Source organism: Vibrio jasicida CAIM 1864 = LMG 25398 (genome assembly GCF_000400365.1).
GTDB lineage: Bacteria > Pseudomonadota > Gammaproteobacteria > Enterobacterales > Vibrionaceae > Vibrio > Vibrio jasicida.
Map to the genome: position 1 here is coordinate 1 of NZ_BAOG01000018.1, position 54,502 is coordinate 54,502.

General features: G+C 39.2%; 51 protein-coding genes, 1 tRNA gene and 8 pseudogenes. 36 read left to right on the top strand and 24 right to left on the bottom strand.

Going from position 1 to position 54,502, the window contains the following annotated elements; all coding sequences use genetic code 11:
- Positions 1-35 precede the first annotated feature (35 nt).
- On the bottom strand, positions 36-209 hold the full coding sequence (locus VJL_RS29475) for a hypothetical protein (RefSeq protein WP_160167705.1): 174 nt from the start codon (positions 207-209) through the stop codon (positions 36-38).
- A gap of 573 nt (positions 210-782) precedes the next feature.
- Between VJL_RS29475 and VJL_RS04875 the strand changes: the two genes are divergently transcribed.
- Together VJL_RS04875 and VJL_RS29480 are read left to right on the top strand one after the other, a co-directional pair.
- A tRNA-Gly gene (locus VJL_RS04875) sits at positions 783-857 on the top strand.
- Between the two features lie 130 nt (positions 858-987).
- Positions 988-1,116 (top strand): helix-turn-helix domain-containing protein, encoded by a 129-nt coding sequence (locus VJL_RS29480; protein WP_160167706.1) that lies wholly within the window; start codon positions 988-990, stop codon positions 1,114-1,116.
- A 197-nt stretch (positions 1,117-1,313) separates the two neighbouring features.
- Here VJL_RS29480 and VJL_RS04885 read toward each other — a convergent pair whose 3' ends face one another.
- Complete coding sequence (locus VJL_RS04885; RefSeq protein WP_038876192.1) at positions 1,314-1,787, bottom strand: hypothetical protein; 474 nt, start codon at positions 1,785-1,787, stop codon at positions 1,314-1,316.
- A gap of 200 nt (positions 1,788-1,987) precedes the next feature.
- Between VJL_RS04885 and VJL_RS30455 the strand changes: the two genes are divergently transcribed.
- On the top strand, positions 1,988-2,182 hold the full coding sequence (locus VJL_RS30455) for a helix-turn-helix domain-containing protein (protein WP_160167707.1): 195 nt from the start codon (positions 1,988-1,990) through the stop codon (positions 2,180-2,182).
- Positions 2,183-3,211: 1,029 nt separating this feature from the next.
- Here the strand turns inward: VJL_RS30455 and VJL_RS04895 are convergent.
- From VJL_RS04895 to VJL_RS04905, 3 genes are all read right to left on the bottom strand, one after another.
- Positions 3,212-4,186 carry a ParB N-terminal domain-containing protein gene (locus tag VJL_RS04895; protein ID WP_038876127.1) on the bottom strand — a complete coding sequence of 325 codons (975 nt, stop codon included), beginning with the start codon at positions 4,184-4,186 and terminating at the stop codon, positions 3,212-3,214.
- Between the two features lie 11 nt (positions 4,187-4,197).
- Positions 4,198-5,409, bottom strand: a complete 1,212-nt coding sequence (locus VJL_RS04900; RefSeq protein WP_038876129.1) for a ParA family protein — start codon at positions 5,407-5,409, stop codon at positions 4,198-4,200.
- 288 nt (positions 5,410-5,697) lie between these two features.
- Positions 5,698-6,747 (bottom strand): replication initiation protein, encoded by a 1,050-nt coding sequence (locus tag VJL_RS04905; RefSeq protein WP_038876131.1) that lies wholly within the window; start codon positions 6,745-6,747, stop codon positions 5,698-5,700.
- A gap of 483 nt (positions 6,748-7,230) precedes the next feature.
- Between VJL_RS04905 and VJL_RS04910 the strand changes: the two are divergent.
- Both VJL_RS04910 and VJL_RS27730 read left to right on the top strand, forming a co-directional pair.
- Positions 7,231-7,536, top strand: a pseudogene (locus VJL_RS04910) (transposase); the annotation flags it as partial.
- Between the two features lie 138 nt (positions 7,537-7,674).
- Positions 7,675-7,806: pseudogene (locus VJL_RS27730) on the top strand (transposase); the annotation flags it as partial.
- A gap of 1,225 nt (positions 7,807-9,031) precedes the next feature.
- Here VJL_RS27730 and VJL_RS04920 read toward each other — a convergent pair.
- Positions 9,032-9,796: pseudogene (locus tag VJL_RS04920) on the bottom strand (IS5 family transposase).
- 133 nt (positions 9,797-9,929) lie between these two features.
- Between VJL_RS04920 and VJL_RS29490 the strand changes: the two are divergent.
- The 12 genes from VJL_RS29490 to VJL_RS04975 all read left to right on the top strand — a co-directional run bounded on the left by VJL_RS29490 (position 9,930) and on the right by VJL_RS04975 (position 22,519).
- Positions 9,930-10,097: a hypothetical protein gene (locus VJL_RS29490; protein WP_155398625.1), complete on the top strand. Its 168-nt coding sequence runs from the start codon at positions 9,930-9,932 to the stop codon at positions 10,095-10,097.
- 303 nt (positions 10,098-10,400) lie between these two features.
- Positions 10,401-10,955, top strand: a complete 555-nt coding sequence (locus tag VJL_RS04925; protein WP_038876133.1) for a hypothetical protein — start codon at positions 10,401-10,403, stop codon at positions 10,953-10,955.
- A gap of 94 nt (positions 10,956-11,049) precedes the next feature.
- Positions 11,050-11,553: a hypothetical protein gene (locus VJL_RS04930; RefSeq protein WP_152436616.1), complete on the top strand. Its 504-nt coding sequence runs from the start codon at positions 11,050-11,052 to the stop codon at positions 11,551-11,553.
- Positions 11,550-14,306, top strand: coding sequence for a CS1-pili formation C-terminal domain-containing protein (locus VJL_RS04935; RefSeq protein ID WP_081634917.1), 2,757 nt, complete (start codon positions 11,550-11,552; stop codon positions 14,304-14,306). Before VJL_RS04930 ends, VJL_RS04935 begins: the two co-directional genes overlap by 4 nt.
- Before the next feature lie 13 nt (positions 14,307-14,319).
- Positions 14,320-15,030: a hypothetical protein gene (locus VJL_RS04940; RefSeq protein ID WP_152436617.1), complete on the top strand. Its 711-nt coding sequence runs from the start codon at positions 14,320-14,322 to the stop codon at positions 15,028-15,030.
- Complete coding sequence (locus VJL_RS04945; RefSeq protein ID WP_038876142.1) at positions 15,014-16,108, top strand: hypothetical protein; 1,095 nt, start codon at positions 15,014-15,016, stop codon at positions 16,106-16,108. The genes VJL_RS04940 and VJL_RS04945 overlap by 17 nt, the downstream gene beginning before the upstream one ends.
- Positions 16,105-16,764: a LysM peptidoglycan-binding domain-containing protein gene (locus tag VJL_RS04950; RefSeq protein ID WP_038876143.1), complete on the top strand. Its 660-nt coding sequence runs from the start codon at positions 16,105-16,107 to the stop codon at positions 16,762-16,764. Before VJL_RS04945 ends, VJL_RS04950 begins: the two co-directional genes overlap by 4 nt.
- Positions 16,765-16,775: 11 nt before the next feature.
- Complete coding sequence (locus VJL_RS27515) at positions 16,776-18,980, top strand: adhesion domain-containing protein (RefSeq protein WP_050568813.1); 2,205 nt, start codon at positions 16,776-16,778, stop codon at positions 18,978-18,980.
- A 46-nt stretch (positions 18,981-19,026) separates the two neighbouring features.
- Entirely contained in the window at positions 19,027-19,902 is an 876-nt protein-coding gene (locus VJL_RS04960; RefSeq protein WP_038876145.1) for a hypothetical protein, read from the top strand.
- A gap of 4 nt (positions 19,903-19,906) precedes the next feature.
- Positions 19,907-21,355 carry an EAL domain-containing protein gene (locus VJL_RS04965; protein ID WP_152436618.1) on the top strand — a complete coding sequence of 483 codons (1,449 nt, stop codon included), beginning with the start codon at positions 19,907-19,909 and terminating at the stop codon, positions 21,353-21,355.
- Between the two features lie 73 nt (positions 21,356-21,428).
- Positions 21,429-21,839, top strand: coding sequence for a hypothetical protein (locus VJL_RS04970; RefSeq protein ID WP_038876148.1), 411 nt, complete (start codon positions 21,429-21,431; stop codon positions 21,837-21,839).
- A gap of 137 nt (positions 21,840-21,976) precedes the next feature.
- Positions 21,977-22,519: a transglutaminase-like cysteine peptidase gene (locus tag VJL_RS04975; RefSeq protein WP_050568814.1), complete on the top strand. Its 543-nt coding sequence runs from the start codon at positions 21,977-21,979 to the stop codon at positions 22,517-22,519.
- A 342-nt stretch (positions 22,520-22,861) separates the two neighbouring features.
- On the opposite strand, the gene VJL_RS04980 is transcribed toward VJL_RS04975, so the two are convergent.
- The 3 genes from VJL_RS04980 to VJL_RS04990 all read right to left on the bottom strand — a co-directional run bounded on the left by VJL_RS04980 (position 22,862) and on the right by VJL_RS04990 (position 28,712).
- Complete coding sequence (locus VJL_RS04980) at positions 22,862-23,992, bottom strand: RHS repeat-associated core domain-containing protein (protein ID WP_038876150.1); 1,131 nt, start codon at positions 23,990-23,992, stop codon at positions 22,862-22,864.
- Positions 23,982-27,674, bottom strand: coding sequence for an RHS repeat domain-containing protein (locus tag VJL_RS04985; RefSeq protein WP_038876152.1), 3,693 nt, complete (start codon positions 27,672-27,674; stop codon positions 23,982-23,984). Before VJL_RS04985 ends, VJL_RS04980 begins: the two co-directional genes overlap by 11 nt.
- A gap of 63 nt (positions 27,675-27,737) precedes the next feature.
- A complete protein-coding gene (locus tag VJL_RS04990) occupies positions 27,738-28,712 on the bottom strand; it encodes an SNG1 family protein (protein ID WP_227741118.1) in 975 nt (324 codons plus the stop codon).
- Between the two features lie 452 nt (positions 28,713-29,164).
- Here VJL_RS04990 and VJL_RS27520 point away from each other — a divergent pair, with 452 nt between their 5' ends.
- On the top strand, positions 29,165-29,827 hold the full coding sequence (locus VJL_RS27520) for a winged helix-turn-helix domain-containing protein (protein WP_050568815.1): 663 nt from the start codon (positions 29,165-29,167) through the stop codon (positions 29,825-29,827).
- Between the two features lie 675 nt (positions 29,828-30,502).
- Here the strand turns inward: VJL_RS27520 and VJL_RS05000 are convergent.
- The 6 genes from VJL_RS05000 to VJL_RS05025 form a co-directional block, all read right to left on the bottom strand.
- Positions 30,503-30,868 carry a hypothetical protein gene (locus VJL_RS05000; protein ID WP_038876156.1) on the bottom strand — a complete coding sequence of 122 codons (366 nt, stop codon included), beginning with the start codon at positions 30,866-30,868 and terminating at the stop codon, positions 30,503-30,505.
- A 306-nt stretch (positions 30,869-31,174) separates the two neighbouring features.
- Positions 31,175-31,669, bottom strand: coding sequence for a hypothetical protein (locus VJL_RS27735; RefSeq protein ID WP_081634919.1), 495 nt, complete (start codon positions 31,667-31,669; stop codon positions 31,175-31,177).
- Positions 31,670-31,879: 210 nt separating this feature from the next.
- A complete protein-coding gene (locus tag VJL_RS30460) occupies positions 31,880-32,002 on the bottom strand; it encodes a transposase (RefSeq protein WP_369385746.1) in 123 nt (40 codons plus the stop codon).
- A gap of 319 nt (positions 32,003-32,321) precedes the next feature.
- Positions 32,322-32,561, bottom strand: a complete 240-nt coding sequence (locus VJL_RS29945; protein WP_227741119.1) for a hypothetical protein — start codon at positions 32,559-32,561, stop codon at positions 32,322-32,324.
- 502 nt (positions 32,562-33,063) lie between these two features.
- Entirely contained in the window at positions 33,064-33,405 is a 342-nt protein-coding gene (locus tag VJL_RS05020) for a DUF723 domain-containing protein (RefSeq protein ID WP_038876157.1), read from the bottom strand.
- Positions 33,399-34,037, bottom strand: coding sequence for a recombinase family protein (locus VJL_RS05025; protein ID WP_152436619.1), 639 nt, complete (start codon positions 34,035-34,037; stop codon positions 33,399-33,401). Before VJL_RS05025 ends, VJL_RS05020 begins: the two co-directional genes overlap by 7 nt.
- 350 nt (positions 34,038-34,387) lie before the next feature.
- On the opposite strand from VJL_RS05025, the gene VJL_RS30465 reads away from it, so the two are divergent.
- The 3 genes from VJL_RS30465 to VJL_RS05040 all read left to right on the top strand — a co-directional run bounded on the left by VJL_RS30465 (position 34,388) and on the right by VJL_RS05040 (position 35,726).
- A complete protein-coding gene (locus VJL_RS30465) occupies positions 34,388-34,624 on the top strand; it encodes an ANR family transcriptional regulator (protein WP_038876159.1) in 237 nt (78 codons plus the stop codon).
- 68 nt (positions 34,625-34,692) lie between these two features.
- Positions 34,693-34,935 carry a hypothetical protein gene (locus VJL_RS05035; RefSeq protein ID WP_038876162.1) on the top strand — a complete coding sequence of 81 codons (243 nt, stop codon included), beginning with the start codon at positions 34,693-34,695 and terminating at the stop codon, positions 34,933-34,935.
- Between the two features lie 122 nt (positions 34,936-35,057).
- Entirely contained in the window at positions 35,058-35,726 is a 669-nt protein-coding gene (locus tag VJL_RS05040; protein ID WP_050568816.1) for a ParA family protein, read from the top strand.
- A 422-nt stretch (positions 35,727-36,148) separates the two neighbouring features.
- Here VJL_RS05040 and VJL_RS05045 read toward each other — a convergent pair.
- Positions 36,149-36,718, bottom strand: a pseudogene (locus tag VJL_RS05045) (IS110 family transposase); the annotation flags it as partial.
- A gap of 307 nt (positions 36,719-37,025) precedes the next feature.
- On the opposite strand from VJL_RS05045, the gene VJL_RS05050 reads away from it, so the two are divergent.
- Genes VJL_RS05050 through VJL_RS05070 form a run of 5 tightly spaced genes read left to right on the top strand, consistent with a single transcriptional unit; the run spans position 37,026 to position 41,180 of the window.
- Positions 37,026-37,790 carry a 1-(5-phosphoribosyl)-5-[(5-phosphoribosylamino)methylideneamino] imidazole-4-carboxamide isomerase gene (locus VJL_RS05050; protein WP_038876164.1) on the top strand — a complete coding sequence of 255 codons (765 nt, stop codon included), beginning with the start codon at positions 37,026-37,028 and terminating at the stop codon, positions 37,788-37,790.
- Positions 37,783-38,790, top strand: a complete 1,008-nt coding sequence (locus VJL_RS05055; RefSeq protein WP_038876166.1) for a phosphoribosyltransferase — start codon at positions 37,783-37,785, stop codon at positions 38,788-38,790. The genes VJL_RS05050 and VJL_RS05055 overlap by 8 nt, the downstream gene beginning before the upstream one ends.
- Positions 38,787-39,455 carry an HAD family hydrolase gene (locus tag VJL_RS05060; protein WP_038876168.1) on the top strand — a complete coding sequence of 223 codons (669 nt, stop codon included), beginning with the start codon at positions 38,787-38,789 and terminating at the stop codon, positions 39,453-39,455. The genes VJL_RS05055 and VJL_RS05060 overlap by 4 nt, the downstream gene beginning before the upstream one ends.
- Positions 39,448-40,761: an adenylosuccinate synthetase gene (locus tag VJL_RS05065; protein ID WP_050568817.1), complete on the top strand. Its 1,314-nt coding sequence runs from the start codon at positions 39,448-39,450 to the stop codon at positions 40,759-40,761. Before VJL_RS05060 ends, VJL_RS05065 begins: the two co-directional genes overlap by 8 nt.
- Entirely contained in the window at positions 40,761-41,180 is a 420-nt protein-coding gene (locus VJL_RS05070) for an NUDIX hydrolase (protein WP_038876170.1), read from the top strand. Before VJL_RS05065 ends, VJL_RS05070 begins: the two co-directional genes overlap by 1 nt.
- A gap of 103 nt (positions 41,181-41,283) precedes the next feature.
- On the opposite strand, the gene VJL_RS05075 is transcribed toward VJL_RS05070, so the two are convergent.
- Complete coding sequence (locus tag VJL_RS05075; protein ID WP_038876171.1) at positions 41,284-41,922, bottom strand: recombinase family protein; 639 nt, start codon at positions 41,920-41,922, stop codon at positions 41,284-41,286.
- A 331-nt stretch (positions 41,923-42,253) separates the two neighbouring features.
- Here VJL_RS05075 and VJL_RS05080 point away from each other — a divergent pair, with 331 nt between their 5' ends.
- The 3 genes from VJL_RS05080 (at position 42,254) to VJL_RS05090 (ending at position 44,020) form a co-directional block, all read left to right on the top strand.
- Positions 42,254-43,201 (top strand): hypothetical protein, encoded by a 948-nt coding sequence (locus tag VJL_RS05080; RefSeq protein ID WP_038876172.1) that lies wholly within the window; start codon positions 42,254-42,256, stop codon positions 43,199-43,201.
- A complete protein-coding gene (locus VJL_RS05085; RefSeq protein ID WP_152436620.1) occupies positions 43,182-43,487 on the top strand; it encodes a hypothetical protein in 306 nt (101 codons plus the stop codon). Before VJL_RS05080 ends, VJL_RS05085 begins: the two co-directional genes overlap by 20 nt.
- A gap of 284 nt (positions 43,488-43,771) precedes the next feature.
- The gene (locus VJL_RS05090; RefSeq protein WP_038876174.1) at positions 43,772-44,020 is read left to right on the top strand and encodes a hypothetical protein; all 249 of its coding nucleotides are present in this window, start codon (positions 43,772-43,774) and stop codon (positions 44,018-44,020) included.
- A gap of 210 nt (positions 44,021-44,230) precedes the next feature.
- On the opposite strand, the pseudogene VJL_RS29950 reads toward VJL_RS05090, so the two are convergent.
- The 3 genes and pseudogenes from VJL_RS29950 to VJL_RS29495 form a co-directional block, all read right to left on the bottom strand.
- Positions 44,231-44,461, bottom strand: a pseudogene (locus VJL_RS29950) (GlsB/YeaQ/YmgE family stress response membrane protein).
- Positions 44,462-45,252: 791 nt separating this feature from the next.
- Positions 45,253-46,221, bottom strand: a pseudogene (locus tag VJL_RS05095) (TAXI family TRAP transporter solute-binding subunit).
- A gap of 69 nt (positions 46,222-46,290) precedes the next feature.
- Positions 46,291-46,446 carry a hypothetical protein gene (locus VJL_RS29495; protein ID WP_155398587.1) on the bottom strand — a complete coding sequence of 52 codons (156 nt, stop codon included), beginning with the start codon at positions 46,444-46,446 and terminating at the stop codon, positions 46,291-46,293.
- Positions 46,447-46,670: 224 nt separating this feature from the next.
- Between VJL_RS29495 and VJL_RS28860 the strand changes: the two genes are divergently transcribed.
- Positions 46,671-46,865 carry a hypothetical protein gene (locus VJL_RS28860; RefSeq protein ID WP_138058905.1) on the top strand — a complete coding sequence of 65 codons (195 nt, stop codon included), beginning with the start codon at positions 46,671-46,673 and terminating at the stop codon, positions 46,863-46,865.
- On the opposite strand, the gene VJL_RS05105 is transcribed toward VJL_RS28860, so the two are convergent.
- On the bottom strand, positions 46,832-47,104 hold the full coding sequence (locus VJL_RS05105; RefSeq protein WP_050568819.1) for a hypothetical protein: 273 nt from the start codon (positions 47,102-47,104) through the stop codon (positions 46,832-46,834). The genes VJL_RS28860 and VJL_RS05105 overlap by 34 nt on opposite strands.
- A gap of 1,154 nt (positions 47,105-48,258) precedes the next feature.
- Here VJL_RS05105 and VJL_RS05115 point away from each other — a divergent pair.
- The gene (locus VJL_RS05115) at positions 48,259-48,753 is read left to right on the top strand and encodes a copper resistance protein NlpE (protein ID WP_038876180.1); all 495 of its coding nucleotides are present in this window, start codon (positions 48,259-48,261) and stop codon (positions 48,751-48,753) included.
- Between the two features lie 48 nt (positions 48,754-48,801).
- Here VJL_RS05115 and VJL_RS28865 read toward each other — a convergent pair.
- Positions 48,802-48,942, bottom strand: a pseudogene (locus VJL_RS28865) (IS30 family transposase); the annotation flags it as partial.
- A gap of 366 nt (positions 48,943-49,308) precedes the next feature.
- Here VJL_RS28865 and VJL_RS05120 point away from each other — a divergent pair.
- A complete protein-coding gene (locus VJL_RS05120) occupies positions 49,309-50,025 on the top strand; it encodes a beta/gamma crystallin domain-containing protein (RefSeq protein WP_050568820.1) in 717 nt (238 codons plus the stop codon).
- Positions 50,026-50,334: 309 nt separating this feature from the next.
- Here VJL_RS05120 and VJL_RS05125 read toward each other — a convergent pair.
- Both VJL_RS05125 and VJL_RS05130 read right to left on the bottom strand, forming a co-directional pair.
- Positions 50,335-51,366 (bottom strand): annotated as a pseudogene (locus VJL_RS05125) (IS481 family transposase).
- A 131-nt stretch (positions 51,367-51,497) separates the two neighbouring features.
- Positions 51,498-52,085: a DUF2913 family protein gene (locus VJL_RS05130; protein WP_038876182.1), complete on the bottom strand. Its 588-nt coding sequence runs from the start codon at positions 52,083-52,085 to the stop codon at positions 51,498-51,500.
- Positions 52,086-52,209: 124 nt separating this feature from the next.
- Between VJL_RS05130 and VJL_RS30305 the strand changes: the two genes are divergently transcribed.
- The 4 genes from VJL_RS30305 to VJL_RS05150 are packed head-to-tail and all read left to right on the top strand — an operon-like array spanning position 52,210 to position 53,906.
- A complete protein-coding gene (locus tag VJL_RS30305; RefSeq protein ID WP_038876184.1) occupies positions 52,210-52,623 on the top strand; it encodes a hypothetical protein in 414 nt (137 codons plus the stop codon).
- On the top strand, positions 52,616-53,149 hold the full coding sequence (locus tag VJL_RS05140) for a hypothetical protein (protein ID WP_038876186.1): 534 nt from the start codon (positions 52,616-52,618) through the stop codon (positions 53,147-53,149). Before VJL_RS30305 ends, VJL_RS05140 begins: the two co-directional genes overlap by 8 nt.
- The gene (locus VJL_RS05145) at positions 53,127-53,624 is read left to right on the top strand and encodes a hypothetical protein (RefSeq protein ID WP_038876188.1); all 498 of its coding nucleotides are present in this window, start codon (positions 53,127-53,129) and stop codon (positions 53,622-53,624) included. The genes VJL_RS05140 and VJL_RS05145 overlap by 23 nt, the downstream gene beginning before the upstream one ends.
- A gap of 27 nt (positions 53,625-53,651) precedes the next feature.
- Entirely contained in the window at positions 53,652-53,906 is a 255-nt protein-coding gene (locus VJL_RS05150) for a hypothetical protein (protein ID WP_038876190.1), read from the top strand.
- Positions 53,907-54,502: the final 596 nt, after the last annotated feature.

A 54,502-nucleotide genomic window follows, 5' to 3' on the forward strand; every position in this document is an offset into this window, starting at 1 on the left:
CTGTTAATCGTTCTGGGGAGAACTGCATCAACAGATTACACCGCAACTTCCTTTCTCTTCCATACACCAGAAATCAGCATAGCTCTAAACTCACCAACAGATGGGATATCTTTACTTTCTGCTTTCTCTATTACTAGCAAAGGTTCGTTTAAGGTAATGTCCCATTCATTCTGTAAATCCTCGTCTAAATTGTAAAAGTTTATGTTCACACTACACCTTTAGTTTCATGTTAAGCCAAAGAAATTATAGACAATTAATCCATCTTTAAAAACCTAATATCATGAGTTTAGGTAGAATTTACCCCGTAATACAACATGGGGATCGTGTCCAAGCCTTATCAGAAAAACAAATGAAACGGTGTCAAAAGTTAGTGCAAAAAACCAACCAAGACGGTGTCTTTATTCACGACACACCAAGCACTCCATACCCATAATAGACCAGACAACGTCACTTTTCGATGTTATCAACCCAACCGTCATCCAGCGTCAATCGACTCAATACTTTGTCTATCAAATCTTTGATTTCGATTTTTTTGGGTCCCATCTGGCGCATGGTGCTCCGCTGAACGTTTCGCGTTCGTCAGGCTTTTCATAAAGATGGCTTCGCTGTCCATCACTGTGTGTTTTGCGTTAAAATAGGTGACCTGATAGGTCGGCATGATGTATCCCTTATGTCACAAAGTGCAGATGTCAATATAGCACCGTTTCGTGCTCAAGTGGATTGAGGCTCTGACAAAAAACTAACTCGACAAGCGACTGATTATCAACGACTATAAAGATAAAGCGTACATCGTATAATGGCTATTACCTCAGCCTTCCAAGCTGATGATGCGGGTTCGATTCCCGCTGTACGCTCCAATCCCATCAAACTACGTACACTATGACTGAACTTTTTCATCGCCGAACACTCATTAAACAGCTGAACAGCCTACTCGACCCCACTCGCCATGACATGAAATCAACACCCGATATGTCGTGGGTGTTGCCGATGCTCAGAGACACGTTGTTTGAAGAGACGCTGCGCCTAGCAAACGGCAATCAACGCAAAGCCGCGCAAATGCTCGGCGTGAGTCGTGGCACCTACACTAAACATATCAAGCGCATCACCACGCTGTAAAAGAAGCAGTAGGCGGCTTTCCACATCCTTGTACTTCCCTATGGCTGTACTCAATGCGTTCACTTTAACCCACAGCCTGAAAAGCCGCATCTTGAGTGTAAAAAAGCGCCACACGCTCAGCAAGCCCCTCTCTCACCGGCATCATCAGCTTATTACCTCACTCGCAAAAACCATGACAGGGAGTGATAACCTTCCCATTAACGTGATGTACATTGCGCATCTTGTCGCAGTACTTGCCAAATGTCGGGTAACCGATGACCTTGTTTTTGCAAGTGCATGACCATCTGTGATTGGTGGTTTGCATCCTTCGGAGGTTCCACGCCAAACGCCGCCTCTTTACATCGACGCGCTTGTTCGAGGTGGTCGAAGTTCGCCGTGAGCTCAAGCAATGCGGCTTCCACTTGGCGGTGGTTGTAACATCGCGAGGTCAACGTTCGCGCGATGACGCTGAGCCCAAGGTGCATGGCCATCATTCGCGCCAACGCCTTCGTGATGTCGGCATTGTCATCGATGCGCTGCTGCTCATAAAAAGGAATAAGGTGAACATAAAACTGCGCCGGTTTGACGCTCATCATTAAACGCTGGCGAACCATTTGCGATGAAGCATTGGGAATACGCTCAAGAATACGGGCAATACGGCGGCGCAATAAAGCATCGTTACGTGAACTCATGATAATGAAAATAATCGAGACCAGAGGTTTATCTTGCCACATCCTTTCTCACGCTTGCGCCTGCATTTTTTGATGTGCGTCGTATAATGTTTCTATTCACCATCAACACGATACTGTCATGCCTTATAAACCCATTGATAATACTTATTTGCTGGCCAGCTTGGACTCACACTCGTGACAGCCACACCGCCAGACCAGATATGTCTGCGTTGGTGCCGTTTGTACGCGATGTCGTCTTAGAGGAGGTGGTCATTCATTGTAGAGGCAATCAAGCCAAAGCCGCACGCATGCTCGGTATCCACCGCAGCACGCTGCGCACCCATCTGCGTCGTATCCAGCGACAAAAAAGCCCGCAACGAAAGTTACGGGCGAATATTGAACGATTGAGACGCTAGGCAACGCCTCAACAAAACAGCCGTAGACTGAACTTCGTCGGTAGTCCCTTATGTAAGGGAGAGGAAAGTATACCAAGCCGCCAAGAAAAAACGCGGGTTCTCGCTCTCACCATAGCGTTAAGTGATTGATAAAGCGCGCAATAGTGAAGGCCGGCAAAAAGAATAAGCTAGAGCCGAGGGGTAATGGGGCTCTGGCGGTCACTATGGGGAGTTGTGGAAGCCCGAGTGTCAAAGTAACAACGTAAGTGCTAGGTTCGCTCTGGGATGACGAGCGAATGCGCACCATACCGCATCATTACTGATGATTCCGTTAGTCTCATTCACAAAACCGCATATTGATAATACGGTTTCTCATGAGCTTGACAATGACTTGGCCCTCTTTTACCCTAAATTGGTCAAACGTTGAGCACTGACGCACAGTGTTAAGCACACGGGGTTTATCCCCCTTAAATGGCGTTCTGAAACGTGTCGCTGCTTCTTACTCGATAAGAAGTTGGAATGCATCACTGATAGTGCCAGCCTCGGCTGACATTCACCCTCTCCCCCCATAGGAAACCTTTCCTGTGGGCAAGTGTTTCCTGATGTTTTGGGGCATTTTTTTCCGGTCTTTTGGCTGGTTTGGAAAAGTCACGCACCTCACCTATGGTTTGGTGCGTATTGGACGCTGTTTCGACGTAACCTTATGCCGATATTGCGCATGAAACTGTCGCGCTAGCGACCATAACTACGGCCATCGAGTCGAATCACTCACCCACAGGGAGCTCACTCCCTGCTGGATGGCTCCTTTTTTATTTGGAGCTCCCAATGTCTTATTCGATTTGTTACACCATGCAAACATGGCATTACCCTTACCAAGATTTGCTTCGTGACGCGCCCAGGCAGCAAAGAAACGCTGGCTTCTCCAGTTACACGGGGATAGGGAAAGGGATATCAATTTATCCCTTCGGCATTCACTCGCGTGAAATTAATCAGAAAAAGGAATAAAAATATTTAAAAACAAGAGCTTAAACACACTCTGCCATTTCGGCATTAGAGCATTAATTCACGAATAAACTCTTTGATTTTATTTCTCTTTTCCTCGGAAACTTTACGCAGATTAATGACAGCAGAGTCCTTACTTTTAACCGAGAACGTAATACCACCACCCAAGTTCTCAGGCTTAACTTTCTTACTTTTTTCACTGTTCTTACGCTTTAACTTACCTTTAGTTGCAGCAAGAATACTGAGAACTAGCTCCGTATGTTCCTCTGGAGTACAAGCCCTTTCTAATGCCAAAATTAGCTCATCTTCAATATTATCTATGAAGTCTTTTAGTTCAATATCTTGGGAATCTAGTGCTTTAGAAACATCTATAAGTAGCTTGGTATTTTTCTGAGAAGCAACCAAGCTACTATCAACAAACAGATTTAGTAATCCGCTCGGTACTTTTGCAGCATTAATACATAGAGAAAGAAAGCCTGTAGAAACCCCTTCAGATTCCGCCATTGTTTTTGCATCAGGATAAATACCATTATCTAACTTCGCTTGGTAAAAGCGCCCCCATTCAGCATAAGAGAGCTTTCGTTTTTGCTCAGAAATGCGAACGATTTCTTCCGCGTCTTTTTGAGATAGTTTACAATTTGCGACTTCAACAGAGTATTGGCAGTCTCTAATAATAGCGGCTTTTCGCCTTCTCGAACCGTCAACTATTTTCACCATCTTATTGTCGATATATCCAATCGCAGGATAAAGCTGTACATTTTCAATACTAGCTAAAATGTCTTGTAAGCTTTCAGCTGTCAGTTGATCTTGGTTTCGGATGTTGGAACTATCAACAGCAGTGTCAGACTCAATATGAGCTTGTCCGTTAAATGTATAAAGTTCGAGCTCAACGACTTTCCCAGAAGATAACTTGAAGCTTCGAGTTTTCGGTTGCGTGACTTCATCGGAAACAGATTCCGGACTGGTTGTATTTATTGCTTTTTTTCTCTGTTCTAAACGCTGAGCCAATGCACTTTTCGCCATATGTATGCCTCCTAAATCTGTTTATGGTAATGCATGATCATTTCTACTAACTCTTGAGCCCAGCACGTAGCCTTTGTTAGAGCACGGTTATACGCATCTTTACTTCCGGTATAATCTTTTTTGGCTATAGAAAAGATAGTTGCAGAACTATCAGTACATCGTTCATATGCTTCTTCAGCAGGTAACGAGTGTTTTAATACGTATTGATGCCCAAATATCTCATACATTTCTGTAACAGCACCTTCATAGATATCAATGTCATGCTGCTGTTTTTTACTGATATCTTTTGATGTATAAGCACCAATAAAATGCAGCTCATCTAATAAAAATCCATCATTGACCATATCTTCAATAACAACAGGCAATCGCTCAACAAAGCGGACGGTCGAGTCCCAGTTATAGAACGTAGGTGGAATTGGAATCATGATGCCACTCGATGCTGCTAAGCAGTTCTTCATAACTTTATCCATATGCGGCCCCGCATCTAGTAGAATAAAGTCATAATCGTTTCTTAGTGGTTCAATAATTCGCTTTCTCAGTAAGTTAAAGTATTTTTCGTTGCCACAAATATCTTCAGAATCTAGGTCATCAGCTAAAAAGCCATCAGCAGTGCCACAAGGTAAAATATCAATGCCATTCATGGATGTGCTTTTGATCCCGTGCGTCAACAGCTCTTCTTTCGATAACCCAGCGCTCGCCATTGCAAGAATTGAAGTTAAATCTGAATCAGATATTTCATAACCTGGTAATAGTTGCTGTGTACTGGTGCCTTGTGGGTCAAGGTCAATTATCAACACTCTATTTTGAAGCAAAACATATCTTTCAAGAGAGATGAGAGCATCGGCAAGCATATTCGTTCCGAGAGATTTACCTACACCACCTTTCAAGTTTTGCAGAATACAAACAAAAGCAGGCAGTTCCTTATCTCGATATTTTTCAACTCCTAGGTAGTCAGCTACCAGATAACAATCATTCATACTCAATCTATATTGATTAGTCGATGTTTTTGGAAAAACAACACCTAGTTCAGACATGCTAACCATCACATCTTTTAATGTATTCATAGCAATAGGCCTGTTTGTAAACTTCAGCAAACGGTGCAACTCTCTCTGGGAGTATACTTTTTGCGTAACTTCTTGCTTTACCTCTTGCTGTATCTCTGATCGGGCAATACGAGATCGCTGTGCTCTTTCACCTAGATCTTGAATATTTCTCAGTAACATAACACCTCCAAAATTATACCAAATGAATAATAGCTCATTTTTTCGCACCTGCAATAACAAATTGAGTTAAACTGGTAATGTGATCTCATTATGAACTCTAACGTTTCATAGCAAGCAATGGCGCAAGATGTGCATCTATATAAGAAAAATGGTCACATAAATTTATGTTTTGAACTAATTTTATGTGGCCATTGGAAGAAATGTGAAGGGAAAACTCAAGCGGAGGGGAATATGGTAACAAAAAATTAGTCTAACCCTGAAATAGACTAAAAAAGTGTAACCGAATAGCTACGATTTAACCCCCATAAGATCTAAACGAACCATAAAACCGGAGTCGATAGACATATCATCAGGTAGTAAAACAATTCCCTCTAGAACCGTTTTTAGTGCGAGTTCTTGGTGAGACGTTAATTCCCCCTTAACAGGGTAAGACATCACAACACGATAAGCTTCTTTTGCTAAGAGAAGCATAGGGTTATCCGGTACTGTTTCACTTTCAAGGCGTTTACGGTAGGCAGCTTCGCCTTTGTTGTCGCTGGAGTTCCATTTAAACAAGAACTCAAGCTGTATGATCTTTTTACCGCGTAGTATAGGTCTATAGCCGTAACAACCTGACTTCTCGTCTATAAGGAACTCTAATTCAGCCGAAATTTCAGGGCACAGCATCATTTCACTTATAGGTTTTCTTATACAACGTTCAATAAATACTTTGTTATTGGCGTAACTTTTTTTAGATAAGTTCCCTCTTTCATCTAGCAGACCAAAAAGGCCGTGAAGTTGGCTAATTGTTTGAGGGTGTAGTTTAGTATTATCAGACTTAAAGCGAGAGAGAATCGCATATAAACGCTTTGAGTGCTCAGACTTTAGTGCTCTAAACGACTTATGGTTTACTTGAGCATGACCAGCTGATTGCGCTAAATACGCAGCCATCAGCTCAGCATTTGGAACGATGGATAATGATCCTGATTTATAAGTAACACGGCCAAACAGAGGTAAAAAGTCAAACATCTCAGCCTCATCATTAACAAGGCCTATCTTACGACCAGAAAGCCTTTCTGCTACCGGCTTAAGTGTAGGGTAAAGTTGCTTTGAAGATAGACCGAACCAATCTTTCAACACATCAGAATGGAAAGTATATTGAGGAGCTAGGACATCTTTTCCGGCTTGATAATCGCTCCAATGATCTTTGTGAAGCCGAGAAAGGAACAACGCTAACATATCATGTTCACGAGCGGTTAGATCAAGCCGACTAAAGATCAACTCATGACTTTTCTTGAAAAAGTTTTGAGGAAGTTCTTTGTAGAACTCGGTAGTAATGTTTTGACGAGAGGAATTCATTAAAGTGACTAAAAATAAGTGACCATAAAAAGAATGTACACTAAAAATGAGTAACCATCTAAAAAAGCATAGTAAAAAGACTAAAAAAACGTGACCACTAAACTAAAAATAAGATCTTAAAAACTAAGAATAAGATCATTCAGACTAAAAAGATGTGCCGTTTGACTAAAAACAAGATCATTTAGACTAAAATACAATGACCATTTCTGATTTAACTAGCTGAAAGTAAAGAATATTATCGGCATTATATAGATTAGATAGTTAATATAGATAAATATAAAAAATATATTGTTATAGAAGATGTGGATAAGTGGAAAATCAAAGATTTACACACTTACCCACATCGGAGTTTCACCATTACATTTTTCTTTTTTCTAAAATTTTTTCAATTTAATCCAAAACCATAACCTCACCAATTTCTAAAAGAAGGACTTCTTGAATAAGAGAGAGCTTCCGATGAGGTAAATTGGATGTAAGAGAGTTAGAAAAAACTCTTGTTCGCTTATCCATCACTCTGATCGAGGTATTCAATACTGCTCTGAGGAATATCAATCATTACACAGAAAATATCATGTGACATGCTCTATGACTGATGGATACGACAGTTATCAAAACGCTCTAGCGGAAAGAGTAAATGGTATCTTAAAGATGGAGTACTTGCTGACTAAGCCGAATGACTTGAATAAAGCTAAGAAAATGGTTGCTGAGTCGGTGAAACTCTATAATGAACAGAAACCACATACAGCTCTAAAATACAAAACGCCCGATGAAGTTCATCGAGCGTTTTAACTAAAAGTGTCAATCCATAACAGGACGGGTCAGAACGTTATTTGTGGATTAAGCAGTAATCGACCAACATAGATTGTAGGTCTTGCTTATCTCGTACCAACGCGAGAGCTGCGGCGGTATCAATACCATATAGTGTGGATGCCAAAGTATCGAATTAGGATCTTGAAGAACAATATAGGTAAAGAAGTTTATCGATGTATTTATGTTTACTGTAATCAACTTGGATGTGAAGTAGTGGAGTTAAACGTACAAGTTGAGCACGTACACTTAACATGTCCAACCGGAGAGTTATCACCAAGTGGAGACTCAATCATCTACGATTACGAGATCAAAGTTACCAATACTGGTTTTGGGACACTTTACGACCTCGATATTGAAGATATTACGGCTGGCGAATCATTCACTGCTGATGTTCTTATTGCAGGAGAGACTGCAACATTTACCGGCTCCTTTGTTTCGGTTATCAACGGCGTAGAAAATGAGGCAAGTGTGAGCGCTACCATTAAAGATGGTGGAGAGCCTGTACTGACTAAGTCTGACACAGATAGCTGCCCACCAATTAACTCGGTTGGTGCATTGAGTATCACTAAAGAATGCACAGCCTATGTTGAAGAGAACGCATCTGGCGAATACGGGTTGAGAGTGAATTACGAAGGCAAAGTATGTAATGACAGCAAAGTGAAACTGAACGAAGTGAACATTACTGAAATGCATGACGGTATTACGGCTATTAAAAATGTTGGTACTTTAGCTCCCGAAAGTTGTATGAACTACGATGGTACTTACATTCCAAGTCTAGGTAGTGACGTTCTGGTGGTCCAGTGGTTGCGCACGATGTGAGAACGTTTAAAGACACCGTTAAGGCGGAAGGTGTCAACGTCATTACGGGGGACACTGTTGACACCGGCGTACCTGTAGAAGCAAGTTGTCCACTATGTCCTGCCCCTTAAACACGACAAACTGATGGTCAAAAAAGTTGCGCGAAGCAAATAACGAAAAGCCACCTTAAGCATAAGATGGCTTTATTTGTAAGGGACATCTTAGAAGTTGATATGGGCGCCGCTTGCTCCCTGTGAGGAGCAATCGCTAATCGCTTGAGCTATCATGATGAGCTCGAAGAGGGAGATGCGTGCGGTATTTATACGTAAGTGCTCCATTAAAGCCCGAATGTTCAAACTCTTTAGCCCCAATTATGCTCGCTGCTCACATCCATTACCAATGAGTAATCATGAGAAAAAAGCGAACGGAACAAGAATGGCGCACATTGCTAAAGCAATACTAAACGAGCGGCCTTACTCAGCGGGCTTTCTGCGAACAACAAAGTATCAGTCTCCACCTTCCTTGCCAAAAGGCAGAGATACTCCCAAGTTTGCGCTGATGACCTCCATGGTTTTGTCCTAACTTGAAGTGATGGCTAAAACCCCGACAGAAATGACGCTGCTGGTTAATGGAGTACCATAAGGAATATCCACTGCCTATCTATAGTGCTTAATTCTCAAACGATATACTGAGTTTCTGGCATACCTAACCCTGTAAGCTTATTCAGCGCTTTGTTCATTGCATAAGTCTCGCCAATTTGAGCCTTGTAGTTTCTCAGGCTTAATTTTCCGTCTAATAACTGTTTCAATCGATACATTGCTGTCTCTGATAGCGAGTGCTTGTGATAGCCAAACTGTTTTTCCCACTTTTTGTTGGAACCGTAGAGCTTCTGACTGCCTACTGCCAAACTGCGAGGATGTCCTTGTTCCCAGAAGGCTGCCCTTCTCGTGGCGGGACTAAGCGGAACTGTTCGCTTGATCCGTATAGTATCATTGCAATTTTTTGTGTCATAAGCGCCATAACCTGATATCTCGATGATTTTACGACGTGTCTGCTTGAGTAAGTTGGGGAGCACATCGGCATCGGTTACGTTACATAAGCTCAGCTCTGCTGCGACTATTTAGTGGGTGTTTGTATCTACTGCGATATGCAGCTTACGCCATACTCTGTGCTTCACATCAGTACCATGCTTCTTGACCTCCATTCTCTCTCGTCATAAATCTTGCAGCGCTCTCAATGGCATAGAGAAAATGCGTTTCACCATGAGTGCTGTTGTGATGGCTAAGTCGCTGAATCGGCGAGGTCTGCTAGGTTTGCTTTATTTGTTTTGTTTCCACTCGGCTATCGTTTCCTCATTAATCCAAGAGGTAAGAGAACTGCGGTTGATTAAGGTTTTATTGTACCGCTTCCAGTTAGTTGTTTTGTAACGAGATTTAGGCATGAGGCTACGATCTGATGGGGGTAGTCGATTTACGCAACAAAGATGCTATGACCTTCAAGCAATCGAGCATCATATAGAAGTCGCACCTAAAGAGCAGGTCTTTATTCTCGCTGAGAAGGCCTAGTTTATAGCTATGATTGAGTGGGCGAAAATGGTCGCTCACTTCTTGATTTTACAAGATGTGAAAGCAGAGAACATTCGTCTTTATAAGCTTGTCGTCGAACAAGAGTGCATTGAGCAAGATGCGTGGAAAGTTGAAGCGATGGTAAACGGAACCGAATTGATAGCACCACAACGATGACAGCAAGAGCACTCTAACCACAAATAACAATCCTTCGTAAATCTTTAGTAATAGATAAGAAATGGAACTAGTCTTTATTTTTTTAGAGTTGAGTTTTAGACCAACTTGGATGTCAATGAAAAAAAACACAGTTTTAGTGATTTATATCAAATCGTAGTCTATAACATAAGTGTCAGTTGGTTTGCATTAGCATCTCCTAAATTCGAGTTGCCTGAATGCTATGGTGAATTTTGGATCAATGTAACAGAATTAAATGGAACTTATACATTTTTGCAAAGTTTATAAATCAACTTGGAGATTATTATGAAAAAGACAGCTTTAACATTACTACTTTCGATCGTGGGCGCATCTAGTGCATTTGCTGCAACAGGTGATACATCCGATGGTCGAGTTACATTTTCTGGGTTTGTTCCTGGATTTGTATCAAATGGAGGCTTCATTGTCACTGGTTCTGGCGGCAGTATTAATGCAACTGATTTTAAAGGTTCATTGCAAGTCGAGCAAAGTGGTAAATTTACTACCCTTTCACCAGTAAGACTAGAAGGTCACTTATGGACAGATGAAGATACTGATGGAACAAATGAAACGGTAGGCGCTTTACAAGCAGCGGATTGGGTTGTTACTGGTGTCCAAGTCCTTAACGTTGGCTTTGAAGGTATCGCTGACACAATTTATGTTAAAGATGATATCGGTGGTACTGAGATTCAGGCGTCATCTATTGGAGCGGGCTCAGCTTTAGCAAGTGGCGTTGATACCCTAGACATTTCGGTTAGAAATGAAACTGAAGTTGCTGACCTCGCCACTATTGCTGGTCAAGACCTTCAAGTTGCTGTTGATATTCTAGCTACATCAAACTAAAACTATAAGCATCTAGATTAATTGGAATGTATGGGCATGGATGCCTACTTACTTCAATATGAATAGAAGGTATTATATGGCGAAGGGGATACTAATGGTGATATTAAGTATAATTAGCCTTCCTGTGCTTTCAAATTCGAAAACTTTGATATTCCCTGTTTTTACAGAGATCAATAAAGCATTACTCTCTGATTACTCTATTTTTACAAGCATATCAAGAGATAATATTCTTTTATCTTACTCAGAAAAAGAAGAAAAATTTATAGACGAGAAAGTAATAATATTTAACCGTTCAACAATTCCTACAGAAGAAGTCTTAAATTATACATATCGCTATTTGTTTAGTGATGTGCACTCATCATGCCAAAAGAAAAATGATACAAATGTAATTAATGAGTCATTTATGAGTGTTTATGTTAACGGTACAAAATATGTGACTGGTGATAAAAGTGAGCCTATAAATTTTGATAGCTCTGATGGTAGTGGATTTGAGTCGAGAAATGATATATTAGAATTAAAGAATGAAGAGAGAATATCCAGTGAGTCCCCTTTGACTTGTGAAGGGGAAGTTAACTTCTTAGTAGAGTTATACTTATGATAAATATTTGTTCTAGAAAAATAAGAATTTTTTATTCTGTCTTAACTATATTCTCTTCATTATCTAATGCTTCTGTCCCGAAAGGGTTTGAAGAATTAGTAATGGCTCGAAAAGAAAAACTAGAATTAAATGTCTATTCAGATGAACATCATAGTGTTTTTGGCGAGTTCATCGTTGAAGGAGATACTTTTAAATTAGCTAATAGTTCTAGTATCGACCCTAGTTTACTTATTAACTTGGGGTTAAATAAAGAAGGGGCTTTATTAGCCTATAAAAAATTATTAAAAGGCTCTAGTACCAGCAAGCAATGTAAAGGTTTCAGAGAAGAGTGTATAATTACACCACAAGACATAGATTTTGTTTATATTGACGATAAGAAAAAACTAACTTTGTTTGTATCTCCTGAGTTTATGTCTCCTCTTCTCAATAGCGAAAAAAAATTTATTACACCAGAAATCGATGAGAAAGCTTTAATTATAAACAATTCTATTAGTTATTCTGGTGTATCAAATGAAGATAATGCCTATCAAGACAATTATTCATACTACAATGAAAGCTATTTCGGCCTAGGAAACGATAGTTACTTGAGATCTGACTTTAATTTGGGTACTTCAAATGGTTTGAGCTTTGATGACCTTTCCTATAATCATATATCCGGTCAAAATAAGTACAAGATTGGTTACCAAAGTAGCAATCAATATTGGAATGCTACAGATACATTAGAATCATTTAATAACTTTTCGTCCTATATATTTTCTACGGGTAGTACTAATGACTTAAGGGTTTTAAAGGAAGAAGACTACGAGAGGTTTTATTTTTCTTCGCCACGATCAGGAAGATTGGAGGTCAAAAATGATCAAGGAAGAATATTGATAAGTAAAAATATAAATAATGGACCTCAATATATATCTTACTATGATCTACCAAAAGGAACTTATAATGTCACTATTAAAGTGTTTGATGGTGAAAATGTTATTTTTGAAGAAAACAAACTGATTATAAACAAAAATAACTTTTCGACTAAAATTGGTGAGTTAGATTATAAGATCAGTTTAGGGTATCTTTCTGATGAATTTGTAAATACTTCTCTCGATAACAATAATGAATATGAAGATTATCAAGCTCCTTTTTTTTCTGATGGAAGATTAATGACAAGAGTTTTTGATACGTTATCGATTGGTGGGGGAGTTTTAGCTACATCAATTGATTATTATGCATATGTTGGAATGGATTATCAAATAACTGATCAAGCTTCATTATTATTCAATGGTGGAATATTTAACGATAAAGATACATTTTTATTAACTCAACTTCGATGGCATGGTTTTAGTTTGTCGTGGAGGAAATTCACTGAGAGTGATGATAATTCAGACGTCAACTTATCAGACTTGCTTTTTTATAATGATGACTATGAAAACATTAATATAAATTATAGCTATAATATTAACAATGATAACTCTTTCTATTTGTCTGCTGTTTATAGTGATTTTTCAACTGAAGATAGTGCATTTATCACATCGACAACCACTACTACAAGTTTTAAGCTTGGTTATACACGTTATAATTTGCCGTTGAACGCGCAACTCAACGTAGATTTAGGTATGTCTGAAAGTGATGATTCAGATCCACAATATGATGTTGGACTAACAATTAACATACCATTCGGAGCTAGTCATACATATAGCCATAACTCTTATTATAATATGTCAAGTAAAGAAGCAAGTCATCGTGATAACATTAATAGTTACTGGCTAAATGATGCGGATAATACATTGTCAACGAATGCTGGTTTATATTATTCTTCTGACAAATCTTCTCCTACTTCAGTTGATATTTCTGCCTCTTATGCAACTAATGGAGACGAGATAAAGAGTAGTTCATATCTATATGCTAATAGTGATGGCACTATATCTGGAAATGTTTTTCTTGAATCTAATGCGATTATTACAAAGAATGATGGCTTTTTAACTACTAAGAAATCTGACAGTTACTTTGTCGCAAAGAATAGGACAGGTAGAATAAATGCTGATGGGAAGTTTTCTTCAGTAATCCAAGAGTATGTAAACGATGAAGCAGGAAGAACAATATTGTTGGACAATGAGTTAGAAGTTCATGCATTGAAGAGCTATAAAAAGTATTCTTTTAATGTAGATCAGTATTCATCAGACTTTTTTAATGATGGTGAGAGCAATGTTGAGGCAACATCATTTCCTGGAACGTTAATTCGACTTGACACTTCGGTTGGAGAGCTTAAGAGCTTCATTAGTACTTTTGTCGATATAAAAGGTGAGTTAATTGACTCTGTTGAGTGTGTTGGTCGTGGCTGTGTTCAAACTGAAAGATTGGTAGAAGGTGTATATCAGTTTAAGGTGAAAAAATCACTACCATATAAAATAATATCCAGAAAAGAACAATGTGTTATACCGTCACTTGATAACTCTGATAGCAGAAACTTAGGTGAAAATTTCTGTATGCCTTCATTTGAGGATAGTTATTCTGATTATCAGTTGGCAAAGTTTTCTGATAATGACTACTATTATTTCATTGGTAAGTTTACTGATGATTCTATTGTTGAAACATACAAGAAAAAGTTTATGAAATCTGGAGTTGTGTTCGTCGAAAGAAAAGTAGATGGTTTTTCTTATATTTTTATCAACTCGGAAAGGCTTCTTGTTAAAAATGAGTTGAACGATGTCAATGAAATGATGTCATTTGCTCTAGAAAATAATTTGGAACCTTATGTTTCTAACTAATAAAAGGGGTCATATGAATATTAAAAACATAGCACTAACATTGCCTTTTCTCTTTGCTACTACGACTGGATATGCTTTTTCTGTAGATAGTATGGTTAAAGTTTCGGACAAAAACGGGAATGGCGTTTTTACGTTAACAAGTACAAAAGGAGAGCCTGAGTACATCAGCGGAGAAATTGAGCAAGTGAGTGTAGAAGATGGAGCTATAAAAAAAATAAAACTAACAAAAGATAACCTACCTATATGGGATCTAGCGCTGCTTCCGACAAAAGTAATTCTTTATCCTGGTGAGATGAGAAGAGTAGCTGTTAAAAACTTATGCCAAAAAAATTGTACCAACTTGGAAAAAGATAAAGTTTATCAAATATCATTCAAACCGAGCTCTTCAGAAGATGGGCTAGAAAAAAGTAATGTGGGGATTAATTTCGGCTATGCTCCATACTTTATTGTGCCGGCAGAAAAAATAGATATTAAATACAACTATTCGTATGATTCTAATGGCTTGAATTTTAAAAATGACAGCAATACTTTTCTTTACGTACAGTTAGATAATTGTCAAAAAGGAAAAATCATTGAAGGTTGCAAAAAAACTTACACCTTTTTATCAGGTAGGGAAAAGTCAATACCTTTAACTAAAGAATTTTTAAATTTGAAAAAAATTAAGATGAGAATAGCAACTCATGACTATGAATATAATGAGGTAGTCTATGCTAAGAAAAAGTAGCTTTTTTCTGTTGATTATTGTTTTTCATTACAATAGTGCATTTTCATCTGAACTTTATGGGCATGTGACAGGAAATAGTCCTATCATATGGAATAATGCGGTTCCCGTACCATCGCTAGGGGGGATCGCTGCGAGTTATTGGTCAATTAAAGAGCCAAGAACGACTAAAGAGTGGTACCCAGGTAGTTTAAGTAACCCTCAAAATGAATTAGTTGCTTTTACGGACAACGAAACAGGTGAGTCATTTCAGACTTTAGTTGAAAGGAAAGGTGTAGAGTATAACCTTGGAAGTTCAAGTTCTGTTTTTAAAGTAAATACTTATTCTGACGGGAATGTTGGTACCGGGGTCGCAAGTATTTGTTCTAGCCCACAAATTGGACTCAATCTTGCTTCGATAAGTCATGATGGTGGTACGTGCGCTTCAAATTCTGGATATTTGAGTATAGATGGACGACGATTTACTCCATTTAAATTCATTAGGGCGGTTATTAATGTCCCTAACCTAGTGCAAGATATACAAGGCAGAGAAAGCGGGAGGTATACAGCTGTAATAGATAGTTCTCCCATTTACTTTTATAAAAGCGAAACTGGAGTATTAACATACTTGCAGGATTATGAACCTATTATCATTCAAATCGACTATACAGCTGCCTTCTTTACTGATGCTAAAATTGTCTTAGGCAATGGTGTGATTCATCCTAATTACGATAAAGTCAATCAATCTGTTAATGGTAAAACAGTTTATAGAGTTCAGGTCGATGGTTTATTTCCTGATGGCATAAAAATGACGTTTGAAACATCAAAAGACTACAGTCTCATTTCTAGCGTAGAACCATTAATTAGCATACCATACAGCATTTTGTGTCAAAACGGATGTACTAGTTCTGGAATTATTGTTGATAATGGTAAATTTGATGAGACAACATTTCCTGGTGGTGAGGTCGTCAGTGACACGAAAAGTACATCAGAGAGTAGTTTGTTCGTGGATTTTGAAATTAATTATAATCAGTTAGGCTCTGAGTTGATTTCATCATCATATTCTGACCAATTTTCAGTCATATTTGAGGCGAACTTATGAGATTACATATAATACTCATATTTTTCCTTCTTCTTGAACCGATTAACAGCTTGGCGAGTGAGGGTATCAGTCTAGGCCTAAATGCTGGGAGTGACTTCAAGGATATGGACTATATAGGACTTGATGTCGGGTACAAGAATGATGCTATTTTATTCAGTTTGGGCTTTAACAAGAATACCGGAAATGAAGTGGATTTTGTTTCTGGTATTTATTATGACTTATATCGAAATAGTGAATTTTCACTATACTTTGGCTCTGGATTGGAAGATAAAAATGCCTTCTTATCATATGGTATAAACTATAAGTTGTCTGAAAATATCGATTTTGGCTTAGGGATGAGAACTGTATTTGAATCTCGAAACAAAAATAGTCAAGAAGGGTTCTTGAACACTAGATTTTATTTTAACCAACAAAAGACTGAGAAAGTAATAGAAAAAAATATTGATAGTGTAAAAGAGAAAGAGGTTAGTGGCTTAGATAGAGTTTTTTATGAAGATAAAAGACAGCCTATCTCTTACACAGTAAGAAAAGGTGATTGGCTCTTGAAAATAACAAAAATGTTTGATGTTGACTTGAAAGAAATAATTATATTGAATCGGGATATTATAAATCCAGATCTGATATATCCAGGACAAATAATTCTCATATCAAAGTAAGGTGTAATTTGATGAAATTTAATAGTACTTACTTTATTTATTTTATACTCATTTTTAGCCTTTTTGGTTGTAAAGAAGAAGAGGCCTCAAATGAGAACACTGATGGTGGTAATGAGATTGAAGCGATTACCTACTATGCGCAAGATACGCTCAGAAAAACCTCTCTGTCTAAAACCTACAATGTTGACCTTTCTGAGAATGTAGATTCTTCAGATGGGTCAAGGCCTGTTATTGTCTCTGTAAGATCTTTGTCGTCATCTCCTAGTTGTAGTGTTTTAAGTGTCAACAGTAAGGGCTTTCAGATAGATGCCAGAAACTCAAAGTCTTGTACCTATGAATATAGTGTTGGTTCAGCCACTACTTTGTCTAAGATGAGGACAAAAGACGCTTCAATATCGGCTATGAGTGGAGTTAGCTTAGGTGTTGCAACTGCTACGGTACTGGTTGGTGATTCTTCTGAATTACTCAAGCCAATAAGTGCGACGACTACAGTTGATGATTCTGTAGACATATTTATAAAAACAGAGCTTGCACAATATGGAGATGAAATAGGAGTCGGCTTTACTTTAGATGAAAACTCGTTGGTTCTTCCTAACGCCTCGGTTACTGGCTCTTCAGCATCTGCAAGTGTAGGTGACGATTCTATAACCTACACACCTGGTTTAGGTTTTTCTGGTGTAGAAAGAATCCTTTATTCATACACTGATGGTGTTAGTGTTTTAACGGGTAGTATTGATGTTTCTGTTTCAACGACTGTTAACACTGCTCCTAATGCTGAGTACTTTTATTACCTTTATGGTGACGGAACTCAACCAGTGCCTTATGGTGAAACCATTGAGATTGATGTGAAAGACTATATTAGTGATGATGATGGCGATACATTACAACTGATTGACGTTTTTGCTTACGATGCGACACTCTCCATACCTACTGACTTTAACAGTAATGGCAATAACTTTGATGATACGGTGTTTACATTTAGCTCCAACAATCCTGGACGTCACTCTATCACTTACGTTGTCAGTGATAATAAGGGAGGGTTTGCAACTGGTGTTATCGATCTGACTGTCGCGGATGTCTATCAAAATATTTTGGTTACAACCTCTTCGCCAAATTTATTATTTTCTCCCCCATATACGGCGAGCCAAGCAGAGTTGGCAAACTTGAAATATGCAGCAGGTCCTGTCGGTGATGGAAGCTCAAGTTTAGATGGCCTTTCAACCGCTACCCATGACTGGGTCACTGCAAATGGGATATGTGAGGCAAGAGGGGGGGCACTTCCTACAAGAACTGAAATTCAGGCCCTCTATTCATCACGCCCGAATGGTGGTTTGTTCTCTTCAGAAAACTGGCCAGTAGATATCAATTATTGGACAGAATCAGGAGGTGCTGAGGCTGGTAGTTTTCAATCTATAAATATGAGTAACGGAAATATAACGGAAAGTGCTCCTAGCTCAGATTATAACTATGTTGCCTGTATCAGTCGTGAGTCTGTAACGGTATCTGTTATAGGAGAAGAATATATTAATGTAGGTTCAGACCAAAGCTCTGTAATAGAACTCTATGAGTTAGAAGGGGTACAAGCTGATGGCACTACAGAGATAATAGACAATCCGTTGGTTGCATGGAGTTCCCAAATAGAACCGCCAGAGCTTGCTCAATTTAATAATGATACGGCTGAGCTTACAACATTTCCCCAGGCAATCGATACAAATGGTACAGCAACTATCACTGGTTGTACAAAAGAAGGAATTTGTGATTCGAAGTTGGTGAATCTTTTTGCCTTCTTTAAATCACCATTGTACGGAACTGTAACAGGGTCATCTGTTGAGGTTGAATATGTTTTAGGCGATAGTAATATCGTAAATACTCGCTGTGGGCAAATTGTCGATGCAATTGGTACGCCAGAAATGGGACTTTCTGGAGGGAACGGTGGTAGCCTTAAACAAGTCGGTAGAGCTGATACGATACGTTCTGTAAACGTAGAAACTGGATTTTTCAGTTTTTCTGGGTCCATTAGAATAATGACGAAGTTAAAGTTTAATAGAGCAGATGGCACATCAGTTCAATGTGGTAATTCTGGTAGTACTAGTAATATTCAGAGAGACACTTATACGGTACCTGATGGGTATGTATTCTATGGATTTAGAGCTTATAGTGTAGGTCGAAGTGGTTATTTACAAGCTTTACAGTTTTTAAGTATCCCTACAAACTGACAAATGTTATCGAGGCTGTTATCAATAGCCTCGATTGTAAAGTGATATGCAATTCAATAAATATATATCAAAGATAATTGATGATAACCAGTTGACAAGAAAAGATGTACTAAGAATTTTTCATATGAGTGGGTATGATGATATATCTCATGTCGATAGCATAACTCTTAGTCGCTGGCTAAATGGAAAGACAACCCCAAATCTATATAAACAACTTATAATCGTGAGTTGTTTAAGTGGAAGTGTTCTTGACTTTGTTAAAAGCCTTAATATAGATGAACTAAAAGGAAATCAGAATGATGAAAACTTCTATTCATCATACGTCAGAAAAGTGGATTATGCACATAATTCGATAAACTATATAGAGCGCAGTCAGGAACGAAGAACCAAGATAGAGAGCCTATCTTCACAAGAGATATTAAAAAAATTTGAATTCTTTCATCGAAACTTTTCTAGCTATAGGTCAATTTCGGATAACTTAGAACTTTCTTTAGCAGAGGAAGGTACTCTTATATCTTGCTTTGAGTCTGAGCAAATTGTTGGACACATAGCTTATTTTGAATGTTCAAAGCTTAAAACTAAGAAAGTAGAACTTTCTAATGTGCTTTTTTTTACACCAATCTATTATGCAGACAGTGTTGTGTTAAGAGAAATTATGGTCGAATTTTTTACACGCTATCTAAACCAAGTAGTAGACAGTTTCTGCTATGCTGTTGGTTTTACCCGAAGTGGTAAAAAATTAGATTTTCATCATTACTTTGGTGGGGCTGAGAATTTGGAGTTTTTTCCCCCTGATGAGGAAGATAAAATTAGTAATACGGATAAGGGGCTTTTTTTGGTGAAAGTTGACTTATTAAAATATCTGTCGAAAAAAGTAATATTAAAAGAGGTTTTGGAACATATTAATAAAAAAAAGGAATAATATTTTGATTGAATACATGAAAAATAGATCGTTTTCTTTTTATATAATGTTGCTGTTTTTTTGTGAGGTTTTTTTAATACTATTTATTTGTTTGTTTTATGTTAGATATCTAGAACACAAATTAATAGAACAAGTTGATATCATAAATGATGAAATCGTCGATAGCTTTGAAAAGCTATCGAGCTTAAGTGATTATGGATGCGATGACAGTTCGTCATATCTTATAAAGTTTGTTACAGTTGATAATGTTAGTGTAAAAAATGTAAGTTTTATCAATGGTAAAGATATATGTTCAAGTAATATCAAAAGGACAAGAGATACTTTGATTAATATAAGTCCAAATTATACGGATTCAGGAATATCTTATTGGTTTGGCTTTTTTTATGATCTGGGAGATAAAAATGAGTATTTTCTTGTACAAAAGAACAATGTGCGATTAGCGGTAAGTATTTTTGAATTACATAATTACTTGGAAAACTTAAGTACCTTTTTTGACGTAAGTTTGAAAATGTATGATTTAAGCTTGTATAACAAGAACAAAACTAAGAGTTGTAAAGATGGGTTTTGTCTAAAGGTTTATCGAAGCCCATTTATTTTTGAAATGAAACTAGCTAGCGATTATGTTTTTTTTATTTTTTCGGTTGTTTCTTTTGTTAATTGTTTTTTATTCTTTATTGTTAGGTCCACGTATAATAAATTTGTTTTATTAAAGGTTGAGATTCTTAATGGTATTTTAAATGGAGAGTTTAAACCAATATATCAGCCTATAGTCAATGCCAAAGAACATAATATTTGTGGGGTTGAGGTTTTGTGTCGATGGCATTCTAATAATGGAGTTGTTATGCCAGGAGACTTTATAGAGGATTTAGAAAAGTTTGGGTTTTTGAAGCTTATGACTCGTAAGTTGTTACAATCATCTTTAGATGAACTCGAGTCTTGGCTTAAAGAGGATCGTCGTAGATATTTATCATTAAATATATCAGCAGATGGTATGGCAGACTCAATATTTTTGCACGATATAATTTCAATGATTGTTTTATGTGATATCTATCCGTCACAGATCGCTTTAGAAATTACCGAGAATCAATTGTTAAACTGTCCGCATGCAAATCGTAACATGGAAAAAATAAAAAACATTGGTTTTAAGTTATTTATTGATGACTTTGGTACTGGTTATTCAAACTTCTCATATTTAAAAGAATTGCCTTTAGATGTGATAAAGATAGATAAATCTCTTATCGAAGATATAACTACATCAGAGGCGTCGAAAGCTGTGACTTATCATATTGTTGGTATAGCAAAAAGCCTAGGAATACAGACTGTTATTGAAGGTGTTGAAACTAAAGAGCAAGTGATGGCTCTCACTAATTCTACTTGTGCTGATTTTTTCCAAGGCTGGTATTTTAGCAAGCCAATAACGGCTTCACAATTAATTAAATTTAGAGGTGAATAGTTTTCTCATTTAGCTTGTTTATTGCGGTTAAATTACGTATTGTTAATCATGGTTTCTATTAAAAGGTTGGAAAATGATTAGATTTCAATTAGATAGTTTTCTAGAGTTGCTTGATTTTTTCTATAATCATAGCAATGAACAAGAGCAATTTAGTCGCCTCGTGACACTTGATGATATGAAAAAGGCAGGTATTAGTACTACCAAGGAAAACAAAGTCAAAGAGACCTTTGTTTACCACTTTCAGTTACTTCAAACTGAGCAGTTAATTTGTACATTGAAAAATGAAAAAAGTCAGTTTGATAATTCGATCCATTCCAGCAAGGGTAAAGTTTGTTTCGGCTTAACACTAAAAGGGGAAACGTTTTGTCGTGCCTTATTTGAGAAGGGGGCTGCTCAGTTTTTGAGGGAGTTTGGCTCCGAAGTGACGTTTTCAGTGTGTATACAAGCGGTTATTTCTTTTGATAGCGACTTAATTTTTCACTGAAATAAGTTGATATTTTTGGATACTAGATCCTATTTGAAAACTGGTTGTTTGTCTAATATGTATAAAAGTTAGCCTTTAAATTGATAGTTCTGTTATTTGCGCTATGATCTAAGAACTGTGATAGAGGGTTAATAATTATGCTATTATTTTATCTTATGTTAATATCTCTGGAACCCATTAACTTAGATCATATTCACAAGTTAAAAAAAGTTCAATTGTTTTACAGCAACGTGCAATATACTGAAGATTACGTTAACTGGGGAGAGAAGGATTATTGGGCTTCACCATTGGAAACTCTTGAAAAAATGAAGGGAGATTGCGAAGATATCGCTATAGCAAAATATTTTTCACTTATTTATAAAGGTGTGCCAATTGAAAACTTAAGGTTGAGCTACATCAAGCATTTAAATAAAACTCATATAGTTCTAGAATATGTAGATAATAATGTTGTCATAATTTTGGATAATAGATTTGAAGCTGTTTATTTTTCAAACGATGATTATTTGGCTACCAGGATCGCGTCGTTTAATCACCATAATCTATGGGTTAACGAAACAGTGATTGGAAAATCTAGGCGTATAATGAGAAAATGGAATGAACTATTGAATCGTTTAGATATTTTTCATAAGCATAAGGCTGTTGAGTTAGAGCAATCACTTTCACATGAATTATCTTATTGAACAGTGTATAAAATTATTTTTATTATCTGGCAGATATAATAATTGTTATCTCATCGCCTAACTTTATTATTGATATTTCATAATGCTTATAGTATTAATTGGCCCCAAACACTTTAGACTTTACTCACACTTGGAGCCCTTCCTTGTGCTTGTTGTCCGATAAAACCAATTTGATCAAATGATTACTTTGATGATATTAAATGTTGTAGATAAACATGAGCTCGTTTATAAAAACTATTGAGTGATGAAATAGTTATAATGAACCTTCAACGTGTAAATATATTTTTTGGGGAGCGTCTAAGGAAAAAATGCAAAGCCAGAGCATTGGCTCTGGCTATGTTTTTATGAAAGTGGTAATTGTCGTATCATTTGTTGTACATCGTTACCATATTTAATGCGTTGACGAGTTTCTTCTAAAGAATACATCTGAGTTTTTCTGGCTTCAGGGTTTGCACTTCTTCCTTCAGTTACTGTACTGCCGGATGTTAACTTTTCATTGTCCAGCCTCCCAGGGATGGTTTTGACCACTGACCAACCAAGATTGCCGATAGATTGAGCAGTCATAATGCCTTGATAGATCGTATAGCCCCGAGCGCCTACTTTCACTTGGCCAAGCAGAATCTTAGTAAAACCACCGTGAATCGGAGGAGGCGTATAAGTCATGGTTTTGCCGCCTTGTACCATTTTGGTTGCAATAACCTGGCCTTCCGAGCTTCCGAGCCTCATTGCAGGGTTTGTTTTGCGTGCCCATTCAAGGTTGTACTCGCCAGATGGGCGAATTTTATTCCACAGCCGTGAGCCTAGTCCTGGTTGAGTAACATCTTCTAAAGCCCCGCCAGCTCTTACCCAACGTAAGTTTTGTACCGATTTGTAAGCTGAGTAACCTCCACTGACCACGCCAATAATGTCGAATGGTATAGTCGCGATGTCTAGTTTACGTGAGATGTCGCCGTCATCAATAATTCCAGAGGCTATTTGAAGGGCGCCACTGGTCATGCTCGCAATGCCACCAGTTATTGCGGCTGCGAGAACCAAACTTGAGCCTCCGGTTGGCGCCGCAAGCGCTATCCCTATAAACCCAGTTATAAGTCCGAATGTACCAAACAGGATTTTACTGATGTTTAAGTGGCCACTTGGGTCAGTAAAGTTGATAGGGTCGTTGTGACAGTAAACGTAAGCATGATGCACGCCCCCGTTAAATGGTGCGAGGCTGTCCGGGGCATTAAAGCGCATCAACTTAGGTTGGTAGATACGATAACCTTGACCCAGATGATAACCGTCAAGCGCTGGGTCCAACCACTCACCGTTAAAGCCTAGGTGTGAAGGGAGTACCGTCATCGATTGCGCCATTGCAAGGCGTACAGAGGTTGGTAGTAATGAAATTCCGCCAGCTACTGCACTGGTTTGGCCGATTTTAATCAGAAATTCACGTCGATTAAGCGGAGTAATGAATACAGAATCTTTATTGCTCATTGGTATTTCCCACCTGTTCGCGTTGTCCATATGGAGAGTAGCGGTACATCGAGCCAGTTTGACCAGATGTGTTGTAAGCGATGACAGAACCGTTTTGATCGGTTGCTAGCATAGAGACCACTGAACCTTGCTCTGACCATTTCGGCACGCCATCATCGTAGATGTAGTGGGTGATGCTGCCATTTTCTTCGATAGACGCGAGGTCACTCCATAAATACTCAAATTGACGACTGTCGGAGCCAGAATGTTGTCGGATTAGGCGATCATTGCTGTCGTATGAGTATTGCCATTCTGTATTGCCGGACAACACGCTAGTGAGTTTGTCGAAGTGATCGTAACGAAGCTCTCGACCTTCGGCATCCTGAATCATGTTTCCGTTCTGGTCATATTTCAGTACGGTTTGACTAGGAAGTTGAGGGTGCGTGTGAGTGATGCGTGTTAACTGTGTTGGATCATCCGCTTCGTAATAGTAATTCGCGAAGTCTTGAGATTCGTTAGTTACACAGCGTTGGGTCAATACATTACCAAGGTCATCGTAGCTCCATTCAAAAGAAATAATGGATTGGCCCCATTCGCTTAGTGGCCCATTACCTGAGAAAACAACATTTGTAAGTTGTGACATAACATCATAGGTATAGGTTTCTGTAACGTTACCCAACGTCGTGCTCTCTTGGGTTCTAGAGTAAAGTAGGCCTAACTCGTTGTAGTCTTGAGACTGCTCAAAGATATAAACGTCGTTGAGTGCCACCGCACGGCTTACTACGCGACTGTATTCGTCCCATTCGATTTCGGTGGTTTGTGTTTGATTACCGGATGTCAAACGCTCTAACCTAATGCGATCGAATTGATCGTGTTCGTATTCAACAGTAGCGTTGTCCGTATTTAATTTGACCAATCGGCCAAGCTCATCGTAACCAAACTGACGGCTGTCACTCGTTCCTTGAATGGAGGAAATCACGCCGCCTTTTGAGTAAACATATTGGCGGATACTTCCGTCATGATCCTCAAACTCAGGTAGGCCGGTCGAGGAATACGTGATCATGCTGCGACTGCCGTTGCTATCTTGGCTGCCAGTTGGCAGGCCAGAAACCGGATCGTACTGGTATATTGTTAACTGATCGTCGGATTCTTTCTCGTTGAGAACACCTAATTGATTATCACGAGTAAAGCGTCTTGTTGGCGCAGATAAGCTGGTTTCCGTTTCTGGAATATTACTGCTGTCTGCGTACGACCACGCTAAAGAAGCTTGATTGCTCGCCCCTCGACGAAGCTCAAGAGGTCGTCCCAACCCATCGATGTCACGCTGACCAACGATCTGTGAACCTATCTCTAGTTTGGTGACTTGCGTTTGATCAGTATGCGCTGCGTAGGTGATTTGCTGAGCCACATTGTTCGCTTGAGTAATATGAATCGTGCGATCAAACTTGTCGTATTGATAGCTTTTCGATTGACTCGCAGGATCGGTTTCTTTTGTCAGTCGGCCCCAAGCGTCGTATTCATAATGCCAAACACGATCACCCTGTTGCTTCCTATCTTCCAATCCCCAGCTGTTTAAATTGCTAACTGTTAACGCTAAGCCCTCAATGCCTTGTGTTTTTTGACGGCTTGCGAGGTTGTTAAATGCAATGTGACGATTGCCATTCGGCAGCGTAGTGGTTTTAATCTGACCCCAATCGTCGTATTCATACCTTTCGGTTTGGGTGACAGAAATCGAGCGTGCATTTCTATCGGGAAGATCATCAAATGAGCTCTTGCTTTCTAGACGGCCGAGTGCGTCGTACTCTTTCTTCCAAGTGGTTGTGTTGCCGAGTTTCGCTTCTAACTCTCTGCCTTGGCCATCCCAACTCTGTTCGCATAAGTTGCCTTTACAGTCGGTCAGCACCAAAGTTTGTCTAGCTTGGTTTGTATCGGCAAGGTATTGGTATGAGCGTGCTGCACTGCCATCAATACGCTCGGTTTTAGTACGACGTAGCGAGTCATATTCAAAGCTACAGCGAACACCATCTGCGTCCACGTGATGAGCTATTTCGCCGATATCAAAATAATGGCCGACAATGACGTTAGTTTTGGTATTGTCGTGGCATACCAGTTCTTCATGTTCCTCGACCGTCTCATTGCCCAAGGTATACTGATAGCTTGAGGTTTTTGAGAAGGTACCATCTGCATGCATGATATCGTTCTTGATTGATGCTAAACGACCTAGAGAAAACGCCTCGTTTTTATCCTCGTGGTAGCTGTAATGGCTTTGGTAGCGGCCATGAGCATTTTCCAAACGCAACATGACATCCTTTTGGTTGTTGAAACCTGTCGTTTCACCGTACTCATAGGAGATCTTACGTTCTTCAGAGCCATTATTTAGGGTGCGAGATTTAACAAAGTTTACCATGCCTGAAGGAGAGGCCGGACATCCCAATTCACCTTGTGCTGAGTAGTATTCATAGTTCTCAGTAATGTTGTTTTCATCTTTGAAAGACAACATGTTACCGTACTGATCGTACTCCCAATGACGAGTTTGTAGATGACTATCTTCACCCGATGACCAAGTCTGATCTTCTTGGCTGATTAAAGCATATTGAGCAGGCTGGTTGGCAAAACTCTCACCATCAAGCGCTGGATAGTTAAGTGTTTTTAGATGGACAAGTGTGTCGTTTACCAGACGTGCTTCTTCAACCTGCAAGTGGAATTGGTTGTAGGTTTGAATAGTCTTAATCGTCCCGCCTTCCACTTTTTGCACGCGGTATGTGTATTCGACCCCACGCTCCAGTAAGTTATCGACGCCTTCACTTAAACTGCCTCCTGGTGCACCGTAGCCCATAAAATTTCGGCTATCGGAATTTACGCTGCTATATTCCGTCGTAATAATGGGAGAGTTTTGAGTCAGTACACGATGAGAAGTCACCGCTGGGAGGTAGGTAGTGGAGTCTACTTGTATCCCACTTACGTCATAAGCAAGTTGCTCAAGCATCCCACAAGGATGAGTGATGTCTTGAATCAAAGTATAAACACCGATGTCGTTGTAACTAAAGTCATAACTGCCGACGTTTTCAGGCAAGTCACATTGAACAAGCTTGTTGTTGTTCAAGATAAGGCTGAAATACGCTTCATGTGTACTGCCAATGTTGGTGAAAATGTTCACTCGGCTCGGGTCAACATATACTATTAATAATAGTGGTTGGCTTTCTGATGTGCGATCGTCCCAGACTTTGCTCAGACGTTTTTCTGAGCCGATGTTTAACCAAGAAAAATGCAAAGCATGGCCATCACTTTGAATGATTTTAATTAGGCTACCGTGGTCATCTAAGATATCTTTACGGCCATTTCGATAAGCAATTTCATAACCGCTGGCATCGCCTTTTACAGAGAAGTCGAGCAGCTTCTTGTAGCGGAGATCAAGTTTGTAGTTTGTGCCTAGTTCTGCTCGGTAGGACTGCCCATTTGCGAGATATAGTTGTTCATTTTCTATATCGTACCTTGGAAGATTTAACTTCCAACCTTTGCCGAAACCTAGGTTATCTGTCGAGTAGGGGGAAAATTGCAGAGCAATATCAAGGTTAGGGCCTTTTAGCCAGTTGCCGACTAAGGAACCGAGAAGAATTTGATAAGAATAGCTTCTTGTTCTTTGATCAACCCCTCCTGAGCAAAAACTATCAAAGTTAAATGCATTTGAAGTCCAATTAGACATAGTGCCTCCTTTAGGCAAAGTTAGCCTAACGTTGTAGGCTAACGTTTCTCTAGAGCCGGAAAATTATTGGTTAACTAGATTCCACTGTGTGTAATCCCAATCTTGATCAGGAAACTCACTTTCTGGGTAGGTCAATTTAAGAGGAGCTCGATTCCCATATTGATCAAAAGCGGTGAAACGGTACTCTCTTTGAGTATCATTGATCGAAGTATTATTGTGTGAATAAAGGAGCTGGCTTAACGTTACAGAGCGCAACGTCTGATTCACAGTCCAAGTTGCGGTACGGCATTCATCTGCTGCACTGTTACACTCAAATTCGTCTGAAACAGTACGCTGGCTGCCTGGTACAAAAATGTAGCCTTTCACTGATTTGATTCCGTCTGGACAGTCACCATAGCAACCGAGCCATCGGTCGTCTAAGAACACCTCGTCGTTGTGCGATTCTTCCCAGCTATCCATGGCTACCTTGGTCATAGCGAATGAGGTATCTATTGGTGTTATGTAGAAGTTACGAATTTCCGCTTTAGAGAAGTAAAAATCATCACCAGCGTCTTCCCAGACTTTTGTCCCTTCTCCAATATCAGTAAACTCAGAGGCACTGTAAATCTTTTCCTCAAGTCCCTGATATATAGCATTTTCATCGTATGGGTACTCACAGCTGTCGTAATCGCTTCCATCGCTAAACTTAACTAGAGCACAAACTTGGCGGTACTGAGCAGTCTCATTACTGTACACCCAAGCGGTGAGTCTGTTTGATGCCGTAGTGGAGACTTTAGAGTTCGGTAAGCTATCTTCGTTAAGGTATACACCACCAATTTGGTGTGCGTAATCATTTTCATTGTAGGTATAACCCCAACAATTGCTTTCATAGTTGCAGTCTATGTCTTCGACTAGTTGGACGCTATTGCTCTTTAAATAGAACGAGATCGAATCCTTTACTTCGTCGTCAGTTACCGTCACTGGTGAGCCATACTGATCCGAAAAGGCTATGGTTACATTCAGCTTTGATTGCATTTTCCCATTCGCATAAAAAGCCATCGGAACTCCTAGGCTTTCATTGTGGTCAGCACTGAGTGTGATCGACGAAACCTCATAACTGCTATTAATTGCCGCACATGTTGATGCAGAAATTAAGGTTAATGGTAATGTCCTTAATAAGTTTTTTTTGAAATTTAACATTATAACTCCCTTCATGGTTTTAATGAATAAATAAGAAAACATGTTTTTTAAATTAAAAAACACTCTTTACCTAGAAGGTTAAATATAACCATTAAATTAGCTAAAATATCTATATTACGAATTATTAATCCTATAACATCAAACCATTCAAGAGTGTAACTAGGAGAGTGGATGTTTGAAAATTATTTAAAAATGTAAAAACAACAAATAATATATAAAAAAAAGGCATTCGTTCCGTTTTTTTGTAACTTCACTTGAGTTCACGGTTACTTTCAATAAAAATATCAACTTTTATACAATGGTAAACTTGGGTGAAGGTTATATTTAGTAGAAATGAAAGTGTTTTGTCATTTGGCGGTCGAAAGAAAAAAATAGGCTATAGAGATGCTCTTGTTTTAGAGGCTTTGTTAGCCAATGAAGGTGATGTTTTATCAAAAGATTTTTTGTTGGAATATGCTTGGAGAAATACAATTGTTACTGAAATCTCTCTAACTACGAGCATTCATAGTTTAAGAGTCGCGCTAAAGAGTTTATTACCAGAACAGGATGTTATTGTTACTATACCTAGGTTGGGGTATAGGCTAAATATGAACATTATCGAGACTGAAAAACCTTCCCTTGTTAAAAAACAAAAAAGAAGTTTTTTAAATGTATCAGGGATAATTTTTTTCTTGTTTTTTTCGAGCTTGTTTTTTTTATTTAATGACGGTTTGGTTTTTCCTTACAAGACAGATGAGATAAAAGTTTACGCTCTTAAAAATGGTAATGTATTGTACTCTACTAGTTATGTCGACAAGATGAACCTTTCTTTACTTTCACAAATAGATTGTAATTGTGAAATTTTTTTTAATTCTGGTTACATCTCCATTTTTCTTTTATCTGGAAGTGAGGAGGCCATAAATTTCACTTACTCAAATGTTTCTTTTGAAAGAAAAATAGAGGAAATTAATTTTATAATTTCTAAAGGTCAGTAGCATTATTTTGAAAAATATAAATACAATCATAATCATAATCATAATCATAATCATAATCATAATCATAATCATAATTTCATCGAGTAACAATACATCAAAAGAGTATTTTTTTGAAAGTACGAGCATCGAACTAACTGAATCAAAAGCTCGGGTTAAAGCATATATTAAAGCCGAACCTAGTAAAACATTAACAAAAATAATTGTTATAAAAGAAGATAGTATGGAAACATATGGTGCCTTCCATTTATCATTTAAGGTTTTATTTTGTATTTCAGAAAGGTGTTATTTCTGGTTAAAGTCGGGACATAGTATAATAGAATCAAAATTAAATACGCTTATTTCACATAGTAGATATCTATCATTAATGGGTTATTATCACGAAATGAGTTTTTTTAACTTTGAATTTGGGTATGCTGATATATTACTATTTGATAATGAAAAAGTGTATACTCGGGTTTATTTTCATGGACATATGTCATATCATCTATACCATATAAATGGATTATAGTTTATAAATCACTTTAATGACATTAATATTATTAAGGAAAGTTATTGTTAATTAAAGGTGTCTATTTAATATAGGTTTAATAATTTGTTGATAACGAAGGGGTAAGTTTTCTAAGTTACTAATTTGGTGTTTATTTAATTGCGGTATTCATTAATGCGATAACTTAGCTACATCTTTAACGCTATTATAACTCTTGATTTTCCTCTATCAATGTCTTTTTTTAATTCAAACATTTCATTAGATTCTAGTGGGGCGCTTATTAGCCCCTCATCAGTCCACCATTGAATTTTTTCTCCAGTAACTTTTACGTCTTTAGGAGCTTGAACTTTTCCAGGTATAGTTCCTGAAAAAATTAATGGTGTCTCAGCAGAAAAAACTATAGGAGAAGCTAAAAATAAAGTCGAAAGGAAAAGTTGATTTAATGCATTACAAAGTGTTTTCACATTATATCCAATTAGCTGTATAATTTTATTCAGGTTATAAGTCATTTTGATGGTTACGTCAAATTCATAGTTAACAAAGATACTAACCAATTATTTTTTTCTTTATCTTTGGGTTGGTGTCACGTTTTTATGTATGGTTAATGTAAATTTATAATGATGATATTTCAAATCGATTTTTTTATCGTCAAGGTAGTTTTTAGTTTATATTGTTTGGTTACTTTTAAAGGGTAGGAATCTCAAAGTATCATGATTTTCAATGTAGTGGTCTAGTTCGAAGTAAATTTGAGTGATTGTGGTTGGGTTTTATTTTGAAAGGTTTTTTAAAGGAATTGTTCCAAATGACAAGTAAACTTATCTAAGGAGCCGAAAGAAGCTGGACTTTACTGGAGTGTATTATCAATTTTTGGAGGGTTTATTCTGAACTAAGGCTGTGAATGTTAAGTTTTCCTTGTAAGAGGGGAATGTATATAGAGCGATGTTAGTATGCTTCTTCAACATGCTTACCAAAGGAAAGTTCCTGATTTCTCCTGACCAACGTTCAGGATTTTGCTTTCGGCGTACCTCTAGAACCGCCGCTCTTTTTTGTAAGATCTCACCATCCTTACCCGCATGTCTTTCTGAGGGCGTCACGTAGTTCAGGCCTCGATGTTTATGCTCATTGTTGTACCACTCTACGAACCTGTTTACCCAAGCTCTTCCATCTTGGCTTTCATCGTTGAAGACTTCATAGCCCATGATTTTTCGACTGTAGATGCCTTCAATAAGGTACAGATAGTAGTGTTGGCCTCTCACCACTGCTGGCAAGTAAGTGATATCCCACGTCAGTACCTGTTTCGGTGCTGTCGCTGTATAACTGCTCGGTCTGCCACTTTCTTGCGTGCTCTTTGACATCCTCTTTACTCAACCAGGCCTGCTTTTCACTGGTTGACGTTAATCAGTCTCGTCCTCTTCCCCGTAAAAGGCGCTCAGTTTTTTTCGCAGAACTAATAGCGTTAGCGCTTTCTCTTTGTTTCGAAGCTCTTTTTGCAAAGCTTTGATCTCAAGCTTGTCCGCTCGAGATTGCTGTTTCGCTTCGGCTCCTTTCTCTCTCAATGCTTTACGTCAATTGTACAGTGTCGCTTCAGGGATGCCTTCTTCTTTTGCCATTTCAGAAATGGAGCGAGGATATGGAGGCAACAATTTCTTGAGTATGGCTTCTTTTCTTTCTGGAGAATAGCGAGACAAATGAATTCTACTTACGCCCTAACTGGTTAATTTTTAATAGTGACAACTATCCTGCCAGAGGGGGCACCTTCTGGCACGTTGTGTGTTTCGAATACTTTGTTGTTTGATGAATCAAATAACCCAACAAAGTCACAACTTACCGTGTTTATGTTGGTACCCTCTTCCGTCACCTCTGTCGTACCATTTTTCAGGCTTCTAGGGGGTAGTTTTAATTTAGGTACGTACTGGTGCGCTAAGAAATCAATAAAATCATCGTCCGTGAGCCCGTCTGATTTGAGTAGCGTTCGTTTCAAATCCGTTATCTCATTGAATATTTGGTTTACTGTAACACTGTACTCATTGGCTTGACCGGCAGCGCTCGCACTGACTTCAATGGATGGCTGATAGCCATAATTTCCGTATTGCCAGTGAATGTTTTTACATCGATATGAGCGTTGCTTTCTGTTTTTGCACCGTATAACAAATACGTGTATGGATCGATTTCAGGCTGATTGTTGGTCGCCGCTTGAGAGCTGAAGGACAACAGAATTAGTCTCAAAAGTGAAAATTTTCTTTTCATTAGATATTCTCCAAACTGAACTTTTGCGCATTAACATTGAAATTAAAATCAATAATGATTGTGTGTTTTTTATGCCAGCTTAAGTGCATCGTGTTTTGTATTGGTTTTTATGGAGCCAAAACTTGCAATTATGAAAGCGTGCTTTTTTATTCTGTTTGGATGTCGTTTAATCTATGGGACGACATCCAAACAGCTCTACTCTAAACTAGTAACTCTATTCACGGACCTGATCTCGATACATGCCTAAGCTTTACTACTGCAACCAACTGGAAGTTATACACTTGTGGCCGTTTTAGCTTGACGGGATAGCTCGGAACAGTTGGAAAGGGAGTTAATCAACTAAATACATCATTAAATATGGGAGAAACAGAACCTTCTAAGAGCGTGATAGATAGGGGCGTCATCTAAGACGCTGGTTATGGGATTTGAGCATCAATGGAACAGAAAATGTTAGGAAGGTTAAGTATTGTATTTTTATAGAGCATCCCCGAAAATAGAGGGCTTAACCAAACACCTTCAACAACAAATCCTGATGCTGTTTTGTACCACCTCGAACATTGAAGTTATCGGTGCCGCAACCTTTCGATTCATTACCCTCACTGGATGTTTGAGGTCTTCTTTTCCCACCCTGAGCTCGGCTGCATAGGGGACAACCAATCTTCTTGACGGCGGCAAGAAAGTTTTTTGGCGACGTATGAAAAGGCCCATGTTTGGGACAGATAACTTTGACCTGTGTGGCTAGGTTCACGTACTTCACTTCGGAATAGTCGTATTGATTGCCGTACTTCTGTCTGGCTCTTTGGATAAATCGTTGTTCTCGATCTTGTCGTGATGGTTTTAACATGATGCCTTGTTTGCTTTGAGTAATTTAGAGACTTTAGAAATTGTATGCCTGGAGCAGCCTATCAATGCTTCGATTTGACTGTAGCTTTTCCCATCTTGCAGCAAACCTTCTATCTTCTGGTGCAGCTTGATATTAACTGGGCGACCTTTGTATTTTCCTTCTTGCTTTGCTCGTTGCACGCCTTGCGCTTGGCGGCGACGCCTGTCTTCATAATCTTTTCTGGCCACGGCGGCTAGCATGTCGAGCATCATGCTATTGAGAGCAGCCAGCATGCGATCGGTAAACTCGTCGGTGGTGTGCATAAATTGATGGCTGGTCGGTAAATCCAATGCGACGACCTTCAATCCTTTATTAGCGATGATGTTTTTGAGTTGTTCCCAGTCTTTGGTGTTCAGGCGACTTATTCGGTCAACTTGCTCAACTAGGATAATGTCGCCTGATATTGCGATGTCAAGGAGACGAAATAGTTCAGGGCGATGTAATCGAGCCCCTGATTCGTTCTCCTCAAACCAATAGGCAACGGGATAACCCATTTTGTCAGCAAACTCAATCAGGTCATTTTTTGCTCGGGAGGCATCTTGCTCGTCGGTCGAGGCTCTTAAGTAACCATAAATTCGGATATTGTGATTCATTGGTGCATTTTACATTGGTTTGGTTATTTTGGTGCATTATACATTTATTTTTCGAATTTAGTGCACTAAATTTACCCAGTGCATTAAAGGTGCACTCTGATAGGAATCCCCAAGTAAAACGGTGGTTTCAGAGGTTACGTTATGACATTTTTCTCTGTCATCATATATGGCTGCTATGCTTGTAGAGGAAGAGGTTGCGCCCTACTTTTTCATGATCGTGTTTGATACCCTCATTGGTGCAACTTCTTCCCACTGAAACGTTCCCTATGCCTGCGCCATCGAGGTGTAGATTGGATGTATCGAGAATGGGGGGACAATCATTTTTTTGCATCTGAGAAAGGAAGAAGTGTTTGAACTTTACTTACCTAAAATCTGCGTCTATCGCTTGTGAACTTGAAAAGCAGCATGATTGGTCTGAAGCTTGTGAAGCGTGGCAAAGTGCGTTCGCGTTGGCGAAAGAAGGAAGCCCTCAGGCTCACTGGGCTCATGCCCGTTTTGAGTTTTGTCTAGGACGAGCCCGATCAAGGCGACAATGTCCCGTATTAAAGAAACAAGACATGTGGCACAAGAGGCGAGTTAGCGGCTAAGCGGCTATGTCTTTGTATCATGGATGAACTCGAATGAGTTAAGCGTATTAGTCAATGGAGGAACGCCGATGATGCGTCAATTGCCGCGATTTTGTGTGAAAATCATCATGATGAGTGTTGTGATGTTTGCATGCATTGGGGTAGGGCAAGCGTTGCAATATACCAACTCCGTCACCGCATTACGCTACCAAACGGTGGTGGAATGGGTCGACAAGCACCCATCGCACACGGTGCTCGCTAACCAATTTACTGCCCACTGTTTAGCTTCCGAGCCTTTATTCTCTGAAAATGTTAGTTTGCCTACTGCTTAGTCTCGGTCAGCTCAGCATGGGATGGGTATTTCCGTCGTTGACTTGCTTTGTCTTTGCTTCATCGAAGGGATGAACCATATTTACTGTATTAGAGCAGAACGCATTTATCGAAGGGAGCGCCTTTGTACAGCAGGAAGCAAGATAAGATTAGTTTACATTACAGTAAAGCCAAGAAGGTTTTAGTGATGAACCAGAAAGGTGGGGTTGGGAAGTCAACTTGCGCGGCTGCGTTGCTGAGTCATTTGAGTCACTTAGGCTACAAGGTCGAATTGATTGATTTTGATAGACAGTGTTCGTGCCATGACTGGGCTAAAAATGCATTGCCAGGTCGCTCTCAGTCCTATCCGCCGTCACTGCGTAGCTTCTCTAATATCGCGATGACGCTTAAAGTGCGTCGAGATTCTGACTTTATTGTTATCGACTCGCCTTCCAATTTCAGCCAGGAAGAAATGGAAAGATACACGTATTTTACCAACGCCATATTATTGCCGATGTCACCGTCGCCGTTGGATTTACACACCAGCTTACCTTTTATCCAAGATCTTATTGAATCTGGCATATTGAGTGCTCGCAAGATTGCTTTAGCGTTTGTTATGAATCGTTGTGCTACGCATGATGAGCGTGTAGAGCGCACTGAGCAATTGTTGCAACACTTTCGGCAATACCCAACCCTTGGTAAGATTTCCGAAAATGTTCTTTATCAAGAGGCTTTCTTCGATAAACAAGCGCTCCCTGTGACGCTCGACCCTCAGCTCTGGCGACAGGTTATTGAGTGGTTGGAATGCTTGTGATGGCGGTGAGCGTTGGATAGGGCGCACCCACATATCAAGCTCAGGGCTACGTGTTTGCAATTGATTGACTCGTTTCAACGCCTCTGAGTAGTGCTCTATCACTTTACTAAAGAGGGAGTCGGTGTCATTGATGTGGTGCACGCGAAGGGGAAAATCGATGCCACAAGTCTCGATGCTTGCTGTCGGCGCGGCTTGACCGGCGTAGAACTGAAGGACGTAGAGTGTAGAGGCTATATCTCTTGAGTGGGCGAAGGCTTTTCTGGCGTGGCATGGTGAGAGGGTAAGTAAAGCGCACGTGTGGCGATCAATAGCAAACGCCATGACGTCCTGTTTCTCGATGTTACGAATAATGACACTGGCTGTCGTTCTTGTTTGGCACTCTTTGGTAAGCGTGTAGGTTGCGACGTCCGTTAGTACGCAGAGGTAACTTCATCAATTTCGTCGCTGATATTGATAAGGTTACGGCACAGTGTTTGCAGTAAGCTTCTCATAACATGAGACAACTGATTCTCAGCATCTTCAATCGCTGACGGCAAATGACTCCGCAGTGATTTAGTAGACCACTTCAGACCACGCCGTACTCAGCGGCAAGTCCTCTGTCTGTTTTCCACTAAACGTATACGAACATTGCGTATAGCTTTGAGGTCTTGCTGCTCAACAGACTTAACAGGAACAAAATGAATATCGGGCCTTGAAAAGGCTTCGCAAATAGCTCTCGCATTGTTGGCATCGTTCTTTTGTCGCCCAACAAATGGTTTTACGTGCTGAGCTGGGATAAGAGCGACCTTATGGCCCAGCTCTTGAAATATTCTTCCCCAATGATGCGAAGTTGCGCATGATTCCATCACAATAGCCGTTTGCTTTGGAAATTGACGGACTGTATCAAGAAGCTTGTCACACTTTACCTTTCGGTTTGACAAGATTTGTCCATCAGCACTCAACACGCATACTTGAAAGAGGTTTTTGGCTATATCGTATATCGATGCCGACAACTTTAATAGACATGATGATTACTCCTGTTCTTACTGGTTGCACCATTAATTTGGTGCATCGGTGCTAGAAGGGAGGTGCTTCCATCACATCAAAGCCATCAAAAAAGATCAGATCGCAGGGTTTGGAAAAGGTTCAACTGATTTAGGCAACAACGCCGTTCTAAATATATTATCTTTATTATAGTTAGTTATCTACCTTATAAATAAGATGGAATGTCACAAAAAGAAATTTATTTAGTGAAAATAACTTTGATTTTATCCTACTCCATGTAAGTTAATATCAACTATTTATGATTTTTTATTAACGATGAACAACTTTAAATTATATCCATCTTTAGATATTGTGAACGGGCAAGCATTAGTTTCTAACTCAGCCATTAGTATTGCAAAAAATGCTAGTTCGAAAATAGTAAAAATAGGCTCTCCACTTGAAGTTGCTCAAAAATATCATGATAGTGGCGTAGAGTGGTTACATATTGTAGATCTAGATGCGGCTTGTGGTCGAGGAAGTAACACTCAAGTAATAATAAACCTCTTAGATAATTTGAATGGATGTTTGAAAACTCAAGTATGTGGAGGAATTCGTTCTAGAGAATTATTAGATAAATATTTAAAATCTGGGTGTGATAGAGTAAATATTAGTTCAGTTATTGCTGACTCACCAAATTTGTGCAAAAGCTTGATAAATGAATATGGAGAGTATATTGCAGTTGCTATAGACGCAAAAAATGTAAATGGCTCTTATCATCTATCTACTCACGGTTGGAATCGTATAAGTAGCGAGTTAAGTGAGGTAATCGCACAACTAGAAGAGTTTAACTGTAAACGTTATGTTGTTACCGATGTTGACCGCGGAGGAACGATGCTACAGCCAAATGTTGATTTGATAGATTACGTAAAAACAATAACAACTAAACCAGTCATATCTGGAGGTGGTGTTGCTAGTTTGAAGGATATAACCAGTCTAATTAATGTCGGAGCAGAAGGTACAGTTTTAGGACAAGTTATTCATACCAACAACACTCCACTCCGTAAATTTGTTGAATACTTGGATGAAATAATAAATGGTTAGTTTAAATAGAGTGAATATCCTAGGCGGAGTGACATTTTCAATCTCAGACATTGAACTAAATTATTTGGTTGACTTTAACCTTCCCCAAATTGATGCTTTTAACATCTATTCTCGAGGCGAAATATATTACAAACGATTAAGCTCCTACGAAATTTTAGAAAAAATAACATCGACAATTAAAACATACAACAGTTCAAGTTGTCTTAATACAAAATATATATTAATCGATCATTTATTTAACTTTGTCATTAGGCTTCTTGACGTGTTGATTTCATCAAAGTGCTATGAATTCACCAATCAGTATATTGAAAGTGCCATAGTGTGCTCAAGAAATATAATTAGCTATATTGAAAGAGGTTCCATTCAAAGTAAGATTGAAATCAAAACTCCTTTTGTAAGTAACCTGTATGATTCTTACCCAAGAATCTATTTGGAAGGAGATAACCACTTCATTTCATTACTAGCAGTAAAGGACTTCAGGAAGTATGATGTTTGTGTGGGCGTATTGCTTGGCGGAGGAGCTCCTGCTGCAATATATAGTGCCTATCATGACGCTAAATTAAATTATATAAAGATTTCCTGTTATGATGAAAAAGCTTCATCGAGCTATGAGGTTTTTGGTGATGATATCAATAAAACACAAAATGTCCTTCTTCTTGATGATAATTGTGGAACAGGAAAAACCTTGTTTAGAGGGCGTCAGTTATTATTAGATAAATTTGGTATAGAAGCATACTTGGGCTCCGTGGAGCTTCATTGGGATAAGGTTCTGAGAGTTAAAGGATATAAGCATACAGGAGACATATTTGATTACAATGATCTTGATGAAATATCTTTCTGGTCTGTCAGGCATCATAATTTACTTGCTCAACTAACCAATATTCCCCCCACTGGAAATACAACAGTTGAGATATGGAAGTATTACTCTTATTCAATTTTGAGATTATTATCTGATTTAGATAGTTCTTTTAACTTAGTGATTGCGAGTAAACTAAAATGAAACCACATATCATATGGGATTGGAATGGGACATTACTCAATGACTTCTCCGTATCTCTAAACGCAACAAATGAAGCATTGTCTGAAATTAATATACCTAAAATAACTTCGCTTTGTTATAAAGAAAATTATAGTGTTCCTGTTGACGATTTTTATCACAAAATTATTGGAAGAACTACAACAAGAGGTGAGTGGAAAAGGATAGGTCAAAAGTTCAATGAAATTTATAAGCCAGAAGTAATAAAAGCTCCTCTTGCAGACAAGGCTATGCACATATTGAAAAACGTTAAAAGTCAATCAATTTGTTCATTAATGGAAAATGATTTACTTCTATCCATGGTTGAAAGCTTTGGTATTAGAGATTATTTCTCATTAATACAAGGTAGAAGTCATCCATTATTAAAAGAAGGGAAAGAAAAACACTTAGAAGCTCACATCAATTGGTTGGTAAGTCGATTAAATATCGATAAAAGAATTATAATTTTGATTGGTGATACAGTAGATGACGCTTATTCTGCTAAAACTGCCGGTATTAAATCAATATTATATTCAGGAGGAACATATAGTTATGATCGTTTAAAGGCCACAGGTCAACCGGTCGCGAAAACATTGGACGAAGCAATAGTTTTAGCCGAAAGTACGATTTTAAGGAGCAGTTATGTTTAAATCAGTTGTTGGTCTTCAGTTTGGTGATGAAGGTAAAGGGAAGTTTGTCGATATGATTTCTGATAGCTACCAGCATATTGCCCGCTTTAATGGTGGAGCAAATGCCGGGCACACTGTTGAAGTTAATGGACAACGATTTGCTTTTTCTCAGATTCCCGCAACCGTACATAACAATAAGAAGCTATATGTATGCCAAGGTGCGTTGGTCAGCATGGAAAAAATGCTAGATGAAATAAAAATCATAGAGAAAATCTGTCCAGATAGTAATATTTTTATAGACCCCCGTTGTCATATTGTAATGCCACTGCATTCAGAGCTAAATAAATCCTCTGAGTCCTATAGAGGTGCTAAAAAAATCGGTTCTGTTGGTATTGGTGTTGGTGCAAGTTTTGAAGATAAGTCGAATCGATTAGGTATTCGATTAATAGATACCATAGACCCTATTACGCTAAGAGAAAAATTAAAAATTGTTTGGGATATTAGAAGCAAACAAATAGAGTTAGTTTTCGGAGGGCGGTTAACATTAGATTTTGAAGAACAAATACAAAATTTAATTACTTTGGGGAAAAGATTGGAACCTTACTTTTGTTTTACAAATAAGATAATCTCTGACCTAATCTCATCAGGGCATGATGTTTTGTTGGAGTCATCCCAAGCTACATTTTTAGATAATAGTTTTGGAAGTTATCCCTATACTGTTGCTTATCAAACATTAATTCAAAGTTGTTTTCCTATGATAGGAGTTCCAGCCCAAAACATGAGTGTGCTAGGTATTATGAAAGCCTATACAATTAGAGTTGGCAACGGTGCCTTGCCGACAGAACTACACGATAAAGATGCCAACATAATTAGGCTAAAGGGCAATGAATTTGGGACAGTGTCTAATCGACCAAGAAGAATTGGCTGGTTGGATCTAGCTTTAATTTATCACGCAGTACAGATGAATGGTGTATCTGAAATCGCTATTACAAACGTAGATGTGTTGGGAGGAGAATCCAAGATAAAAGTATGTACTGGGTATACTTTAGGTAAGAAAAAAGTGAGTGTTGATGAAGCATTGCTGCACTTTGATAAAGTGACACCTATCTATCATGAATTGGATCCTTGGCCTCATCTAGGGGAGCGAACTCAATTCAATAGTATAAAAGAAATGCCAAACGAATTATTACAATACTTATCATTTATAGAGAACTATGTAGGTGTAACTATTCGTTATGTTTCGTATGGGCCAGATAGGAGCCAAACACTAAAAAGGAGAAATAGCGAAGAGTTTTACAACTACATGAACGAGGAAGAGGTTTTCTAATGATTGAATATGTAACAGGTTTTATGTTTTCACAAGACTTGAGTCATGTTGCCCTTATCAGAAAACTGTCTCCTTATTGGCAAAAAGACAAATTCAACGGTATCGGTGGAAAAATCGAGATAGGAGAAACAGCCATAGCAGCAATGAGTCGTGAGTTTAGAGAGGAGACGGGAGTTCTCACAGAAAATAGAGAGTGGAAGCTTTTCTGTATACTGGAAAGAAGAGGAAAGTATAAGGTGAGTTTTTTCTATTCAATATGCGATAAAGTTTATGACGTAAAAACTGTCGAAAAAGAAGAGGTTCACATTTGTGACACAAACCAACTACCCAAGGACTGCATTTGGAACTTACGTTGGTTAATTCCCCTTGCCCTTGACAGACAAATCACTCTCACTTTCCCCATAATAATTGAAGATTAAGATGCAGTTCTATAAACGGTCATGTTGAAGCCAGTTTTAGGGATATCGGCAATGACAGATTATAACATGATGATTTCTTCGCCCCCCCCCCCTCTTTTATCGCTCAAAAGTCACTGTTACTCTCTTTGGATAGCTTTTGGGCAACACGTATGACGGTGCGAGGAGAGACATTAGCTAGCTTTGCAGTGTCATGAATACTGAGCTTATTGACGACTCTTAATTGATAAATCTTCTTGTGGAGTTCAAGGTTCGGCTGTCTACCTCGATATTTCCCTTCCTCCTTCGCCTTTTTTATTCCCTCTGCTTGTCTGCGACGGCGGTCTTGATAATCTTTTCGAGCAATGGCCGCCAACATATCCATCATCATATTGTTGATGGCTTTGAGCATTGAACTTGTGAATTCATCGGTCACCTGAGTGGAGAGGGCGATATGACTGGTCGGTAGATCTAGGCTGATCACTTTCAATTCTTTCTTGTTCAGCATTTCTTTCAATGTGAACCAACTTTTTTCATCTAAGCGTGAAAGTCGATCTATTTGCTCAATGATGATTGCATCACCAATTGCCGTATCATCAAGTAATCGCAAAAGTTCAGGTCTTTGCAAAGATGCACCTGATTCATTTTCAATATACCAACCCGCAACACGGTGACCTTTTTGCTGTACAAACTCTTGCAAGGTATTCTGTGCACGTTTTGCATTCTGATCACTTGTTGATGCTCTAAGGTATCCAAAGATGTACATAACTTCCCCTATGTGACATATAGATTATGATCTTAATGTATATGTCATTTAGGTTATGACATTATAGTATTTGGTGTCAAATCTAGCTTATGGTGTTTGGGTATACTTAAGTGGCATACGAAAAGTTTTAACATTTAACTTGACAACTGTTGTTATATACACTGTTCAATTATAGGTGCATGGGTAAAATTACAGTGGTATGTTTTAGGTGTACTTAAAGTAAACCAATTTGTCTACTTTAAGTAATTCGCAACTTGCAAATTCATTTAATTTACATAAAATGTGATTATGCGTAAATTTATTTAATGGGGAAGTTTTGGGGTTGTGAATTATGGAATTTAGACAAAAAAACACTTCATCGGTGGCCAACACTGCTGCTATGAAATATCTCACTCAAAACGTCAGTGATCCTCAAGCAGCAAAAGATGCATTCAATGTCGTTTTAGAGCGCCTTGGGAATTGTGTGGATTCTTATCCTTACTGGCATCCTATCCTTTCTATACCAGCACCATTCGCTCTTGATGGCCGGTGTTTAAACTCCCTTTATCGTGGAATTGACCATACGAGATACTTTGTTCGAGGGTTTGTAACCTGCCCCTATGAGGAAGATGAGGTAAATCAAATTATCGAGTATGCGAATGGATTACCTGGGCTGAAGGCTTATAAATTAGATTCCCCTCTGTACTCCGATCATTCTCATCCAGTAGTTGTAGAAGCCATTGACATTGAGTTGGAAGGGGATGGAACGATTAGAGGTAAAGACGCTATAAGGTGGTTTCTGGAAGAGCAGACCAAGCTTGCTAAGTATGCTGAAGTCGCAGAGACATGGTGGAATATGAGAACAGAGATATTAGGGAAGCCTCATGGATCTCGATCTTCTGTTTTCGTCAGTCCGCATACTGGCGGAAACATGAAAAAAATACTAGAGGCACTGAATCAAAGTGGAGTCTACGGTCCTATAAAAGAAAGCTCTTTAGAAATGATTTCGGCCAAGAAGCGCGAGAAAATATCTAACACCTTAATAAGTACAGCCATCAAAAACTATCAACCTAAGGATCAAGCTGAGGTCTCTGAATTCAGCTTTGAATTACGAGGAGAGCAGTGTAAGGCGCGGGTGAGGGATACATGGCAAGATGGTGAAGAGCTCTCAGTAAGAGTTCAAATCGGTGAGATTAATGATTGTTCTCTTCTTGTCCAAGGCTACTTTTATCCTCAAAAAAACATTATTCAATCATTAGAGCCGACAGGAAAGCGAATGATTGCAGAGAAATTTGTATGATCAAAGCGGTATTATCGTGGTGTATGCCTTTTGGGGACTAAGGGGGGGAAATGATAAAACGGCATTCATCGGTGCGGCAGCGCAATATGCTTACAGTGAAGCGCTCAATCAAGACGAAGATGCTTTTAACTTCCAGATTGCTGGCGGTGTGAAATATTTCATTCACCCTCAAGTTGTTCTCTCTGCTGAGGTTAACTACAACATGGCGACGGAAGATATCTATGGTGACGGCTCGGCGCAGGATGATAAAACTCAGATTTTGTTTGGAACGCGTTTTTACTTCTAACCAACCCATGGATTTTCCAATCGAAAGCCTCTTGTGATGAAGAGGCTATTGGCTCAGAGGGTCGTCTCTTACGCAGAGAAGAGTTAGAAAAGTAAGTGACGAATACTTAAGGTAAATAACCAAGCCTTAATGTATTCATATATAATGCTGGACTAGATGAGTAGTAATGCATGAATTCATTTGCAGGCATGATGTTATCATGACTGAGCTTTTACTCTACTCTGATTTAACTCTACTTGTTCAATATATATTCGCGTCCAGTGTTTAAACTGAACGGTGTTTTCATGATCAAAAAGTTGCTTGAGCTGATTAGTCGATATGCAAGTGAGGAAGGGTTTACTGTCTACGGAACCCGTCTAACAAGTAAGCAATGCTACTATGATTTGACGATATCACAGCGACATATCACCGTTTACTTAAATGGCCAAACAAAGCCTTTCTATCGGATTGAATCTGTTAAAGATGGGGTCAACTTTTGTTTGATCATGTCTTCTGTAGAGCAAACGCGTAAGGTTTGTATGCAGTCTCTGTAGTTGAGTCGCTGTTAATTATTCATTTTATGCCAGCTCCATTCTCTGATTGCTACAGATTGGCAGAAATCGTCCTACCTCTTACTACGAATAAAGAGCGTGTGGTTATCGAAAGTTAACGCCCATCAACTTGAGTACGGCAATAATGATGACTGCAATGACAAACACTTCAAGCATAGCTCTTCCTGTGGTATTTGTACGTTGACGCCAACGCTAGTTTCTCAAGGATTTGTTGTAAGCAAAGAGCAGGAGCAAGGCCCCAAGCATTGCTGTAATACTGCTTATGTTGATGCCGTCAGTACCGCTAAGTCTGATAAAAATCCGCCCACAAATGCACCTGCCACAGCTAAGAGGATTGTTGCTATACAGCCTCCGCATAAGCATAAGCCATTTGGCTAAGGCGCTCGCGATTAAACCGAGAATAATCCAAGATAAAATACCTATTGTTTCATTTCCTTATCAGCCTATTATGATTTTAATCATAGTGCATGATTCAGAATGGTGTATTCATTGTTTTGGTATTGATGACAAATCTTGATTGCAGTGAGTCTGTCAATTCTCATTTTTTGTTATACGATCAGGAATGCATCACTTAACTGCTCAGGGTTTGCACCTGTTCAATCTACCTGATTGATTTTTACATCAATTCAATTTGACCACTGCGCCATATTACTGAAAGGGGAGCTGCGTCAACGTATCATTCAGTTAGAGTCTAGAGCAACGAAACGCTGTGTACTGAACTGGCGAAGTCTGAGTTGAAAATCGAAAGTAACCAGGACTACGTGAACGAAGTCAAAGCCAAGCAGTAGGAGCTTGAAGAACACTGCTCGACATTACAATTTGAGAACTAATCATTCTCTCAACAAGTCACCAAGCTTTCGACTCGGTTGGAAGGGTCAACGTCGGTGGTTAGTACGCTAGAAAAGCTTGAGGCTTTGTTGTCTTTACTCTAAACGGGAGTTTCCAGAGCCAATGCGCGAAGCGGTACACTGCGCATAAAACATGGTCACACCTATGAGCTGGCATCGTTTATCACTGGCGCCTCTAGACGCAACATTTATTACAGCGTGAAAAAACTGCAAGTCGCCCATGACACGGTGATGAGGGCCTACATCAAACAGGACGGAGAAAAGCGATGAGGTATCAATCCTTATTTGACGATATTTAATATGGACCAGAAGCACTTCGACTTCAGTTTGCTCGGTTCGTTTTTTGACTGAGCTTGAAGTCAGCAGTTACTTAAGCAGGCCTACTTCTTTGTAGTATTTCTCTGCTCCAGGGTGAAGAGGAATCGAAAGGCCCGCTTTTACCATATCTTCTTTCTTTAAGCTTGCAAATGCAGGGTGTAGACGTTTGAACATGTCGAAGTTTTCGAATACCGCTTTTGCAACGTTGTAAGCCACATCATTTGAAACATCAGAAGTTGTTACCATGGTTGCTGCAACGCCAAAGCTGTCTACGTTCTGGCCTGTACCACGGTACATACCAGCAGGTACTGTGCTGGATGTGTAGTAAGAGTGGCCGATTACAATCTCATTGACCTCTGGTCCTGCTGCAGAAACGAGTTTGGCATCACAAGACGTTGTTACTGCTTTGATTAAGCCGTTCGGGTGACCAACCATGTAGATGAACGCGTCGATCTTGTTGTCACATAGGGCTTGTGAGCGCTCAGAGTCTTTTAGCTCAGATGCGAGCTTGAAGCTGTCGTTCGTCCAGCCCATCGCATTCATCACTACCCCCATTGTCGCACGGTCACCAGAGCCTGGGTTACCGACGTTGACACGTTTCCCTTTAAGGTCTTGAAGGCTCTCGATGCCAGAGTCTGCACGTGCGATGATGTTAAAAGGTTCGGTATGAAGAGAGAACATGGTACGCAGTTTTTTGTATGGACCTTGCTTGGCAAATTTGCTCGTGCCGTTATAGCCATGGTACTGTCAATCTGATTGCACGATACCAAAATCTAGCTCGCCTGCACGGATAGTGTTTACGTTGTAAATTGAACCTTCAGTTGACTCTATTGAACAGCGAATGTTGTGATCTCTACGCCCTTTATTCACCAGTTTACAAATAGCCCCGCCAGCAGGGTAATAAACACCGGTAACAGAGCCCGTACCGATAGTAATAAACTCTTGAGAGTTGACAGTACCAGCGCTCATCACGGCAGTGGCGATAACGCCTGCCTTAAGAAGTGTGTTAAGTGCCATGAATTTATCTTCCTTATCTTCATTATTATTCCGAAAGTAACCAAAAATAACTTTTGGAGTTTCCTATTGTTAATAAATATAGCGAACAAGTTCCCACTCTGCGCTGATAGAGAAGAAGAACTCGAAAACAATGATTTTTAGAATCACAGTGACGCTCATCCAGTCTCTTGCTACGATGGTTGGGTCTCGTGCTTTCGTAAGACAAGGTGGCTCTGCTTGTCTCATTTTCATGCAGCGATAAGGACAGAAGGGCAGTGCCACCAATTTCGAAGAGAAAGTGTGAAATAAAACACACACATGCACTCATGTGCTTATATTCACGCTCAGATAACGTTACTCTGTGTCTACAGGCTGAAACTGTACTAAGTCAATCACTACGTGACTTAAATGACACATTGACGATCTTCGAGCTGCCGCTTGCGGCGGCTCTTTTTTTGGGGATTGATTTAATGGTTAACATTGAAAAAGTAAATGCCATGCTTTTAAAGTCAGGGTATGCGTCGGTAACGCCATGTGAGTGGTTGTTTATCGAGACCATGAATCAGGCGGACCTCAGCTTAGCCTTTATCGTTCAATGGGTTGTTAGTAAGCGTGATGAGGCTACTGACCATCACGCTGATTTATCTTGGTGCGACAAAGGTTGATTCAGTTGATGGCTAAGCTCGGTGAAAAACGTTTCACGCTTACGTTCAATAAGCTGCTCAATATAAGCTTCTTTTGCTTTTTGACCTGCTCGTGATGCTTCTTGCATGGCGAACTCTACTTCTTCGGGAGTCAAGCGGTATACCTTATCATTGAGGTATTTCAGCGCTTCTCTTTTAATCAATCCTTGTTTGCCTAAAAGTTTTATCACCAGCGAATCGATAGGGTGCAGACGTCGCATTCTTAGCTCCATTAAGTGAGATGGAAAGTCTCATTTTTCAATAAAATAAGTATGAGATATGTTTTTTAATTGCGCTAGCGTAAAAGATATAAAGGCGACGTTTTTAGGGGGGGAAAGAAAGCGTACTCTTTAAAGCTCACAGACTGTATATCTCGTTTTGACAGCCACTGGAAGTGTTCGATATTCGCAATGACAGTAAATGTGCATATGACAAGAGAGAGGGCTTTTTGAGGAAGCGCTCAAGAGCATCAATATCTTCAGCAAAAAATAGGGCTGCGCAATATTCCAAATCATCTGGTGTCCATGGAAAATTGTGTTGATCTCAATATTACTTGGCGTTCTCGCTTTAGTCGCTGCCATCGCCAAATAACCCTCCACTTTTTTGGAGAAATGTAGTGAATATATATGTCTATGACGATGAAGGCGTGCCGGCCATTTCTCGCGTCAGTGAATTTGCCAGCGTACAAGAAGCGGCACTGAACGTGATCGATTAAGTGGTGATGTGGACCGACGAAGACGACTCAGAGCTGTACTCACTTTCTCAATGTCACAAGTACCTGAATGAACTGGCTCAGCTTAAATTGGAGGCGAAAGCGCAGGTCATAAACGTTCTGCAGCTAGATTGGTTTGAAAGTGGGTTGGTTTTACGTTTTTTATCAAATAGTGACTTTCATGATATGCCAGTGAATCAGGCACTATTTCTTTATGTTTCTCGGTCAACCACCTATGTTCTAATGAGCCGTAGGCAAAAGAACTGAGAACACAATGAAAAAAGACATTACAGCAGGCTCTTTGAGTTAACAGGCTGATGCATTATTGGTGGCAGTAAGAAGTGCCCCAAGGCACACACTGATATTATGGCGTAAGAATGTAGTATGGATGAACCAGCAAATCAACATAATAAATCATGTACTCACCCGAACGTCGTTAACACGTCAAGAAAAAACAAAACTGGAAAAAACGTTATTCGAAATTCGTCTCATCGTTCGTGATTGCCGACGTCATCAGTGGAACACCGCTTTGGTTTACCTCACCGCCGCCACGTTGTTGTTGACCTTCCTTATCTGACACGGAAAATCGTCCAAAAGGCAAGCAGATGACAAAATGGGGGGCTATGGTTTAAGAGATGAACCAAAAACACAAAGAGGATCAGGATGAACACTTTTCGTTTACTTTTACTGAGCATGGTCTTAATGGGCTGCCAAGATGAGAAACCACAAGAGGATTCTGTTGATGAAGTGTCCTTAGAAATAGAAGTCGATTCGACATTACAAGAAGCGCCGTTTGTGGCGGCAATTGACGAGGCCGAACTGGTTTCAAGCGAGCCAGAACCTAGCCCTGTGGCTTGGAATGGAACATTCACCGGGACATTGCCTTGTGCCGATTGCCCCGGGATTGATATAACGTTGGTCTTAAGTGACGACAATACTTACATACTAGAGCAATATTATCAGGAAAAAGGGGAAGCGCCGATCCGGACAAAAGGCATGTTGTCGTGGAATGACGCTGGCGATATCGTCACATTGGCCGATGAACTCGCCCCAAATCAGTATTTATTTAGTAGCATGATGCTAATAAAGCTCGACATGAACGGAGAGAAGATTACCAGTGATTTAGCTGAGTTTTATCAATTGCGTAAGAAAGAGTAATCCTCGCTTGTTATCGACCTTAGTATCAAGTTTGAAGTGCGACACTTTTTACAGATGCGCATGAATATACTCCTGAGGTGTAAAGAACCCAAGTCTTTTCCTTGGGTGCGAGTTTAGCTTTCCAGCTATTTGGTTACAGAGCCTCTGTGTCACATGTGACATAGAGGCTTTTTTAGGTAAGTACTGTCTATTCCTGAGCATGGCTCTCCTAAAGCGGTTGTGATAGCTAAATCATTGAAAAGGTTTCCATCGATTTACGCAACAAATCCCTCAAATCATTAAAAATAATTTCATCATTAAATTAAGGCGACATTGAGACTGTCAATTTTATTTATTAAATATTTTTACACAATGGCGGAAGTATAATTCAATTTAAACCCAAGTTAATTGTTAAGATAAAAATATAAGCATTATAAATATCAAGTATATATGTGGATGTTAATGTCAATAGGAGTGTCAACCATTATTATATGAACGACCATGATGTTAGGTTGATTGTCATAATCAAGTCATTAATACTCAAGTTTCAGCATTAGTAACAAGGAGTATAATAACATGAAAAAACTAATTGCAATATCACTAGCTTTTTTAACAACATCTTCAATTGCAGCTGATTTCCCTAGTGGAGCTGAGTTTTATAAAAATAAAAATTATGAAGGTTACTCACACTTCTATGATGAAAGCGGTAGCGTTTATAGCTTGCCTAAAGAGTTGAATGATTACTTTCATTCTGTGAAAGTAGGCCAGCTATCCAAAGTGTTTGCTTGGAAGCACTATTCTGAGTCCCAACCTGGCGATAAGCATCAGGAATGGACAGAAGATAACCCTGATATTAGTAGCCTTGGAGGCTTGTCCAAGTTTAAGGTCACTCCTAAAGAAGTCGAAGGAGTTTTAATTCGCTTAGTTGATGGTATTGAGACGGGTAAAAAATACTGTATGAGTTCTAAAGTATACGGTGAAGGTGAGGGGGCAGACGTATACTCATGTACGAATAATGAAAGCTATCAACTTGTGGGGACCCTAAATCCAACTAATGGAGAAGAAAGTATTGTTGCAAGTATTGCGACTCGAAATATGGAAAACTCAGATCCTAACTTTGGTCAATATATCAATAATGGTTCAGTTTACTTTAAGGTTGAAGATGGTGGAGATATTGAAGTTTCACATGAAAATGGTGAGTTTGATAATTTTCCAGAGAACTTGAATGTTATTGAAGTTAGAGAGAATACTTTTGATGTGATTCTTATATCTGAAGTGCCTGATTTTGACTAAATAAATATATAAATGGGAGGTGATGCTCCTCCCATTTTGACTGGTTTGATTTTAAGATAGTGTGAATGATTTGATAATACAAGGCACAGGTTTGGGGTGCATTGTTGATAACTAATAAAATAAAAATCAGTAAGTGAACACTAATTGATGGATAGAGATGATACCGTACGAGGAGGAAATTGCGTTTTTCAGAACGGTTCATAAATAACCGTACATAAAAAGATTTTTCTTGATCTTTGACTAGTTTTACCTGTACAAATTCAGACCTGATCTGACAGTTACTCACTTTCCGACTCGGTGCCTGTCAGATTATATCTGGGCTAGATTCTTTTCAGCCCAGATTGATTTCTCATCCTCTAATGTCTCTATTGGCGTTCGGCCGCAGCACATTTTTCCTTGATGAGTACGATGATTGTTGTAGTAGTCCATCCATTCGTCCAGATCTTTCTGTAACTCTTGCATTGAACCATAAAGTTTCTTTCTGAATGTCACTTGGTAGAACTCATTTAATATGGTCTTGTGGAAGCGTTCGCAGATACCATTTGTCTGTGGCGACATCGCTTTAGTTTTCGTGTGGTCGATATCATTGATGGCAAGATAGAGTTGGTAATCGAGCTGTTCAACACGGCCACAGTATTAAGTACCACGGTCAGTCAGGATTCACAGCATTGGCATCTCATGAGCCTCGAAGAACGGTAGAACCTTGTCATTCAACATGTCCGCTGTGGTGATTGGCGTTTTTGTCGTATAAAGCTTAGCGAATGCGATTTTGCTGTAGGTATCAATGAACGTCTGCTGATAGATGCGTCCAACACCTTTAAGGTTACCAACATAAAACGTGCCTTGAGAGCCTGGGTGCGCGGTTTCTATCTCGCCACAAGCCTCGTCATCATATTTCTTGCGCTCAAGGGCTGCAACTTGCTCGTCCGTTAGAATGATACCGTTTTCAGCGACCTGTCTTTCTAAGGCAATAAGGCGTTTTCTGAGGCTTTCTAAGTCATTACGAAGCCAGATTGAACGAACGCCACTAGGAGAGATAAACACACCAAGTTTACGCAGTTCATTGCTTGTTCTGACTTGATCATGGGCAGGGAAGTCTATGGCGTACTTGAGAACTGCTTGTTCAGTTTCACTATCGACACAATTCTTCAGATTTGGTGTTCTACGGCTTTGATTAATCAGAGCATCGATACCACCAGTTTCAACTAACTCTTGATAACGATAGAAAGTGTCTCTTGATACCCCCATGACTTTGCAGACTTTTGATACATTGCCGAGTTCTTCTGCAAGATTGAGTAGGCCAGCTTTGTGTTTGATTATTGGGTTGCTAGTATGAAGCATGAGAGTTACCTCTTATCAAAGTGGGTAACTCTCTTCTTTTCAAATTGAAGTGTCAGATCTAACAAATGAAGTGAGCTTAGCAGAGGTTTATTGGAATGAATCAAAGCAAGAACCTCCAATGTGAACTGTTCTTAATCTTTAACTGGGTGCACGAGTATGTGTGCTTGTTTTATTTCTGCATTCCACTCTTTTATTTCGGACACAAATAAGCCGTGAGCATTGATTACGTCGACAATCTCAGGCCCTCGTTCTGATTGAATTAACATTGATAGAGGGGTGACCTGTTTATGTTCCTGATCAAAACCATGTTCGATTTGTTCTTCAAGCATATAAAGAATACCGGGCTCAGCTTCGTTTCCTTCTTCGTATAGCTTTGATTCGATCCCTTCTGCATCATAAAGGTGAACTAAGAGGTTATAGAGCTTTTCAGCTCCTACGAGCTTGGTACGGTTCGCTTGAGAGTTCAGTTTATGTAATCGTATTTCTAAGTTTCCTCCTCTCTTTCTCGCTATATTTAGCATCAGTTTAATGTCTTTTTTGATGTTCGATAAGGACTTATCAGCAAGCTTTGGTTTGAGGTATTTGATAAGTATTTCATTGCGTAATGGAGTTGGGACAAAGCGTTGTGACGTTGACACCTTGCACAGCAAATGAAGTAGAGCGTGAGTAATGACGTTATGTAGGTTGTGGTAGTAATCAAAATCTTTCTTTATCTGCATTGTGAAATTTGTATATGTGACTAACTGCCTTTATATGGGGGCTTTCGGTGTTTTTTCAATCATTGTTTTGTGCATCTGATGTTATACTCGTCGAGCCTACGCCAAATAAATGCGAGAGTACGACATGGAAGTTAAGTCTGATAGCCATTCACCAATCGAAATTGCGCTAAATTCTACAGCTTTGAAAATAGTCATCATTGGGAAGACAATAATTTCTTTAACTCTTGTTATCGCTGCAATTTTGGCTATTTATTTTGGCGGACACTTACTTTTGTCGGTAGCTTCTACATCTAATGAAATGTTAGTTGAATTTGGTCAATTCAAAATTACTTCTTCTGGCCTAGGAGTATCTATCATGGCATCAAGCCTATTCTTTGCCTTTTGCGCATACCTTTGTCGGCCTAAGCTAGTCGTAGCTCCGGTGACCAAAAAAAAATACTCTAGAGTGATTCGTAACGCATGGCATTTTTACTATGCGTTGATTTTAGTGTTTAAGGTGGTATGCGGAGGTCGTTTCGATAGAAAAGCTCTTGGTTGAGTCTCAAGTTCTATTGAACCCTTATGCTATCGAATCGGATGCAACCTATAAGCTTGAACACTATCTATTGAACAATGAGCAAAAAGTAAGCTGCTTACTTGATAGAAACATTGTTTCTTATCTTATTGATTTAGTTAAAGGCATTGAGTTAGAACTAGGTTTTGAACGTAGTCGTTGTCATCGTATAACCGCTGGATTACAAGCTTTTTTTATTACGGCAGATATTACGTCTGAACCGGGGCTTTCATATCACGAATATATTGAAAACTCTTCAATAGAGCAGGCAGACAAGGAACTAAGCCTTTTCCGTTCAGCAGACAACTTAGATAGAAATATTTACTTAGATATTGCGCTGAGTCGTACCCATTCTGTCCCTTTTGAGTCAGTGACATCCTTTAGTTCTGGGGAGCTATTGGGGTTGGAACCAGAGCAACGTTTGAGAGCTTTTGAATTCAGTATTGTTGTCATCAAAAAGGGACTAAGCATTCGCTCTAGGTGTGATAATGACTATGAAACAATTGCTTGAATGGATGTTTGAAGATTATGTTGTATGTACACCCGCACTTTATTTTATGGCCATTTACTTTAGCGGTCAGCGAGTTCCTAAAATGCTGAAATCATCTTCTATAAGAAGCGTCAGAAATGCGGCTTGGGATTTAGCTTTGCTACAACACTGGATGTCTTTATTTAGTAAAGACCAAGAGCAAGTATGGCTATTGGCAAGTATGGACAAAGCCATAATAAAAACAGCAAATCTTATGCTTATGAGGTCCAGTGAAAGTAATGATGACTATCTAAAGCGCCTTGAGCAGACATTCTCTTCTATGTGGGGGAAGAAGTTTGGATATGGGCGTGGGTTATTTCAAAGGTTGTGTTTTTGGCTAGATAACGTAGATAGTCATCAAAGAAAGGCCAACAACCCTAAAAATAGGACTTCAGAGTATATGTTAGCGATCAGAGCTTCGGTACATGAAGAGTATGTAAGTTCTCAAGTTGTTTAATGTTGATGAGTTAAGGAGGAGGTACAGGTGGATTCTAAAGATTTGGAAGAGCTGAGGAGAGTAAAAGGAATCTTTTCGACGGCTTTAGATGTCGACAAGTACATCTCTGAGGGGATTATCAGCCGATATAGGAACACTAAGACCAAATTCGTTCTCCATTGCTCTAAAGAAGAACTACCAGAAGCGATTTCAAGAAGAGTCAATAAGCTGGAGTTTATACCGAACAAAGATGGTTCCAGTACCTTAATTCTTGGATTGAATTTGAAAGTCAGTAAGTGCTGATTTTTATCACCGTGCAATGTTCGATTATTCTTCAATCGCTAAGGTTTTTCACTGTTTCCCAGTCTACAAATATGCGTCCCTTATAGCGAAGTGCAGGGGATGCTAAAGAATACTAGCTCATTACATTTGGTGCATCGATGTGGCAATTGGTTATGAGTTGAGCGTTCTCCGTCTGGATCGTATCGATAGAAACCTTGACCACATTTACAGGGATATTCTACTCGCTCTACGTTGTTTACCTCATGGTAGTGGCGGTTTTCTGAAGCCTTGCTCATCACTTTTTCATTTCCCGTTTTCTTTATTTTGTATTCTTACAGACAAAGTCTATTTACACAAAACATTGGGCGTTTTCGCTGGGCGGCACACCGCTGTGCTCAGTTCATTCCGTCACTGCGCTCCTCCCACGATAACTAGCCTCAAAACGAAATCGGTCTTTGCACCAGGTTCGTTCCTCACTTGGTGCCATCCCTCTTTCTGTTCGGCTTAGTTCCTGTGAACAATCACCCAGCGCAAAAGCATTCCTATGGCAGTGCCATAGTCACAAAGCAATTTCGATTATGTTTGCTAAGTGGCTGGTAAATCGCGTCCTCCCTTCT

Coding starts and splice junctions, on each gene's coding strand:
- VJL_RS29480 (WP_160167706.1), top strand. CDS start 988: ATGCTCAGAGACACGTTGTTTGAAGAGACGCTGCGCCTAGCAAACGGC.
- VJL_RS04885 (WP_038876192.1), bottom strand. CDS start 1,787: ATGAGTTCACGTAACGATGCTTTATTGCGCCGCCGTATTGCCCGTATT.
- VJL_RS30455 (WP_160167707.1), top strand. CDS start 1,988: ATGTCTGCGTTGGTGCCGTTTGTACGCGATGTCGTCTTAGAGGAGGTG.
- VJL_RS04895 (WP_038876127.1), bottom strand. CDS start 4,186: ATGGCGAAAAGTGCATTGGCTCAGCGTTTAGAACAGAGAAAAAAAGCA.
- VJL_RS04900 (WP_038876129.1), bottom strand. CDS start 5,409: ATGTTACTGAGAAATATTCAAGATCTAGGTGAAAGAGCACAGCGATCT.
- VJL_RS04905 (WP_038876131.1), bottom strand. CDS start 6,747: ATGAATTCCTCTCGTCAAAACATTACTACCGAGTTCTACAAAGAACTT.
- VJL_RS29490 (WP_155398625.1), top strand. CDS start 9,930: ATGATTGAGTGGGCGAAAATGGTCGCTCACTTCTTGATTTTACAAGAT.
- VJL_RS04925 (WP_038876133.1), top strand. CDS start 10,401: ATGAAAAAGACAGCTTTAACATTACTACTTTCGATCGTGGGCGCATCT.
- VJL_RS04930 (WP_152436616.1), top strand. CDS start 11,050: ATGGTGATATTAAGTATAATTAGCCTTCCTGTGCTTTCAAATTCGAAA.
- VJL_RS04935 (WP_081634917.1), top strand. CDS start 11,550: ATGATAAATATTTGTTCTAGAAAAATAAGAATTTTTTATTCTGTCTTA.
- VJL_RS04940 (WP_152436617.1), top strand. CDS start 14,320: ATGAATATTAAAAACATAGCACTAACATTGCCTTTTCTCTTTGCTACT.
- VJL_RS04945 (WP_038876142.1), top strand. CDS start 15,014: ATGCTAAGAAAAAGTAGCTTTTTTCTGTTGATTATTGTTTTTCATTAC.
- VJL_RS04950 (WP_038876143.1), top strand. CDS start 16,105: ATGAGATTACATATAATACTCATATTTTTCCTTCTTCTTGAACCGATT.
- VJL_RS27515 (WP_050568813.1), top strand. CDS start 16,776: ATGAAATTTAATAGTACTTACTTTATTTATTTTATACTCATTTTTAGC.
- VJL_RS04960 (WP_038876145.1), top strand. CDS start 19,027: ATGCAATTCAATAAATATATATCAAAGATAATTGATGATAACCAGTTG.
- VJL_RS04970 (WP_038876148.1), top strand. CDS start 21,429: ATGATTAGATTTCAATTAGATAGTTTTCTAGAGTTGCTTGATTTTTTC.
- VJL_RS04975 (WP_050568814.1), top strand. CDS start 21,977: ATGCTATTATTTTATCTTATGTTAATATCTCTGGAACCCATTAACTTA.
- VJL_RS04980 (WP_038876150.1), bottom strand. CDS start 23,992: ATGAGCAATAAAGATTCTGTATTCATTACTCCGCTTAATCGACGTGAA.
- VJL_RS04985 (WP_038876152.1), bottom strand. CDS start 27,674: ATGTCTAATTGGACTTCAAATGCATTTAACTTTGATAGTTTTTGCTCA.
- VJL_RS04990 (WP_227741118.1), bottom strand. CDS start 28,712: ATGGCTTTTTATGCGAATGGGAAAATGCAATCAAAGCTGAATGTAACC.
- VJL_RS27735 (WP_081634919.1), bottom strand. CDS start 31,669: ATGTCAAAGAGCACGCAAGAAAGTGGCAGACCGAGCAGTTATACAGCG.
- VJL_RS29945 (WP_227741119.1), bottom strand. CDS start 32,561: ATGAAAAGAAAATTTTCACTTTTGAGACTAATTCTGTTGTCCTTCAGC.
- VJL_RS05020 (WP_038876157.1), bottom strand. CDS start 33,405: ATGTTAAAACCATCACGACAAGATCGAGAACAACGATTTATCCAAAGA.
- VJL_RS05025 (WP_152436619.1), bottom strand. CDS start 34,037: ATGAATCACAATATCCGAATTTATGGTTACTTAAGAGCCTCGACCGAC.
- VJL_RS05035 (WP_038876162.1), top strand. CDS start 34,693: ATGATGCGTCAATTGCCGCGATTTTGTGTGAAAATCATCATGATGAGT.
- VJL_RS05050 (WP_038876164.1), top strand. CDS start 37,026: ATGAACAACTTTAAATTATATCCATCTTTAGATATTGTGAACGGGCAA.
- VJL_RS05055 (WP_038876166.1), top strand. CDS start 37,783: ATGGTTAGTTTAAATAGAGTGAATATCCTAGGCGGAGTGACATTTTCA.
- VJL_RS05060 (WP_038876168.1), top strand. CDS start 38,787: ATGAAACCACATATCATATGGGATTGGAATGGGACATTACTCAATGAC.
- VJL_RS05065 (WP_050568817.1), top strand. CDS start 39,448: ATGTTTAAATCAGTTGTTGGTCTTCAGTTTGGTGATGAAGGTAAAGGG.
- VJL_RS05070 (WP_038876170.1), top strand. CDS start 40,761: ATGATTGAATATGTAACAGGTTTTATGTTTTCACAAGACTTGAGTCAT.
- VJL_RS05075 (WP_038876171.1), bottom strand. CDS start 41,922: ATGTACATCTTTGGATACCTTAGAGCATCAACAAGTGATCAGAATGCA.
- VJL_RS05080 (WP_038876172.1), top strand. CDS start 42,254: ATGGAATTTAGACAAAAAAACACTTCATCGGTGGCCAACACTGCTGCT.
- VJL_RS05090 (WP_038876174.1), top strand. CDS start 43,772: ATGATCAAAAAGTTGCTTGAGCTGATTAGTCGATATGCAAGTGAGGAA.
- VJL_RS29495 (WP_155398587.1), bottom strand. CDS start 46,446: ATGAGACAAGCAGAGCCACCTTGTCTTACGAAAGCACGAGACCCAACC.
- VJL_RS28860 (WP_138058905.1), top strand. CDS start 46,671: ATGGTTAACATTGAAAAAGTAAATGCCATGCTTTTAAAGTCAGGGTAT.
- VJL_RS05105 (WP_050568819.1), bottom strand. CDS start 47,104: ATGCGACGTCTGCACCCTATCGATTCGCTGGTGATAAAACTTTTAGGC.
- VJL_RS05115 (WP_038876180.1), top strand. CDS start 48,259: ATGAACACTTTTCGTTTACTTTTACTGAGCATGGTCTTAATGGGCTGC.
- VJL_RS05120 (WP_050568820.1), top strand. CDS start 49,309: ATGAAAAAACTAATTGCAATATCACTAGCTTTTTTAACAACATCTTCA.
- VJL_RS05130 (WP_038876182.1), bottom strand. CDS start 52,085: ATGCAGATAAAGAAAGATTTTGATTACTACCACAACCTACATAACGTC.
- VJL_RS30305 (WP_038876184.1), top strand. CDS start 52,210: ATGGAAGTTAAGTCTGATAGCCATTCACCAATCGAAATTGCGCTAAAT.
- VJL_RS05145 (WP_038876188.1), top strand. CDS start 53,127: ATGACTATGAAACAATTGCTTGAATGGATGTTTGAAGATTATGTTGTA.